We start from the raw sequence: 41,438 nt of genomic DNA on the forward strand, positions 1-41,438 counted from the left end.
CAAGTCCTTATTTCCAGTTGTTGAGCTGAAACAGTCTATCCCCAGACTGTTTCACTCCCACCCCCGCACAGCTCAAAAGCTTCAGTGAACCTTTTGAGGTTGGAAATAGAGCGAACTTTGTTCGCAACAGTCGTAATGGTCAGATTTGGAGTGTAAAACACGAACAAATCTGCCAATCAACCACTGCGCTGAGATGTTGATGCGAACTCTGAGAAGAGAGGCTGGACTTGAGCCCAGCCTCGTTTTTTCAAAAATCCTTCCTCACATATAAAAAAATACCTGATTTGACCAGAAAAGTCTAGTCTGAGGAAAAATGTAAGAAAAATGGTATAATATAGTCATCTCAATTGTAAAAAGGACTTAGTTTACTATGAATATTGCCGTTTTTGGAGAAAAGAAGGCTGACGTAGACTATCAAAATCGATTTGGTGTCTATGCTGTTATCCCTGATGAAAAGAAAGAAAATATCATCCTCGTTCAAGCACCAAATGGTGCCTGGTTCCTACCAGGTGGGGAAATCGAAAAAGGGGAAAATCATCTCATCGCCCTAGAACGCGAACTAATGGAAGAGCTTGGTTTTACAGCCGAAATTGGTCACTATTATGGTCAGGCTGACGAATATTTCTACTCTAGCCATCGAGATACCTACTTCTACAACCCCGCTTACATCTATCAAGTGACCAGCTACCACCAGGTCGGCCTACCTTTAGAGGATTTTAACCACATTGCCTGGTTCCCAATCGATGAGGCCATCGAAAAACTCAAACGAGGCAGTCACAAGTGGGGAATTGAACAATGGAAATTGCAAGAAAATGTATCTGATAACTAGCCAAAACACCCCCTAGCGTGCTATAATGGAACTAAAGAGATGTAGGAGGTTCCAAATGAAAATTATAAATACGACAAATAGTCATTCATACCTGGTCCAAAATCAGTTGGCCAATACCGATGCCTTTCTAGTAGAAACCTATTCTGCTGGTAATACAGATGTTATTTTCACACAAGCCCCTCGTCACTATGAACTCTTAATCAGCAACAAATATCGGGCAGTGCAACAATCCGAAATCGAAAAAATCCGTGATTTCTTCCTTCACCGCAAGATTGATGAACGAACAATTGACAAGGCTGCTATTCAAACCATCCATACCGAACGGTTGATTGAAATGTCTATTCCCATTATTACTGAAATCTAAGAAGCCAACGGGCTTCTTTTTTTGTCCAATTGACAATAAAAAAGCCTATCCCAAAAGATAGACTTTATATCTGTTTTATGCTTCAAAACCTTGAGCTACTGCTTCAGCAAAGTTTTCTTCTACTACGCTAGCACAGTGGTCACAGATTGTTGCACCATAGCTACGCTCAACAACGCTAGTATCAATGCGGCGGCAACGGTCACACACCTCTCCGGCTGCACGCTCTACAGTAAAGGCAACTTCTTCTACCAAAACAGCACCTTCAGGAGCTACTTCAGTGGTTACTGTTAAGTTTGAAACGATGAGCAACTGAGCAAGGTCTGCATCCAAGCTCTCCAAGAAGGACTTGGTTTCAACTGACACATAGGCAGTCAGATATGCTTCTAGCGATTTACCAATCACTTTAGCATTACGGGCTTCTTCCAAGGCTTTTTGAGCTTTTGTACGGAAGACCATAAAGTTTTCCCAGTCAGCCAAAAGCTGCGCTTCATTAGCAAAGGTTTCCACCTCTGGCATTTCCGCCAATTGTACAAACTCTTCTGCTTCGTGTTCCAAGTATGACCAGATTTCTTCTGCTGTGTGTGGCAAGATTGGGGTCAAGAGCTTGGTAATTTTGACCAAGATGTCATAGAAGACAGTTTGCATCTGACGACGAGAAAGTGATTTAGCACCATCAATGTAGACGACATCTTTGGCAAAATCGAGGTAGAAGGCTGACAAATCAAGGGTTACAAAGTTTACTACAGATTTGTAAATAGCCATGAAATCATAATTGTCGTAGGCTTCACGGATTTGAGCTACCAACTTGTTAAATTTCACCAAGAGATACTGGTCAACAGAACGAAGCTCTTCGTATGCCACCGCATCACTTGCAGGATTGAAATCAGAAGTGTTGGCAATCAAGAAGCGAAGGGTATTACGGATTTTACGGTAGGTTTCAGAAACCTGTCCAAGGATATCCATAGACACACGGACATCGTTTGAAGTATCCACAGATGTCACCCACAGACGCAAGATTTCTGCACCAAACTGTTTCTCAACATCACTTGGAAGGATGGTATTACCCAATGATTTAGACATCTTCATCCCCTTACCGTCAAGGACAAAGCCCTGTGACAAGATAGCTTTGTATGGGGCATGACCATTTACGGCTACAGAGGTGATCAAGGATGAGTTAAACCAACCACGGTATTGGTCTGAACCTTCAAGGTAGAGATCTGCTGGGTAGGCAAGGTTTTCACGGGCATTCATGACGCCATTCCAAGAGGAACCTGAGTCAAACCAAACGTCCATGATGTCTGTTTCTTTGGTAAATTCGCCATTTGGTGAACCTGGATGAGTGAAACCAGCTGGCAAGAGATCTTTGGCTTCAGATTTCCACCAGATGATAGAACCATGCTCTTCAAAGAGAGCTGCAACGTGGTCTGTCACTTCCTTGGTCATGATGGCTGTGCCATCTTCAGCATAGAAGATAGGGAGTGGCACACCCCAAGCACGCTGACGTGAGATGACCCAGTCACCACGGTCTCGGATCATGTTGTAAAGACGTGTTTTACCCCAAGATGGATTGAAAGTTGTTGCTTCGATCTGATCCAAGATTTCCTGACGGAATTTAGAAACAGAGGCAAACCATTGTGGCACTGCACGCCAGATGATTGGCTTCTTGGTTCTCCAGTCAAATGGGTAGGAGTGGTTGATCACTTCACTAGCAAGGAGCAGGTCACCCAATTTTTCCTTAACAGTTGGCACAACCTTGTCATAGAATTGCCCTTCAAAATCAGGACCCGCAGCTTCATTCATCAAGCCACGTTCGTTGACAGTTACCGCAACTTCCAAGTCATATTTGACACCAACATTGTAGTCATCCTCACCAAAACCTGGCGCCGTATGGACGATACCTGTACCAGAATCCGTTGTGACATGGTCACCCAAGATAACCAATTCATCAACTTCAGCATCCCATGGGTGTTCGGTCACGATATATTCAAATTCAGCACCCTTGTGTTTGGAAATCACTTCAAAAGATTCCCAACCGAATTTGGCTGCCAAGCTATCAACCAAGGCTTCCGCCAAGACATACTTACGGTCAGAGCCAGCAGGTTGAACTAAGACATAGTCAATGTCTGCTCCCATGGTCAAACCGCGAGATGCCGTTACTGTAAATGGAGTGGTTGTCCAGACCACGATGTAGCTGTCTGTATCCAAGAGTCCCTTGCCATCTTTGACCTTGTTGGCATAATACAGAGATGTTGAGTCAATGTCATGGTATTCGATTTCAGCTTCTGCAAGGGCAGACTCAGATGACCATGACCAGTAAACAGGCTTGGCACCACGGTAAATATAGCCCTTGTCTGCCATAGCACCGAAGACACGGATTTGAGCTGCTTCGTAGTCTTTGGTCAAGGTGATATATGGATTTTCCCAGTCTGCAGAAACTCCCAAGCGCTTGAAATCATCACGTTGCTTATCAACCTGACTAAGCGCATAATCACGGCACATTTCAAGGTATTCGACCAAGTCCATTTCCTTGCGTTTGACACCTTGTTTTGCCAATACCTGCTCAATAGGAAGACCGTGCGTATCCCAACCTGGTACAAATGGTGCACGGAAGCCTGACATGGACTTAGAGCGAACGATGATGTCTTTCGAAATCTTGTTCAGGGCATGGCCAACGTGGATATTTCCGTTTGCGTATGGAGGGCCATCGTGGAGGTGGAAGGCTGGCTTGCCTGCGTTGAGTTCTTGGCGACGGGCGTACAAGTTTGCTTCATCCCAAGCCTTTTGCCATTCTGGTTCACGAGTTGGTAAACCTGCACGCATTGGGAAGGCCGTTTGACCTAGATTAAGGGTTTCTTTTAATTTCATTTTATCTCCTTTTAAAAAGTTAATTCCATTTTTATTTCTTGTCCAATCATACCAACTGATTGAAAGCCAAATTTTTCTAAGATGTACCGCATTTTATGATTACCGATGACATAATTCATGGTAATTGTGTGGCAATTTGGATCTTCCTTAGCCAGACCAATCACTTGCCGGATGACTTCCTTACCATAGCCTCTATTTTGATAATGCCTGTCTATTAACAAACGCCACACATAGTAGCTCTTGTCTTCTTGTATAGACAACAATACAAAACCTACGACTTTCTGTCCTGATTTGACTGCATAAGGAAGCAGACGTCCCTCCTCCCGATAGAGCCAAGCCTGAGCCAGAGAATATTCAACCGTTGCAACTCGACGCTGGTCCTCTTCTAAGACCTGCACTTGCAGGACTTTTTCAAAATTTTCCTTATTTACTAATTCTAATCCTATCATAACAAACAAAAAAACTCCCGCCAATAAGGACGAAAGTTCGTGGTACCACCTTAGTTTAGATAGGGTTTCCCCCATCCCTCTATGTTCGTAACGTGAACCGACGTCCTTCCCTACTTAACTGTTCAGGAAAGATCAGACAAAGGGATCCTTGACTAGAAAGGGATTGCAGGTCTTCCACCATCACCTACTCGCTGAATATATTTCTAGCAATACTGTCTTTGTATCTGAAAACTATTCTGTCACGGAAACTTCAACTGTTTCCCCTTTGTCGTAAGCTTCTGCTTGACGAGCTAATTCTGCAATTTCTTCAGAGGTCAACTGACGAGTATAGTCTAAGCTATCCTCTTCAATGGATACTTCCTCATCCAAAGCCTTATGGAGCACCTCACGGAAGGCTTCGTCACTGGTTTGAATATAGGTCGCTGTCGGACGAAGAATCTCTTCCCATTCAGACGAATTAACCAGTGATAGTTGACTTTCCATGGTTGATTTCAAACGCTGATGGAAAATACGAGTTTTATTCTTCAATTCCTCAGTTTCAATAACAATTTTCTTAGCATTATCCGTTGCATTACGAAGGATTTCGTTGGCCTTATCCTTAGCTTCATGCAAAAGGGTAGCTGCATCGTAATCGGCTTGCTTAACAATATTTGTCGCCTGATCCTCAGCCGCATGTTTTACCTTTTCCGCTGTATCTTGCGCTAAAAGTACTGACTTACTCAAGGATTCTTTCATTTCATCGAAATATGTCAAGCGCTCACGAAGTGTCTTTAATTCTGCTTCTTGCTCATGATTTTTACGTATCAATTCCTCATAATCACGAGTAACAATATCCAAAAAATCATCTACTTCGTCCGCATCATAACCTCTAAATTTGGTTGCGAAAGTTTTATCTTTTAATTCTAGTGCTGTAAGTGCCATTTTTCCCCCTATGTTTTAATCATTTCTAACTTTAATTTTACTTTACCTTGCTTAGAAAAACCTAAAAGTTCGCTTACTCGAATTCTACCGTATTTTCTAAGACTAATCAATTGTCCTAACTCAACCTGCCTACCTGCTTGTTCTACCTGAACATAATCCAATTTTACATGACCAGCTGCAATCAACTTGTCTACCTTGGTTCGTGACAGATGGAAGGCTACAGCAATTAGCTTGTCCAATCGCATACTGGAAACCAAGACTTCCTTAAAGAAAGGTTCTTCATTCATTTGGACTGGCGTAGACTGCCAATCTCGTTCCATCAGCTTAACAGGAACCCTTGCAATTTTAGCAATGGTCTGAATTGCCAGTTCTCCAAACTTCTTATCCAAAAAAATGAGTAACTCATCTTCTCTAATAAGAATATCACCTAGGTATTCTCTCCGAATACCCAATTTATTCAAGAAAGTTCCCAGTACCTGTGAATGTGATAAACTGTGAAACTTTCTAGAGTAGACAAGTTCTAGGGCCATCACATCAAAATCTTTTTTGTCCAAGACATAGTAGCTAGGAGCAAGAATGACACGAGAATACTCTGTTGGGACAAGGTCCCTTGTCGAAAACGCTTGTAAGTGGTAATAATTGGCAATCATCTGAGCAATAGCATCCTGCCTAGGATTTAGAAAACTTGTCAATCTATAGGAATAAGTATCCTCAACTTGCTGACACATATCCATCACCTTCTCGACAAATTCCCTCTCCACTCGGGCAAAATGTTCCAAAATATGCTTTTCACTCTTCATGTTTATACCAGGCCAACTAAGAGTTGCACCAATAGGCGCGTTCCCATATTCAAGACTAGCATGGCCACCAGGACTGTCAAATCTAAGCCCATAAATTGTAAGTTCAAGCGCCAAAAGGGTTTCAAGAGCGGACTAACTAGACTTTCTAAGAAACGACCAAGGGGACTTGTGAATAGAGCAGGGAACCAACTCAATAAAGCGTAGGCAAATAAGAGATAGGAATAAATCTCTACAAATTTTAATAGGATTAAAATCAGAATTTGCATACGCTTATCGCTTCATATCAAAATCGAAAGTCGTATCTGCCCCTTGTCCATTATTGGCATTACGCAATTCTTCAATATGTACAGTAACATTGACGGGCGTCAATAACCACATGGTATTAGACACCTTCTTTAAATTACCAGATAAAACCGAACGTGCTCCATCTAGATAATCCAAACAACGTCTTGCCTGTTGCTCAGACATATACTGAAAATCAATCAAAATACTAGCATTGTCCAAGAGTAGATTAACCATTTCCGGAGCATCTTCATACCGCTTCGGAAACTTAATGTCAATCGTAGATTTGTTTTCCGTACCAGTGTCAACCACCTCGTGTTGACGCTCCATACGAGGACGTTGATTATCTACACGAACTTCTCTTCTATTTTCAATCTTAGCAGGTTGTTCTTTTGAAGCGACACTTGTCTGCTGAGCAACTCGCATTTTTGGTCTTTCATTTGGCATAGAATAAGCTTCTTCTTGCTCAGTTGCCTCATTGACATCGTCAACCTCAAAGTAATTGAATAAATTTTTAAATGTATCTTTTAGTGCCACGGTTTTCTCCCTAATTCACTGACTCAAAAAATGCCGTTCCTATTCTCACATAGGTTGCCCCATGTTCAATAGCTATGTTAAAATCACCACTCATGCCCATACTTAATTCTGTAAAGGGCATACCTGGTAACTGCCGACCTGCCAACTCTTCTTGAACTTGCTTCATTTTAGAAAATATAGAAGCAAGCTCTACTTCATCTGCTTCAAAAGGAGCCATTGTCATCAAGCCAACAAGCTCAACATTTTTATAGTTAGCTATTTCAGATAAGACATCATCAATCTCCGACAAGGCAAATCCATGCTTACTTTCCTCACCAGATATGTTGACTTGCAAAAAGCACTTAATTCTTCTGGTAGCTCGTTTATCGATCTCTTGAGCTAATTTGACAGAATCTAAGGCATGGAAATAGTCTACAAAATTGATGACATCTTTAACCTTGCGTCTTTGCAGTGTACCAATCAAGTGCCAAGTGAGATTTTGGTCTGCCAAGGCCTTATATTTATCTAAAAACAGGTCAACTCGGTTTTCACCGATGTGCCTTACCCCTGTTTTTACTAGCTTATTAGCAATAGAGCTGTCAACATACTTGGTGACAGCTATTACATTTACAGATTCAATTGGACGCCCTGCCTTTTCAGCTGCTTGAGCCACAGCTAAAAATACATTATCCTTGTTCTTTTGGAAATCCATCTTAACGGTTTCTGAAGAATGGTGGGGTATCCAACTCATCTTCATCATGCTCCATTGAAAACTTTTCAACAGCTACTGTTGAAGCTGGTTCTGTATCAGTAGGACGGATTAGATTTTCTCGACGTAAGTCCCATTCACCAAATGCTGAAGCTTTTGGTGTTTCTACTTGAGCTACTGCAGTGCGAACGGGAGCCGTTGCTGGAGCTACTGGATAATCAAAACGTTGTGTCTGACGTGGTGAAACAGTTTCTGTACGATGACGGACAGCTTTTTCAGCCGCATCCTGACGAACACCTGTCGCCACAACGGTTACGCGGATTTCATCCTTCATGGTCTCGTCAATAGATGTTCCCAACCAGATATTCACTCCTTGACCAGCTGCTTGATGAACAATCTCAGATGCATCCTCTGCTTCCGTCAAAGTCATATCATAGCCACCTGTAACGTTGACAATAACATCTTCCGCACCATCGATAGTTGTTTCAAGAAGTGGTGAGTAAATTGCTTTACGAGCGGCTTCAATAACACGGTCTTCACCAGTACCGATACCAATACCCATAAGAGCATTGCCCTTGTTTTCCATAACAGTCTTCACATCCGCAAAGTCCAAGTTAATCAAACCAGGATTGGTAATCAAGTCTGTAATGCCTTGAACACCCTGACGAAGAACATTATCAGCTTCACTCAAAGCTTCCAAAAGAGGTGTCTTCTTGTCAACAATTTCAAGAAGATTGTTATTTGAAATAATCAAAAGTGTGTCGACTTGTTCGCGAAGTCCTTCAATACCTTCGATGGCAAAGTTGCCACGTTTGTTTCCTTCAAAACCAAATGGACGTGTTACAACAGCTACTGTCAATGCACCCAAATTTTTGGCAATACGTGCGATAACTGGTGCTGCACCTGTACCTGAGCCACCGCCCATACCAGCAGTGATGAAGACCATGTCAGCTCCTGTAAGAACATTGGTCAAGACTTCTTCGCTTTCCTCAGCTGCCTTACGACCAACTTCAGGCTGACCCCCAGCACCTAGACCGCGGGTTAATTTTGGACCCAACTGAATAACCGTTTCCGCTTTTGAACTACTCAAAGCTTGCACATCTGTGTTGGCTGCGATAAATTCAACACCTGCTACACCTTCTTCAATCATACGGTTGATGGCGTTACCACCACCACCGCCGACACCGATTACTTTAATGACAGCACCATGACTTGCTGCTGCTTCAAATGAAAATGCCATAGTTTATATCACCTTTTCTATTCTCTTATTCAAACATACTACCGAACAAACCACGGATACGCTCTGTAATATTGCCTTTGTTTGCTGAACGTTCCTCATTCACTTCGTTATTGTAAATAGGAATAGATGTTTCTTCACTTTCAACCACATTCAATTCCTTAACAATTTCCTTTTGGATTGGTTGGCTAACACGAGGACGTGGAAGGCTAACATCTATTGGTTTGTGTCTTAACATGGTTTCACCATTTACTGCATATTGAGCAATTTTCTCAACGTCCTCTAGTTCACCCACGTATTCTACAAGGCTAATCACACTTGCAAAGGCTGGATTACGGATACCGATTTGATTTGGAACGAAGAGTTTGGTATGAACACCGAAGACCTCTTGTGCCAAGTCAGTAATACCTGGCAAGATAGCACCGCCACCTACAAGAACAATGCCACCTGGCAAGTCCAAGGCCCGTGTTCTTTCTAAGTCCTGTTTCACTCGCTCAAAGATTTGGCGAAGGCGAGCTGCAATCACTTCTGATAGGTAGCGTTCTGTTACTTCTACAGGTGCACTCTCACCAATGACCTCAACAGTGAATTTTTCCTTATCACTTGCTTCTTGTGGGAAGGCAATACCATAATTATATTTCAAATTCTCAGCAATGCTCTTTGAAGTTGTCAAGACTTTAGAAATGTCATTGGTGATGTAATCTCCACCTTCTTGGTAGATATTGGTATATTGCAATTCCTGACCACGCATGACTGCTACGGTTGTTTGACCGCCACCAAGATCAATCACTGTTGCACCAAATTCACGCTCTCCCTCATTCAATACAGAACGGGTTAAGGCAAGGGGAGCAATGACAACATTCTCAACCTGTACACCTGCACGTTCAACCGTTTTACGAAGGTTGTGAAGGATGGTACGTGGACCAGTATAGAGCATCCCACGCATCTCCAAACGAATACCCATCATGCCACGAGGATCTTTAATTCCTTTGAAACCATCAACTGTGAACTCCTCTGGAATAAATGAAATTACTTCACGTTCTGGGGTCATGCTCTTAGTCAATGCTGACTTCACAACATTTTCTACATCTACGTCTGTAATTTCTTGTGAATCCGTTGTTACAGGAATCATGCCTTGAGTTGGCTCGATTTGAAGTAGATTTGCAGGCAAGCCAACGTTAATTGATTCAATACGCAAACCTGACTTTTCTTCCGCTTGCTCGATAGCCTTTTTTATCGCACCAGCAGCAACCTCAATATTGACAATAATCCCATCCTTGACACCAGCACTTTTCACATTGCTGACACCAATTACGTTCATTTCATTTTCATTATATTCTGCAACCAAGACTTTAACGGAGCTTGTACCAATATCTAATCCCGTAAAAAAGCCGTTTCTAGCCATTCTATCAGTCCTCTCTTACTTCCACTTTAACAAATCATCTTCCATTTTAAAAAATAGTATAATTAGTCATCTTTCATTATACCATATTCTATTCGAATTGGGGGATAATAAAGGATTATTTTATAATTTTTTCTTTATCCAGCTATCAAATTTCACTTGAATAGCGATAGATACCAACTTCCATATCAATTGTTATTGGTCCCTCTGCTTCTGCCGCAATTTTAGTATAATAAGCAAGTTTTTCGGTCAGTTCACTAAGGGGCACCAAAACTGTATTTCCATCTGTCATATTGAATGTCAATAAATCAGCTGTTACCTGACTTGGAGTTAAACTTACAGTCTGGATTTTCTCCCTAATCGTAGGTTCAATCTCTCCAAGGGCAATAGCTAATTGCTTTACCTGATTTTTATCTGATAATTGAATGGTCGTATAGGTTTCCGGCAGGGTATCTACTGCTACAATCTCAGTACCTATATTACCACTAGATAAAACAGGGTAGAGCTGATCGTTCTGCTGAATATAGCCAATAATAGCGTATTCTTTAATGCGGATAGTAAACTGGTTTGGAAACTGATAGCTAATCTCCGAAGTTTCCACAGATGGATTATTTTTTTTTACATTCTCAGCGTAAGCTGATGCATTCAATAGAGTGGTCACAACATAGTCTTTATCCGAAATCAAACTATATTTGATGACCTGTTCAGCTGTCAGCTTATCCTGACCTTTGACAACGATGTCTTTCGCTTTACTAGTTGGGGAAATGAAGTAGAGAGAAAGGGCCGCAAGTAATAAACTGACCACTAAAATAGGGACAGATTTCCAAATTACTTTTTTAGGTATTTCTACTTGCCTATTCTTCTTTTCTTCCAACTGGTTCTTAGGAACAGAGCTAAGCTTGCCAGGCTTCTTAATCCCCTGAAAAAGCTTCCTTTTTTCCTGAATAGTCGAAGGAACTTCCTCACTATTATCCGCTTTCACCTTACTTGCTAAATAGGCTTGATGCTTGGCCTTCCATTTTTCAAAAAAGGCACTTTTTTCTTCCTGAGAAGCTTCCATAGAGGGAACTTCTATGTCTGTTTGGTCATGGATAGTAGGTTCCTTATCATTTTTTTGGGTCATAGCACCTACCTCCCCATATCATCTCTCAATAGATCATAGAAACTATCCACCGATTGAATTTCTTTAGAGTTAGCCATATTATTTTTGTAAAATTCCTTATTTTCCAACAAATTTTCAACTTCGGCTAGTAGATTTTCCAAAGTCAATTGACTTTCATCAATTTGTTTGGAATACCCTTTTTTCTCCGCATAGAGAGCGTTTTCTATCTGATCCCCTCGACTAGCTTGACGTCCCAGGGGTACAATCAAGTGAAGTTGTTGCATGGCAATCAACTCAAACAAGGTATTGGAACCACCACGGGTAATAACGACATCCGCCAAATCCATCAAGGGTTGGTATAGCTCCGTGACATAATCAACACGATAGAGATTGTCAGCCAATTTGTTTAAGTCTGCATCTCCGGTGAGGTTGATAATATTGAATCGCTCTGTCAAGGCCACCATATGTTGACTGATCAAATCATTAAATACCTTGGCACCTCCTGAGCCACCTACAAACAATAATGTTGGTAGATTTTTATCGAAGTGGCTAAGGATTTCTGGCAACTGGATTGGTGTAACTTTATCATTGCTTTGACCCACCTTAGTAACCGCCCCAACGTGTTTGACCTTGGTCAGACCTGCAGGCTGTTCAAAAGTACTATACATGGTTGTTGCAAATTTGTAGGCAATCTTATTGGCCAGACCCATGGACAAATCGGACTCATGAATGTAAACAGGTACACCTAGAAGTTTGGATGCAATAACTGGTGGAACCGAAACAAAACCACCTTTTGAAAATAGGGCCTGGGGTCTAATTTTAGCAATAATAGCAAGCGATTGTAGGACCCCAAAACCAACCTTAAATACATCCAGCATATTCTGGAAAGAAAAATAGCGGCGTAATTTTCCTGTAGCAATCGAATGGAAGCATACATCTAAGCCTGATTTTACAATCTGCTCATGCTCAATTCCATTTCCATCACCTATATAGTGAACTTCCCAGCCATCTTCAATAAAACGTGGAATCAAGAGAAGGTTGAGGGTCACGTGACCTACTGTACCTCCACCTGTAAAAACAATTTTTTTCATTAGTTACATAACTCCTCGTAGGTCTGCAAGAATACATCTCCACGCACTTCAAAGTTTGGATACATATCCCAACTTGCATTGGCAGGACTTAAGAGCACAACATCCCCTTCTTCTGCCGCTTCGAAGGCCTTCCGAGTTGCGTCCGCAATATCCTCAGCAGCAAGAGTTGGTACGCCTGCCTTGTCTGCTGCTCGCTGAACACGCGGGGCTGATTGACCCAGAATAACCATTTTCTTCAAACCGAGCAAATCTGGAACCAAGTCATCAAATTCATTGCCTCTATCCAAACCACCAGCAATCAAGATTACCTTACTATTATCAAAACCTGACAAGGCTTTTTGAGTCGCTAAGATATTGGTCGATTTACTATCGTTATAGAAGGTCACTCCCTTGATTTTACCAACCAATTGCAAGCGGTGTTTCACTCCACCAAAAGCAGACAAGCTTTCTTGAATAGCTTGGTTATCAACTCCCCACAACTTAGCAACAGCAATCGTTGCCAAGGCATTCTCAATATTATGAGTTCCTGGAACACCAATCTGGTCTGCATCCATGATGAACTCACCCTTGAAATAGAGTTTGCCATCTTGTAAATAGGCACCATCCACCACTTCTTTGGTTGAAAACGGAAGAACTTTAGCCTTGGTTTTTTGAGCCAAATCCTTGGCATCTTCTTGATTGAAGTTCAGAACAATCGTATCTTCTTCGGTCATCTGGCGCTGAAGCATCCATTTGGCTGCCACATACTCTTCATAGGTTCCATGATAGTCAATATGGTTGGCACTCAAATTAGTAATAACTGCCACATTTGGACGAAAAACCTCTGTTCCCATCAATTGGAAAGAGGACAACTCCATTACCAAGGTATCATCCTTGGTCGCAGTTTGCGCGACAGAAGAGGCTGGATAGCCAATATTTCCACATAATTTTGCAGACTTATTTCCTGCATTTAGGGCTTCCGCAATCATGGTTGTAGTTGTTGTCTTACCATTTGACCCTGTAATTCCGATAATCGGAGCATCTGAAATCAGGTAGGCCAATTCAACTTCTGTCCAGACCGGTATGCCTTTTTCAAGGGCTTTTTCAACCATCGGATTATCATAGCGGATACCTGGGTTCTTAACCATAAGAGCAAAATCCTCATCCAACAACTCCAGCGGATGGCCACCACAAACCACACGAATTCCTTCCTCAAGAAGTCCTTGAGCTGTCGGATTTTCTTCAAATGGCTTACCGTCATTTACTGTTACAATAGCCCCTAAGGTATCCAATAGGCGAGCTGCCGATTCGCCCGACTTAGCCAAACCGAGCACCAAAACTTTTTTATTTTTAAACGTATCAATCATTTTCATGGTATATTTCCTTCTTAATCCTCTAGAATGGTTCAGACGCTTCCTATCCTGTTTAGAAATCCCAAACATTCTAACACTTTATTTTACCCTTTACATGAAGCTTTTTCAAGCTAAAGGGAGTGGAAAAAGCTGGAATAGGGGGAAAATTCATCTTATTTGTCAATTCCTTATAAAAGTGATAGACTTAAAACGAAAATATTTTATTATAAGGAGTATTATATGACTACTATAATCGATAGTTTATTCTATCCTTTGCTTTCTGCTTTGCCAGGCGTCATCCGTATGCTTGTCCTGGTTATCATTGCCTTTGTGTTGGCTGGTTTATTACGCAAGCTAACTCTAGCTGGTTTGAACAAAATCCAGTTCTCACAAAAATTACAAGAATGGGGTGTTATTAAGCCTGAAGATAATGGCCAAGCCCTCATCAAAACACTTGGTCAACTTGTTTACTTCCTTGTGATTCTCTTCTTCCTTCCATCTATCTTGTCTGGTTTGAATATCAGCAGCACGGTAGATCCAATCTCTAGCATGTTTGAGAAATTCTTTGCCTTTATTCCAAACATGATTGCAGCTGGTTTGATTATCTTTGTTGGAACTTTCTTCTGCAAATTTATCAAAGGTCTGTTGACTGGTGTCCTAGAACGTTTAGACATTGATGCATGGTATACTAAAGTTACTGGTCAGGAAAAATTGCCATTTGACAGCAAACAAATCATTTCTGTCCTATCAACTGTTGTCTATGTATTGATCTTCATTCCGATCTTAACCTTGGCTTTGGAAACACTTGGTATCACAAGTATTTCTCAACCAATCGTTACCATTCTTAATCAAGTGATCGGTATCCTACCAAATGTTTTGGTTGCCCTTATCTTGATTGCAGTTGGTAGCTTTGTAGCTAAATTGATTGGCAACCTTCTTGAAAATCTTCTTGAAACTGCCGGCATCAACAACTACTCTAAATACCTATTCGCTAAAGAAGAAGCTAACTTTGAATTGTCAGCTATCATTACTCAAGTCGTTCGTGCTATCATCATCGTTTTCTTCTTTATCCAAGCTATCCAAGTATTGAACCTTGAAGTATTTAATTCTGTTGGTTCTGCCCTACTTGCTTATCTGCCATCACTTATCAGCGCTCTTGCTATTGTTATCTTGGCAATCATCGCAAGCAATCTAGTAGCTAACTTCCTACAAAAAGTTACGGATAGCCCTCTTGTTATCACCATTGTACGCTACTTGATTATCGTATTTGCAGTCTTCATGGCTCTCGATCAATTGAAGTTTGCACAACATATCGTTCAATCAACCTTCACAATTATTCTTGGTGCACTAGCAGTAGCCTTCGCCCTTGCCTTCGGTTTAGGTGGTCGTGACTTTGCTGCAAGACAACTTGAAAAATTAGAAAAGAAAATTGATAAAGAATAACCATTACAAATAGCCTGAACACTAGTTTGGGCTATTTTTTATACCATAAAATCCTGAGAAAAAAGGCCGAACCAACTGTCCAGCCTTTTATTCTATTATTAACTTATTTTCCTTTAGGAGAACTATCTAGATAGTGAATATCCCTCATAGCCCAGCCCCCAATGAAAATCATGATCAAACCAAGCCAGAAATTTGTAGAAAACTGCATGATTTTTAGAAATCCAAGAATGAGCGCGATAACCAGTACGACTAGCAAAAACACTGCTAAAATCAAATTGATAGTCCCCTTGACATTTTTAGGGGCTACAAAAATATAAAAGAGTACCAATAAAATCGCTAGGATGAGGTAAAACATAGCTCTTCTCCTCGGAATTATTCTTCAGTTGCTAATTTTTTCTTCTTAGCCGCCTTGTCGCGCTCTGCCTTATTCAAGATTTGCTTACGAAGACGGATTGACTCAGGCGTTACTTCCATGTATTCATCATCGTTCAAGAATTCTAGTGATTCTTCAAGAGTCAAGATACGTGGTGTCTTAATTACAGACGTTTGGTCTTTGGTAGCTGAACGAACGTTGGTCATTTGTTTAGCAGTCGTGATGTTCACTGTCAAGTCATTTTCACGTGAGTTTTCACCGATAATCATCCCTTCGTAAACCTCAGTACCTGGGTTAACGAAGATTGTACCACGCTCTTCGATACGCATGATTGAGTAAGTAGTTGCCTTACCTTGATCGATAGAAACGAGGGCACCACGGTGACGACCACCGATCTCACCTTGAACAACTGGCAAATACTGGTCGAAGGTATGGTTCATGATACCATAACCACGAGTCATTGAAAGGAATTCTGTTGAATAACCAATCAACCCACGCGCAGGTACAAGGAAGACAAGACGAGTTTGGCCATTACCAGTTGAAACCATATCCAACATATCCCCCTTACGCTCAGATAGGGATTGGATAACAGAACCTTGGTATTCTTCTGGAGTATCGATTTGCACGCGCTCGAATGGCTCCATTTTCACGCCGTCAATTTCCTTGATGATAACTTCTGGACGTGATACTTGTAGCTCATAGCCTTCACGACGCATGGTTTCAATCAAGATAGACAAATGCAATTCACCACGACCAGAAACAGTCCATTTGTCTGGCGAGTCTGTAGCTTCTACACGGAGAGATACATCTGTCTGCAATTCTGCCAAAAGGCGCTCTTCGATCTTACGTGATGTTACCCACTTACCTTCACGACCTGCAAATGGTGAATTGTTAACCAAGAAAGTCATTTGAAGAGTTGGTTCATCGATACGAAGTACTGGAAGTGGCTCAACCGCGTCTGTAGGCGTTACTGTTTCGCCGACGAAGATGTCTTCCATACCTGAAACGGCAATCAAGTCCCCAGCTTTAGCTTCTTGGATTTCCTTACGCTCAAGACCGAAGAAACCAAATAGCTTAGTAACACGGAAGTTTTTAGTAGTACCGTCTAGTTTTGAAAGGGTAACCTGGTCACCTACTTTAACAGTACCACGGAAGACACGACCGATACCGATACGACCTACGAAGTCGTTGTAGTCCAAAAGGGATACTTGGAACTGCAAAGGCTCATCTGAGTTATCCACTGGTGCAGGGATATGCTCAATGATGGTATCAAAAATTGGTGCCATTGTTTCTTCTTGGTCTGCTGGATTGTCAGACAAAGATGAAGTTCCGTTGATAGCTGATGCGTAAACCACTGGGAATTCCAATTGGTCATCGTCTGCACCAAGCTCGATGAAGAGTTCAAGCACTTCATCAACAACTTCTTCTGGACGAGCAGATGGCTTGTCAATTTTGTTAACAACCACGATTGGTGTCAAATTTTGCTCAAGAGCTTTTTTCAATACGAAACGAGTCTGCGGCATAGTACCTTCGTAAGCATCTACGACAAGGACAACACCGTCAACCATTTTCATGATACGCTCAACCTCACCACCGAAGTCCGCGTGTCCTGGTGTATCCATGATGTTGATACGAGTACCGTTGTAAGCTACGGCAGTGTTTTTAGCAAGGATAGTGATACCACGCTCTTTTTCGATGTCGTTTGAGTCCATGGCACGCTCATCCAATTGCGTACGCTCATCAAGGGTTTGAGATTGTTTCAATAATTCATCAACGAGGGTTGTTTTTCCGTGGTCAACGTGGGCAATAATGGCTACGTTACGGATGTCTTCTCTAAGTTTTGTCATAATATCCTCTGTATTTTTTAATTTAACTAAAAAAGTATATCATAGATTGGCGCAAAAATCACAGATAATCACATTGTAAATGTTTTCAGGCAGTTGATTGGAAGAAAAAGAAAAGAGATTGAAAATCAACCTCTTACAAAATATTCTCAAAATTATCGCGCACTTCTTGTGGCCAAACGCTAGATTGAACTTCACCGATATGTTTCTTACGAAGCAAGAACATGGCCAAACGGGATTGACCGATACCGCCACCAATCGAAAGCGGGAAGAGACCATTCAACAGGGCACGATGCCAATCAAATTCCAAACGATCTTCATCGCCTGTAATCGCAACCTGGCGCTTAAGCGCTTCTTCATCCACACGAATCCCCATTGAGGACAACTCAAAGGCTGAACCAAGTGCTTCGTTCCAAACCAAGATGTCTCCATTGAGTCCTTTGTAGCCTACTTCTGATGGGCTGGTCCAGTCATCATAGTCTGGGGCGCGTCCATCATGTGGTTTACCATCTGCCAGTTCACCGCCGATACCGATTAGGAAGACCGCACCGTATTCTTTGGCAACCACATTCTCACGCTCTTTTGGTGTCAAGTCTGGGAAGTTCTTGACCAAGTCCTCTGTGTGGATAAAGGTGATTTTCTTTGGTAAAACAGACTCGATGTCATATCGAGCTTCAACTGCCAATTCAGTCAGACGGATAGCCTTGTAAATCTGCTCCACTGTTTCTTTCAAATAAGCTAAATTCCGACGACCATCTGGGATAACCTTTTCCCAGTCCCATTGGTCCACATATACTGAGTGAATGGGATCCAAGGAATCCTCGTCAGGACGAAGTGCCTTCATGTGAACAAAGAGCCCTTCTCCCTCATTAAAACCGAATCGAGCCAAGGTATGGCGCTTCCACTTAGCAAGTGAGTGAACCACTTCATAGGTCGCATCTGGAATCAGCTTCACATTAACCGTAACCGCATTCTCCACACCGGACAAATTATCCTGCATACCATCCCCGACACGACTCAAAATCGGTCCTTGCACTTCTACGATTTCTAGCTTGTCTTTCAAATACTGAGTGAATGTATTTTTGACGAAAGAAATCTCCTCTTGCTGATGAATGAAGCTTTTCTTCATACCTTACCTCCTCGTAAATTTATACACCTTATTATACTCTTTTTTACCCACTTGTAAAGCCTTTTTATTAAATATTCTGATAATTTAATGGAGGTTTTTCAATTCAGATGTCAGTACCTCTATCACGCCCTCTGTCAAGCGTCTAGGACCACGTACCGCCCTGACTCCCAAGTCCATCATGCGCGCTCTTGGCAAAACATCATCGGAAAATTGAGCAAGCAATTCCATCTGCATGATTTTCTTTTCTGTCGGAATATCTGACTCTCCATGATTTTCCAAGTTTGCCCCCAAGACTCGACAAACATAGCGAATGGCCTGTACAGGTGCCGTGACATAAATGGCAACGATGTCCCCGGCTTGAATAGTTGATTTTTGTGGCCAAAAGACTACCTTATTTTCCGCAAATTCGGTATCGATATCATAGACTTTGGGATTGGCTGGAATAACCCAGTAATCAGGTCCCTGCTCTGCCTTGTAAGACTTGGGTCCCACCAAAATCCGACTTTTCTCCACAAGGGCGAATAGCACCTCATCAGCCACCGTCCCGTCCAGTAGCACCGACACCCAGGTCTTCTTAGACATATGATAGGCTGGATAAACGCCCGAAAGGCTCAGAAGCTCTGCTATTTCCCGAGAATCAACCTTGAGGTTGACGATTTCCACCAGCTCTTGAGACCCGCTCCCATCCAGCTTGTCCCTCGGAACTTGGCTGACCAAGGCGTACCACTTGCTATTGGCAGGGTGACGAAAAGCCCCATAAGTCGGCAACTTGGCGAAAGGATAATCAGGAAGGTCGGCCCACTGCTCCTTGATGAGCTGGGCTAGGCGGTTGCTTTGGTCTTTGGTAAATGGCAGAGCGGTAAAGCAGGCTTCGGTCACACGCAGAAGGATAGCCTCGTAAGCCTCTTTGACCTGACTGACAAATGCCCCTGCGGGTGCGGTCACCAGATGAGCAGTATAGAGCTCATCCATCTCACAATCCCAAATAAAAGATGTCCATTGGCCAGCCTCATCCACCTCCACCACCGCCTCAAACTGCGCCTCCAGGAACACTTCACGGTAGGTGTAACGATTATCGGCGAAAAGGAAACCGAAAGGGAGGAGGGAGGGGAGGTTGGGTTTATACTTATTATTCATGAATAAACTTCCTTAATTTCTCCTACTAACCCAACCAATTGCATCTGCTGGAGGATTTTCCGTGTCAATCCAGATAAATTCGATACCAATTTCTCTATTTTTGAATTTGGTTAATCGAATACCATTTATTTCCAACGCTTCTAGTTTCTTCCCTGTCAGTACTTCACGCTCAGCCAGTTGAAAAACACCTCTCAGCAACCATTCACCAAGAATATCTTGCCTATCCACTGACTGAATAGCCTTGCCTGATTCTTGATTGATGTAGGCTTCAATAGCATCTCCTGATGATAGAAAACGAAGCGTAAAAGTTCGTTCTTCTTTCGACAGTGCCAATTTTTTGCCTGTTTCATCAAATGTCCCAACATTGTGACCGAAAAAGTCTGGTCGAGCATCATGAAACTTTTTAGAATCAGGCAGTGGAATGTAAACTTCACTAACTGGACGGTAAACCAATTTCTCCAGTTTTTCAGATAGTTTTTCAATTCCCGACTTCTGAGCAAAGTTTATCAAGGCAGTCCGAATTTTTTTCATTTTAGCTTTTTCTTCTTTAGAGGACCACTTTTTCAATAAAATTTCTTCCAAAGAATAGGTTACAAATGCAAGTTCTTCCGAGCTGAGCTGATCCGAAAATTCCTCTTGGATTCTCTGAATGCGTGATAGTCTATCTTTTTTAGCTAACTTAGCTCCACCATTAAAGGCATTAAAGCCTGAATTTTCTTCAACATGACCATGCTTATCTGTGATAACCCATGACACTGTATCAAGAACTTGATTTTCTTTCTCGTCCGCTGACAAAGTATGGAGATTTTCAAAAATATAGAAAGGATCTTCCACATAGTCCACGTCCCAGATATCCACCACTATCTCTTTGTTATGAAAGGTCATGTGAAGTTGACTATCTGCTGCGGTGTATTTGTAATCATGCTGGCCATCTGTAAAAGCAAAATTTGTCGGAGTTTTTAGACTGGTCGCTCCCTTAATCTGCAAATTTTCGACATCTATCGGGAGATAACTGGTTTCCCCTACAAAAATTTGTGGCTTGGCTCCCTTTGCCGTTGGCATTAAGACATGGTAAACCGATTCCACGGTTGCGTCCGATGCAAAACCACGAATTTGTGCTTTTGAAGATTCAATCCGCTGGTTACGCAAGAGAGAAATTTCCTTGGCCAGTTTCAAGTAAAGTGCCTGATTATTTTTATCTGCCGTTGCTTTATCTGGAGCAATCATGGCATTGAACTTGATTTCTTGTAAAATCTCTGTCCAACTCTGCGAATCTTTCTTGAACTGGGCAACTTTTTGGTCACCTGACTGAATGCCGAAAGACTTGATGCCAACTAGGTATTTATGCTGATTATCTACCATAACCGAGGCATCAAAAGAAGTGTTGGCAATATCCTCACCAACTGCTTGAAAGGCTCTCTGAAAGACTGTTTCCTGGAATTTGGAATTGATAATCGGAGCTACATAATTAAAGGCTTCATTTTCCTCATCTGTTTCAGACTTTTGCGAAAAAGCCTCACTTAGACTTGCAAAATTAGTGATTAAAGTTCGATATTTTTCCTTCTGCTCTGCTTTTAATTTTTCCCACATAAACTCTACCTCATTTTTCTAATCCTAGTATAGCAAAAGAAGACTAGATTTTCACTAGTCCTCTAATTTAATTATTCGTAATAGCAATACTATAAAATTCTAAGTTTCCACCTTTTTTGACCAAGCGTAGATAGTCTTCGTCTGACAAAATTCCTAAACCGTCATTATAACTGTCTAACTTGGCAATCGCTTCGTCATAGGTCGCAACGAAGTCTTTCACATAAGACTGCCCTTCAAACTGACCATTCATCTTGGTATAGATGATAGCGACGTTTCCAGTTCGTTCCAACTGTGACAGACCGGAGGAAGTTTTCAACGCTTCGGCAATCTTATCCGCAATCCGCTTGATAACTGGTACAACAACGCTGTTGCCAGCCTGTTTGTAGAGTTGTCCATTGGACACACCTTCTGGAATTTTGAAGGTCTTTGGATAGCCTTGAACGTTAAAGGTTTCTTTCGGTGTCAGCTTACGAATTTCCCCAGTGTCTGTCAAGATGAGGGGGACATTATGCCCACCTGTTCCCATATTAGCTGTCAGGGTTGGCACGACACCATTTTTATTTTCCCTGACATACTGGCGTCTCCACTGGTAAACCGTATCTTGACTGGTAACAGCGTGCTTTAACTCCTCAAAGAAAGGTTGCTTTCCTTGACGATAATAGTAATTCTCCTCTGGTTTTGCCCCAAAATCAATAACATCTTGAAGCCCAGTGGTCAGCTTGATTTCCTCTGGAAATTCAAATTTATCGTAGACTTCCTTGTTATCAAAGCCAACAATATAGATCCGCTCGCGGTTTTGCGGGATGTTCCCGTAGTCCTTGCCGTTCAAGACCTTCCACTTGATAAAGTAGTTGTTCTCGGTCAAGGCTTCACGGATAACCTTGAAGGTATTACCGTGATCATGAGAAACCATATTTTTCACATTCTCAACAAAAATCGCCTTGGGTTTCCTGGCTTCAATCATCCGAAGCAACTCAAAGAAAAGGTCGCCACGGTCATCTTCAAAGCCCTTGCGGTAGCCTGCGATACTAAAGGCCTGACAAGGAAAGCCTCCGACAATCACATCGACTGTTTCCGAAGGAATTTCCTCTGGCAAAACTGCGTGAATATCACGCCCGTCCAGATAAGTATCTGGGTAATTCAACTGATAAGTCTGTCTGGCATACTTATCAAACTCGTTGGCATACACCACTCTGAACTCGTTGGTCTGCTCAAAGCCCAACTCAATTCCACCAACACCAGAAAAGAATGCTGCAATAGCAAACTTCCCCTGCTGGCGTGAACTTACAGAATTTGTCATGTAAGCACCTGCTTTCTAGAAATTATTGACTCTAGTAGTATAGCATGAATGATTAAAATAAACTAGAAAATTTTACGTAGATGTTTTTTCAGCTCAGTCCTTACTAATTTCTCTACTTTTTTGTACAACTTTATTTGATACTCTATTCATATTGTGAATTACTAATGTTATCGTTGACACAATTGCTAGGATTACAATTGACAAAAAAATCACTTGCAACAACTCTAAAAATACCTGTTCAATCGTAATCACAATTACCATTTTAAAAATAGAAAGCATAATAATTATACACCAAAGTAACGACGGAAATAAATAATCAGCTAAATATCCATAGTATACTTCAGGTTTACTAAGATAAAATTTTGCAAAATCCTCAATTGAATACACTTCTCGACCAAACATATACATAGACAATATAAATGCTAATGCTGATAAGGACATTACAATAAACTGCCACGTTTCAAAAACTTGAAAATCAACATTTAAAATGGTATCTGGAACAATGAATGTCAGAACTAATATAATCATTACTAATATTAGATATGAAATCCACACACTTACTGGTAGTAACTTATTCTTTGTTTTATAAATAATTTTAATTGGATTCTTTTCAATTCGCTGCATTATTTCCTCACTCATGTTTTATTATTGACTTTAAGAAATTAATGATTGTAATCCCATTGCTTTTTATATCTACTAAATATCCTTTTCTACTAGGAATGGCCAATATCTTTTGTATCTTTTCTAAAAACTCTTTATTATCTGTCATGTCTGAACATATCAAGGTTGCTCTAGATTCTTTGGAATCCGTTATTTTTGGAAGTTCAAGTAAAATATCCAACTCATCTTCGGTATCACCGTTCGGATAAGTTGTGATAATTTCAATAGATTTCATACTTTCAGTAGTATTTAATACCACATTCTCATATACAGGATTAATCTTTATAGATCCTATTTCACTTTTGGTATCATTTATTTGATTTTCAATCTTTTTATACGAAGCCAATGCTTCATCAATTGTTACATTTTTAACAGTAATCATTTCATTATCAAACGAATAATTTACTTCAATTTCCTCTATCCCATTCAAAATTTGTTCTTCAAGATATAGAATAATTTTTCTTACTCTTCTTAAATGATCTAATCCCTTCCCAACTTCAGAATCAATATTAAAGTCATATAAACGCTCAATTTCCTCATAAACCTGACTACTGGTATATCGGGAATTAGCCTGATTCAAAACCACAAACTTTGATAAGAGTGTCTTCCTATCGTTCATAGCCTTTTCTAATTTAAATAAAAAATCCGGATTATAATATATTCCATTTCCCCTCTTATACTCATTGGTAATACCCTTGTATTCAACAGCAATCTCATCTGTAATTTTTACAAGACTTCTGTATTCTTCAGATTCAGCTATTTCATTATAATCTTGAAAAATTACTAAATTTAATTTATCATTTTCAATTACTGGATTAGAGAATAAATCATTATATGCATTAAAAATAGCTGTTGGAATTATTTTTGACTTCAACTCATCAATATTATTGTGATATTTCCTTAAAACATGAGGTTGAACGTTTAATTTGAAAATATAATTTCTTTTCTCTGGCATAACTATACCTCCTAAATAATCCGTATCTAATTATATCTTTTTAAGTTGGGTACATACACTAATTTCTTGTTATTCAACAACCCCCAACTCCTCGTACATCCTCTCACTTGACAAATCATTCTGACCGTTCAAGAGGAGATTTTCAAAGAAGGTGGTTAAAAAGTCTGAGCGTTTATTGACTAACTTAGCATTGTCAAGTACAAGGGCATCTCGAAAATATTTGGCATGTTTTTGAAAAGGTTCGTTGTCAATGTCAAAACCAAGTGAGCGAAGGTATTTGATGAGAAATACGGTAATTGTTCTCGTGTTTCCTTCTCGGAATGGATGTATTTGCCAGATGCCTGAGATAAAGGATTGGATATGAGCAACAATGGCTTTTTTATCTAATCCAGCATAAGAAAAATCTCTTTCTTGCTGAAAATCATAATCCAAAGTGGCAACAATCAAAGGAAAATCTGAATAAATCACAGTATCCCCCTTTAAGACTGGCTCATTTTTTGTAATGTTAACCGTTCGATACTCACCAACTGGAATACTGTTGCCAAAAACACCTTGAAAGAGCTCTTTATGGATATATAAGAGAGTAGTTGGTCGGAGGCTAAAACCATTTTGAGAAAGCATTTCAACAATTCGGAGAGAGACAATATCTGCCTCTTGTGTACTGGCATCAGTTGACTGGTGATATTTTGTAATTTCCTTATACACCTGTTCATAGGTGTATTCTCCACGAGCTTGCCTATCAGCCAACTCCTCCATATAAACAGACGGAGTCAACCCATCCACTTTTTGAAGACCAAAACCCGTTTCCCAGAGTTCTTGCTTGGCTTCGTAGGAAAGATTGGGATTATCAATACTGTAAGTAGGTTGCATAGACTCCTCCTGTTTGAATTACTAGCCTTATTATACCACAAAACCCAGCCTTTTTAGGCTGGGGATTTGTTTAATCTAGTGTGGCAAATCAGCTTGAGACTAGGAAACGACACCGCAGACAGTACTTGAGTACGGCAAGGTGAGTTGACGCAGTATCAAGTGATGTTAGACCACTAGACCAGTTTCTTCATCTCTTCAATCCGCCCTACTGTCGCATCGTATTTTGCTTGGTAGTCGGCTTGTTTTTGTTTTTCTTTTTCAACGACTTCTGGTTTGGCGTTGGCGATGAAGCGTTCGTTGCTGAGTTTTTTTCCGACCATGTCTAGTTCTTTTTGCCACTTGGCAAGTTCTTTATCTAGTCGAGCCAACTCTTCTTCGACGTTGAGGAGGTCGGCTAGCGGCAAGAAGATTTCAGCACCGGTGATAACGGCTGACATGGCTAATTCTGGCGCAGCAATGCTTGAACTGATTTCCAACTGCTCTGGATTTGTAAAGCGTCGGATGTAGTTTTCATTTGCCTTGAAGAAGGTTTCAAGCTCAGCATCCGCTGTCTTAATCAAGATGGTAATCGGTTTAGATGGAGCAACGTTCACTTCTGCTCTGCTATTTCGCACCGAACGGATCAAGTCCTTGAGGCTTTCCACACCCTTGTGGGCTTCCGCATTGTCAAAGGCTGGGTTGACAACAGGGTAAGCCGCCACCACGATAGAGCCTTCTGCATACTGGGCGAAGATTTCTTCCGTCACAAACGGCATGATAGGGTGGAGGAGGCGAAGGATTTGGTCCAGCGTGTAGAGAAGGACAGAGCGGGTCATGACTTTCTCGGCCTCGTTGTCGCTGTAAAGCACCTCCTTGGTCAGCTCCACATACCAGTTGGCGAACTCTTCCCAGATGAAGTTGTAGAGGATGTGACCAGCCACACCGAACTCGAACTTGTCGAAGTTTTCAGTAACCTTGGCAATGGTTTCGTTGAGGTTGTGGAGGATCCAGCGGTCCGTCACGTTACCAGCCTCGCCAGCTGCGACTTTAGCTACATTCTCACGCGCCGCATCCAAAGTCAAGCCTTCATTGTTCATGAGGATGTAGCGGGAAATGTTCCAAATCTTATTGATAAAGTTCCAAGACGCATCCATCTTCTCATAAGAGAAGCGAACATCTTGACCAGGGGCAGAACCGTTTGACAGGAACCATCTCAAAGCGTCCGCACCATATTTCTCGATAACATCCATCGGATCAATCCCGTTTCCGAGTGACTTGGACATCTTGCGACCTTCTTCGTCACGGATCAAACCGTGGATCAGCACGTTCTTAAATGGTTGACGGCCTGTGAACTCAAGCGATTGGAAAATCATGCGTGACACCCAGAAGAAGATGATGTCGTAACCCGTTACCAAGGTTGAAGTTGGGAAGTAACGCTGGAAGTCCGCCGCATTTTCGTCAGGCCAGCCCATTGTTGAGAATGGCCAAAGGGCAGAGCTGAACCAGGTATCTAGGACATCCTCATCCTGTACCCAACCGTCACCTGCTGGAGCCTCTTCTCCGACATACATTTCGCCAGATTCGTTATACCATGCTGGAATCTGATGACCCCACCAAAGCTGACGAGAGATAACCCAGTCGTGTACATTTTCCATCCATTGGAGGAAGGTATCATTGAAACGTGGTGGGTAAAATTCTACCTTATCAGCTGTGTCTTGGTTGGCAATGGCATTCTTAGCCAACTGGTCCATCTTAACAAACCACTGGGTTGACAAGCGTGGCTCGACTACCACACCAGTACGCTCTGAGTGACCAACTGAATGCACACGGTTTTCGATTTCCACAAGGGCACCCAGCTCTTGTAACTTAGCAACCGTTGCCTTACGAGCTTCAAAGCGGTCCATACCTGCAAATTCACTTGCCAACTCGTTCATGGTGCCGTCATCATTCATAACATTGACTTGTGGCAGATTGTGGCGTTGACCGACAAGGAAGTCATTTGGATCGTGAGCAGGCGTAATTTTCACAACCCCTGTACCAAATTCAGGATCTGCGTGTTCATCCGCAACGATTGGGATTGGCTTGTTAACGATTGGCAGGATAACATTTTTACCAATCAAGTCCTTGTAACGTGGGTCTTCTGGGTTAACTGCCACCGCAACGTCACCGAACATAGTTTCAGGACGGGTTGTCGCAACTTGAAGACCACGTGAGCCGTCTTCAAGCATATAGGTCATATGGTAGAAGGCACCTTCAACATCCTTGTGGATAACTTCAATATCAGAAAGGGCTGTGCGAGCCGCTGGGTCCCAGTTGATGATAAATTCGCCACGGTAGATCCAGCCTTTTTTGTAGAGTTCAACAAAGACCTTGCGAACAGCTTTTGACAAGCCTTCGTCCAGCGTGAAGCGGTCACGTTGATAGTCTAAAGACAGACCCAACTTGCCCCATTGCTCACGAATAGTCGCCGCGTACTCATCCTTCCATTCCCAGACTTTTTCGAGGAATTTTTCACGACCCAAGTCATAACGGGTCACACCTTGCTCCCGCAAGCGCTCCTCCACCTTAGCCTGAGTAGCAATCCCCGCATGGTCCATACCTGGAAGCCAGAGGGTATCAAAGCCCTGCATGCGTTTCTGGCGGATAATGATGTCTTGAAGGGTGGTATCCCAAGCGTGTCCCAAGTGCAACTTACCAGTTACGTTTGGCGGTGGAATGACGATCGAATAAGGCTTGGCCTCCGCATCGCCTGACGGCTTAAAGACATCTTGGTCCAACCAAGTCTGGTAACGACCAGCCTCAACCTCGGCTGGATTGTATTTTGGTGATAATTCTTTTGACATTTAATTTTCCTCTCTTCTAATATCTTTTACTAATTTAGGTGGATAGCTTGTAGAATTTTGATTTATTCCATGAACAATTTGATTATCATAACCAAATCTAAATTCTTGTTCGTATTCCCTCCCAATAACATCACTAAACCTAATTTTAAATTTCAAAAAATATGACTGATTTTTATTTTTTGCTATTTCAGATATTTCTAAACTAATGGATGAATTTGGAATAGCAAAATTTTCACTAAAATAGTCATGAAAACAATGTGTAGCTTCATTAGTCAATCTGGGATCAATTATAAAGTAGATATTATTGCCACTCGTATCCTTTGAAATAGGACAAGTAGTGATATTTGTTGCAGTTCCTCTCCCTACGTTAGTTAAATATATTTTCACAAATATATTTTGCTGTGAATCATATTCAATGTGTGATTCTGTTCGATTAAGGTGAAAATATGGAATTAAATCAGAACGATTTTCAATACTAAACTGCAACTCATTTGTTTGTTGCTGATATTTAGAAAACTCCATTTGGAAGTCTTTAAAATTTTGATCAAGTCGGCGTGCTTCCTTATTTATTTTATCTTGAGCGTCCTGTCTAATCTCATCTTTTTTATCTTGTCTGGATTTGTTAATCCAAGTGAACAGACCAACAACCAGACTGATACATAAAGATACTAAAGCAACCTTATCAGCATTATATAGTTCCACAGTCCAACTAACAAATTTCGTGAAAAATTCTTCCATAACAAACTCTCCCCTCTTAATTATTTAACTCCTACCCCCACCAACTCTATCTTAATCCCGTCCGGGTCTTCCAAATAGAGGGCATAGTGGTCTGGTCCTCCTGCATGGGGATAGCGGTCATCGTAGAGCAGTTTGACTCGTCTGGTCAACAATTCTTTCCGCCATTGGTCAATCTCATCAGGTGTGCCCACATGAAAAGCTAGATGATTGAGACCAGTTCGGCAACGGTGATAGCCTGCCTCTAGGAAATCCTCTGGCGTTTGGACAAAGACCAGGTATTGCTCTGCTTTTTTATAAGACAGCCCTTCCTCCCACTCCTGATAGAGCGAGTAGCCCAGCTTGGTCAGGAGAAAGTCGTAAAATGCACGCGAAGTTTCCAAGTCAGAAACGTAAATCTCAACATGATGTAACATATTTCTCCTTTCCAAATGAAAATCCCTGCCTAGACTTGCTAGACAGGGACGAAGTTATTCCGCGGTACCACCCTTGTTCAGATAATTTATCTGCACTTTGCTTATTCAATTCACATCATCAGCAACCAGTTTTGACATTTGTGCGGATTTCTCAGTACCACCGCTTCCTGTGACAAATGGGGTTCAAAACACCTCTGAATGGCTTTATTGTAACAAATTGCACCTTGAAAAGCAAGGGATTTAAGCTTTCAAGGCAATCCCTTTTTCTTTCAACTGCTTGATAGTTGCTGGACCGATACCTTTAAGAGCCAAAAGCTCTTTTTCTGTATGGTTTGCAAAATCCGCTACCGAGCGAATACCTGCTTCGTAGAAGGTTTCCAAACGTGCTGCTGCAATACCTTCCAACTCAGGAAGTGCCAAAAAGTCTTCCAATGAATCCGCTGAAGAAGTCACCTCTGCTACAACTTCTTTCACTTGTTCTACAGCATGCTCTACTACAGCCTCAGCCTTATGAGCAACTGTCTCTACTACTTCTGTCGCTCTTTCAACCCCCACACGCCCTGCACGTTTCAAGTCTGCCAATTGTTTCTTCAATAATTTTTTACGATTTACATTTTTCTTTGCCAAGATTTCTATCCTCTCTTTAATAATGTCTTTGGCCAAATAAGCCATCTGGTAAATCATGGAAGCTCTTGCCAGCATGATAGTTGGCAAATTTCCCCTGGATAAAACGATAAGCATCTAGCTTACTTTCGTAACGGATGTAGGCATCCGCCGCACGCTCATCCTTATCCTCTTCCAATACACGACGGCTTTCTTCTACCGCCATCTCATTTACCATAACCTGAGTATTGACCCAGGCTTCAAATTCTTTTAAAAATTCTTGTTCTTTCGTCATTATTTTCCTCTTTCGCCTGCTTCGATTGAAACACACCGCTATATTATACCATATTTTTTAGAAAACACAAGAAAAGCCTAACTGCAACACAGTTAGAGCTCTCCTTCTTACCATGTAAATTGATAAACAGTCTGAGATAAAAATTCCTCATCTTTTTCTAGCAAAATAGAACCAAAACCATCTAGGTTGCAAGCATTTGGCAGAGCCTGGCATTCCAAGCTAAAGGCACCATGGTAGGTAGCCAAAGCTTCAACAGGATAATTGTAGGTATAGATGACCACTGATGCCTGATTGGTTCGCACGCGCAGACCTATTTTCCCATCTGGGCTACTAACTTCAACCGGAACCTCCACCTGCTCCAAAAGCCATGGATGGTCGTAACCTTTCACAAGGATATTCTGAGGATGTTGACTGTCAAAGCCCTGAGCAAATCTTGCTCTCTCCCTAAAGTCAAACGGCGTTCCCGTCACATCCTCCAAGACACCTATTGGCAGATCATCCTCACCAAGCGGAGCATAGCGATTGGCCGCAATCCGAATTTCATGGTCTGCTACTGACTGCTGAAAATCCCCCGTTAAGTTGAAATAGATGTGATTGGTCGGATTGAAAATCGTATCTTTGCCAGACACCGCCCGGTAATCTACCGTCAACTCGTTCTGGTCTGTTAGACCATAAATAGCCTCAACCCTCACATCTCCTGGAAAACCATTGAAACCATCTTTTAGGACAATCCCAAAGGTCACTTGATTTTTTTCATGGTCTAGAAGGGCATCCCAATACTGTTCATTTGCCGTGTCAATCCCACCATGCAAGGTTCTACCAGGTTCATTTTCTGTGAACTGATAACTGGTTCCCTTTATCTCAGCCTGAGCACCTGAAATACGCCCCGCTACTGGGACAATGCTTGAACCAGGGTACAAATCTGTCTTACGGTAATCATCATCCGACTTGGCAGCCAAACTGACATTCCGTAAGCCACCATTTTCATCTACTGGCAAAAGCACTTCTACCACTCTGGCACCAAAATCTGTCAGACTAACCTGCATACCATTTTTATTTTTTAAGCAATAGAGCTTCGCTTTTTCACCAAAATCTTTTACATCAATCATTGCTTTTCCTCACAAAATCAAATGAGGGGAGGCAATCAACTTGCTTCCCCTCAGGATACTTAAAGCCTATTTAAAGCTAGTATTAGCTTGCCATAATACTTTGGAATAACCCTCGCTCTCTTATTTCTAGGCTCGGGCTAAACTAGTCCACCGGACTAGTTTACTCCTCATCATCTTCATCGCTTGTTAGTAGGCTGTTGACGTGTACGAGGTTGCTTGTGCCGAATTCCACATAGTCAACTGCTTCACCTAGTAGGACGCCGTTCAAGAAACCGATAACCATAGGCATGTTCATCCCCGCATAGAGGTCAAACTGTCCACCGTCAATCAATTTGCGTGAAACAACATTGGCTGGTGTGCCACCCAACAAGTCAGCGAAGACAACGAAGTCATCTAAATTAGCAACTGTTTCTTCAAATTTCTTCTGGAAGTCTTCTGGACCTTCTTCTGGCAAGAGGCCTACTGTATAAATGTCCTCCTGAGGACCCATAATCATCTCAGTAGATTTTTTCAATTCCTCACAGAAGAGACCGTGACTTACTAAAATTAAATTCTTAGCCATATCTTACGCCATACCGAATACGAAGTGACCGATTGCAGAAAGTCCAACCGCAAGTGCGATGATAATCAAGATAGCTTTAGTAGAAGTCATGCCTTTACGGCCAAGCAACCAGAATACAAATCCTGTGAAGATTGCTGGAACCAAACGTGGGAAGATTGTGTTGAGCAAGTCTTGAACATCAATCACTTTTTCACCAACAGTTGGAGCCCAAGAAACTTCAAAGTTGATCATTGTTGCAATCAAAGCACCCAACATGAACACACCGAGTACAGAAGCTGCATCAACTAGAGCAGTCAAACGGTCGCGCATGGTTGTGATTAGTTTAGTACCTTCTTTATAGGCAATTTCCAATTGTTTCCAACGGAAGATGTCATAAACAACTGCTACAGCCACCCATAGGAAGATACCAACTGGTGAACCTTGACTAGCCATAGTCGCTGCAACAGTACCCATGATTGCTGGAACCAATGAACCAAAGATTGAGTCACCGATTGGTGCAAATGGACCCATCAAACCAGTCTTGATACCGTTAACCGCATCTTTAGAAGCAACACCGTCGCTTTCTTCCAAAGCCAAGTCAATACCTGTGATGATGGTATGGAAGAATGGTGAAGTATTGAAGAATTGCGTATGCAATTTCATCATTTCTTTCAATTCAGGTGTGCCGTCTCCGTACATTTTACGAAGCTGTGGCAAGATCATGTAAAGGTAACCTGAACCTTGCATGCGTTCATAGTTCCAACCAAGTTGGTAAGTGAACAAGCTACGTTTGTTAATCTGATTAAAATCTTCTTTTGTTAATTTGTAATTAGATTTCGTCATCGTCAATTTCCCCACTTTCTGAATTTGATGGAGCAACTACTGCTACTTTTTGGCTGTTGATATAGTGTAAAACTGAAAGGAAGATACCAACAATTGCGATACCAATCATTGACAAGCCTTTGAAGTTGTTTACAAATGCTACACCAGAATCTTCTGGAAGTGTACCAACGATGCCAGCTACAGCGCCACCCAATGCAGATACGTTACCGTAAAGAACAGTCAACATAGCTGTAAGGGCAAAACCAACTGCCAAGTAGTGAAGGTTGCGTTTAAGAGGAAGGTAGTGAAGAAGGATAGCGAAACCAAGACCTGGAAGCATACGAGCAGCCAATGTCAAACCGTTTGCAACCCATTGATATTGTTGGATAGCTTGTACCATTGCATCTACGAATTCACCACCGAATGTAAGAGCAAGGAATACAGGGAGTGCACGAGAGAGTGCCCATGGGATAGCACCGAGAAGGTAGTTACGTTCGATTGCTGCGTAATCAAATTTTTCAACAGCTGCATCCACACGGTGTGCGAAGTAAGTAGTTGAGAAACGACCAGCAATATCTGTATAGACAAGGAGTGCTGCTACTGGAACCGCGATTGTTGCTACAGCTAATTCTGGATCAATACCTTGTGAAACTGAGAAAGCTGTCGCAAGAACCGCACCAGAAGTTGCGTCGATACGAGATGCACCACCGAAAGTACCTACACCAAGTACCATCAATTGAAGAGCAGCTCCAATCGTCAAACCAGTTGCCATGTCACCCATGATCAAACCAGAGATGAACCCTGCGAAGACTGGAGAACCAGCTGACGATACAATTGTCAACTCATCACAAATCTGATAAGCAGAGTAGAGCGTTAGAAGTAATATTTGCCACCATTGCATAATAGTGAACCTCCTTTAAAATTTTTCAAAAATATCCGAAGTTTATCTGACCTTATCCAAGAGTGGCATAAAGTCTTTTGGCGTGTCGCCTGGTACCATTTGAGCGATCAATTTCACTCCTTTAGCAACCAAGGCATCAAAGTCCGCAATGTCCTTGTCTACAACGTTAATAGAGCGAGTAACAGAGCGAGTTTCTGGTGATTGAGACATATTACCTACGTTCAATTCTGCCAATTCCACTCCATATTCAACTAAGCGGAGGAAGTTTTCAGGACGACGGGCAACAATCAAAAGACGTTGGCTATCGTACTTACCTTCCTTAATGTTGTTAGCAGCTTTTTCTATTGGTAAAATAGATAGTTTTACTCCTGCAGGGCAAGCTAATTTCAAGCCTTGCTTTTCAATATCATTTTGAGCCACAGCATCATCGATAACCATGATCCGACTAATATTTAATTTAGTCGTCCAAAGGTTAGCAACCTGACCGTGAATCAAGCGACCATCAATACGTGTAGCAATAATTGCCATACAATATTCTCCTTTTCTTCATAAATCTTTCTGTTAGACACTCTCAAGGGAGTACCTATACTTCTTTATAAACGGGTTCCTGTGAAAAGCTAATCTTCTCTCTATACTGTCCTTCCGTCTCAAAGACGACTATTTCATTTTCTCCTTTCTTTAAGTATCCTTTTGGTATATAGAGATAAAGGATTGGACCTTTTTCCCAGAAACGTCCGATATTTACATTGTTAACAAATACAACACCCTTACCAAAACCTGTCATGTCCAAGTAAGTGTCTGCCAGGTCTTCTAGTTCAAACTGGTAGCGATAGAAGGCTGGTTGCCCCTCCTGCCACCCTTTTGTGAAGTCTAGTCCAGAAATATCATCCAGTGGCAATGGGTACATATCCCAATTACCAATGTAGTGCAAGTCTGCTATGGCACCACGACCCAAACCTTTGGATTGTGTCGGTGCAGTCAATTTATGACCGTAATTGACTCGTCCCATGTTTTCAACTAATACTGCTAGTTCAACCTGGTTAGACTGGAACTCTAATTCAATATCTTCACCAATTTCTGTCTGATACTGGGTTGTAACCAAACGACCATCGGCATAGACCTGAATACGATCTCGAGCATCAATGACACGAAGTCGCTCTGCCTCATCCTTATCACGTTCTAGCCGTGTTTTATAAAGAATATAGCCTGTCGATTGACCCAACTCTTCCATATTTTTTGGATAGAAGCTAGATGAGTAATCGCTTACATTTTCTGCTGTAGAAAATAGACCAACCTTGTCCTTTAACTCTACTGCTGGATATGCCTTGGCTTCCTTAACCAGTGGCTCCGCATAGGACAAATCAGGATAGGCTTCTTTCATACGTTTTTGTAAGGCATAGAATTTCTTAGTTGGGTTACCAGCCTCATCTAAAATCGCATCATAGTCATAAGAAGTCACCTGTGGCAAATCAATCTGACCCCGAGCCGAGCAACCATTCATGAAGCCAAAGTTGGTTCCTCCGTGGAACATATAGAGGTTAATCGAACCTAACTCAATACATTCCATAACAGCGTCAACCATCTCATCTGGATCGCGACGAATAACTTCATCACCCCAGCGGTTAAACCAGCCATCCCAGAACTCCATACACATGTAGGGCCAATCTTTGCCATATTCATTAAAGAAGGCCTGCATATTTGCAAAGTTTTCTCTAGCTCTCGAACCAAAGTTACCTGTCACAAAGATGTCGTCTTCTATCAAGGTCCCTGCTCGTAGAGTTGCCCGCCATGCACCATCAGAAGTGAAGAGCGGAGCTGTCAAGCCATGTTTCCTCATTAAACCTGCTACAGCCCTCAGGTATTCCTTATCCTCACCATAGGAACCATATTCGTTCTCTACCTGGAACATAAGGATATTGCCACCTTGTGCGAGTTGGAACTTGGCTAATTTAGGAAGAAGAGAAGCGTAATATTCATCTAAGTGCCTTAGGTAGCGCTCATCATGCGAACGAACCCTCAGCTCCTCCTGAATCAGCCAAGCGGGGAGACCTCCCCATTCCCACTCGGCACAAATATATGGGGAAGGGCGAACGATAGCATAAAGCCCCAAATCCTGCGCCAGCTGTAAGAAGCGCTCCAGATCCAGTATCCCTTCATAGCAAAACTCCCCTTTTTTAGGTTCGTGCATATTCCAAGGAACATAGGTTTCAACCGTATTAAAACCTAAAGCTTTTAAGTTATACAAGGAATGGTACCAGTCATCAGGATGCACTCGGAAATAATGAATGGCCCCCGATAGAATTTTAAAGGGTTGATGATCTAAGTAAATTTGATCTTTTATATAGAACTCTGTCATCTCGTCACCTTTATAATTATATACCTTTCTGTTAATATAATAACACTTTTTACTGGTTATGTCCACTACTTTTTTGAAATTTTTTTGAAATATTTTACTCTATTTGCCAAATCCTTGATTTGAAAGGGTTTTACAGCAAGTTTTTTTGATTTTTCAGTTATATATTTTGATTTTTCAGTCTTCATTTAGTATAATAATCGCTAGAAAGGAAGTTATAAAGATGAAAGTACCTAAGTATCAACTTATACAGAATGACTTACGTCAGCAGATTATTTCTGGTAAATTTGAAAATGGCGATAAATTTTACACAGAATCTGAATTGACAAAACTATTTAACGTTAGCTCTATTACGGTTATCCGTGCTGTAAATGAATTGGTTAAGGATGGCTACCTGATTCGGCAACAGGGCAAAGGAACCTTCGTTTCCCGTTCCCGCAAAGGGCGCTTGGTAGAATTCTCCGATATTGAAGTTTTCTCAATGGATAAGGATACCGTTGTCGTGCTCTCTTGTGAAAAAGGCAATGACCCTGAAATTCTTGAAAAACTCAACCTAGACAAGAATGATTTCTACTATAAGATTGTTCGTGTGCGTTCAGCAGAAAATACACCATACATCTTCCACAATTCCTATATCCCTCAACGATATATTCAAAATCCGGATGCTCCACTAGAACATTATCAGTCTATCTACCAACGATTCAAGTTGGACTACAATATCCATATGTCTGAGGAACCTTTTGTTGAAACAAATGAAATTGTTAGCCCTTGTCCAAAAGACGTTTCAAAACATTTGAATTTAAAAGCAACAGAACCTGCAGTTCTTCAAAATAAAACAACCACTCACAGCGCAAGTGGCGAAATTATGGAATATACTGAAACCTACAAGCACTGGAAATACTACAAATTCGAAATCACGGCTAACCACCGTTAAATGCAAAAAACGCAGACTTAACCATCTGCGTTTTTTTCTATTTCTGATGAATAATCTTATAACGAAACTGATCCGCTCTAGCAATACTCAGTGTAAACTCAATTATCCTATTTTTATCATTGTAGGTTTTTCTCACCAAATGAAGAACTGGACTGTTGTTAGGAATACTTAACATCTTTGCTTCATTATCCAAAGAAATACTTGCATAAAATTCTTCTTCTGCCAAACGAATGGTTTGGTCATAATCTTCTAAAAACAATTCATACAAGGGTAACTCCATCATTCTATCCGCAGATAAACTCGGAAATAGAGAGGCAGGAACATAGGTCCTCTCTAGCATCATTGGGATCTCATCAGCCAGACGAAGGCGTTCTATTTCAAAAACCTCTTCACCCTTACGCAACTGTAGATGTTGAGCAAGATAATCAGTAGCTGGAACAGTCTGAAAAGACAGAATTGAAGTTCGGGGTTCCTTACCAATCTTTCTCATCTGGTCCGTGAAACTGTAGGACTGGGATAAATCAACAGCAGTATCCAAGATTTCTGAAACATAAGTTCCCTTGCCATGTTTCTTATAGACTAAGCCGCGCTTTTCCAACTCCTGCAAGGCTAGGCGAACGGTAATGCGACTGACCCCGTGTACCTGTGTCAATTCCCGCTCCGAAAGCAATTTTTCATTTGGAACCATCCTCTCACGAATAGCAACTTCTAGTTCATCGACTAACTGCAAATAAAGGGGTTTTTCATCAAATTGACCACTCATAGTATCCTCCTTTCGAATCTGCAAAATCTCTCACCATTATTTTACAACAAATTCACTATATTAACAAGATGTTGTAGAATTTGATTGATTCCAAATGAAAAAGAGCTGAGCAAGAACCGAAAATGGAATATGATTATAAGAGGGTCACTTCATCTGGTAGGGTAATGGTCTCCTTGCCTTGCTTATCCATCACTAAAATCGTTGACGGATAAAAGGGATCGAAGCGACTGTTCAAATCCAAAGCAATGGCATTCTTATAGCCTTCTTGGGAAAAGACCAGCGTAATTTTTCCCTTCCTATTTTTGATTGAAAAGCGGATTACACTTTTTAAGGGAATGACACCCTTTAAATAATTATCAATAAAGAACCAGAAACTATCGATAACTTCACCAGGAAGTGAAGTTACAACTCCAAAACTAGCGTAACGGCCATTGGTTTGATTAAATGCCATGCTCTACTCCTTCTTAAATGGTAAGAAAAAAACCTGCAAAACAGGATTTTCTTTTCTAACTTTATCTACTTCTCAGTTCTAAATAGCGTTTGTACCAGATATTGACATAGGCTGGAGAGAAAGGACCTCGCTGATTATTGATCCAATCAACCAGAATCTTGACATTTTCCTTCAAAATAAAATCAATATCATCTGAATAATTCATAGCCTTGCGATGTCTCTCGTATTCGTCCACATCCAAGAGCCTCTTCTCACCATCCGCAAAAACCTTGACATCAAGGTCATAGTCGATGTATTTGAGCGCTTCATTGTCGAGAACATAAGGACTTGCAAGATTGCAATAATAAGATACTCCATTTTCTCGAATCATTGCAATGATATTGAACCAGTATTTCTTATGAAAATAAACGATTGCTGGCTCTCTTGTTACCCAACGTCTGCCATCATTTTCAGTCACTAAGGTGTGGTTATTGACTCCAATAATAGCATTTTCCGTTGTTTTTAATACCATGGTGTCACGCCAAGTGCGATGAATTTCACCGTCATGTTTATAACTTTGAATAGTAATAAAGTCGCCTTCCTTTGGTAATTTCACTTTGTTACCAACTTTCTACTATTACAATTTATCTCGACTATTATACCATATTTTTTCAACCTAGGCGAAAATTTTTCTCAGAGATATTCACGAATGGCTGTTTTTATTGCATCAAAATCAAATCCCTTTCGGACTAAAGCCTGTGTCAAACGTTGTTTCAGCTCATAACCCTCATATTTTCGGCTGTATTTCCGATACTGCTTATCCAGCTCCTTGGCAATCAAATCTGCTTCATTTTCTTCATCTGAGGTCAATTCTAATGAACCAATACTCTGTTTGGCAAGCTCATAGGAAAAGCCCTTTGTTATCAATCCCTGAACCAACTTATCCTGTAAAGCTCGCAGGGGCAACTTAGATTGATACTTTCGATATAATTTTTCTGCAACCCTTTCAGCCAGGTCTGAAAAATCAATCTCAGCTAGTCCATCTTCAATTATTGATTTCGAAATTCCCTTCATCATCAATTTTTGACGAATCATTGCAGGTCCCTTGTCACCATTCAAGCCATTCTGACGGATATAGGTTTCTACATAGGCTTTATCGTCAATCCACCTATCTTCTTCCAAATTAGCAACAATTTTTAGGGCAGTTGTTCCCACTATCTCATACTTTGCCAGATAATCAAGAACTTCTTTTCTCGTTCTCTGCTTAAAAGAAATGAAATACAAGGCTAAATTTTTCCCATAGGAAAATTGGGCAAAATCCCGAATGGCTTGAAATTCCTCTTCTGTGATGTCCTGGTCCTTACTGAGCATGAAGCGAACAATGGTATCTTCTGTAATATAGGTGTTTTCCTGTCCTTCAACTTCTAAAAGATAAAGTCGTTTCTTCTTTTCAATTTTTGTAATTCTCATTCTTTCATTATACAGGAATTTTCGGTAAAATAATAATATGAATTTACAAGTAAACCAACGAATTCCCTTGAAAATCAAGCGAATGGGTATCAATGGTGAAGGTATTGGCTTTTATCAAAAAACGCTGGTCTTTGTTCCGGGTGCCCTCAAGGGGGAAGAAATCTATTGTCAAGTAACCTCTGTTAAACGTAATTTTGTGGAAGCAAGGCTACTGAAAATTAACAAGGAATCAAAATTCCGAGTCAAACCAAGCTGTGACATTTATCAAGCCTGTGGCGGCTGTCAAATCATGCACCTCCGTTATGACAAGCAACTGGACTTCAAGCAAGACTTGCTCCAACAAGCCTTGAAGAAATTTAAGCCAGCAGGCTATGAGGATTACCTCATTCACCCAACCATTGGAATGGATCAGCCAAGTCATTATCGGGCTAAATTACAGTTTCAAACCCGTTCATTCAAGGGGCAAGTCAAGGCTGGGCTCTATGCTGAAAATTCCCATCGCCTGATTGGTATTACAGACTGCTATGTCCAAGACAAGGAAACCCAGAAAATTATCAATAGGATTGCGGACCTATTAACCAAGCACCGTATCCCTATTTACAACGAGCGTAAGGAGCAGGGCATTCGTACAGTTATGGTTCGCAGAGCCCGTCAATCTGGTCAGGTGCAGGTCATTTTTGTCACCTCCTGCCAGGTCAATCTGACCAAACTCATTGAAGAAGTAACCAAGCAATTTCCTACTATTGTCACTGTTGCTCTAAACTGGAATAGGCAGAAGTCCAGTAATATATACGGAGAAAAAACGGAGATTCTCTGGGGCAAACAGGCCATCGAAGAAGCTGTTTTGGATTATGAATTCTCCCTGTCACCTCGAGCATTCTACCAACTAAATCCCCAACAAACGGAAGTTCTCTACGGAGAGGCAGTCAAAGCATTAGATATTTCTGGCGATGAAGACTTGATTGATGCCTACTGTGGCGTGGGAACCATTGGCTTTGCCTTTGCCAGAAAGGTCAAGTCTGTTCGAGGGATGGACATCATACCAGAAGCCATCGAGGATGCTAAGGCCAACGCCAAACGGATGGGGCTGACCAATACCCACTACGAAGCTGGGAAGGCAGAGGACATCATTCCTCAATGGTATAGGGACGGATATCGAGCTGACGCCTTGGTGGTAGACCCTCCTCGGACTGGCTTAGACGAAAAACTCCTTAAAACGATCTTGGAATACAAGCCTGCTAAAATGGTTTATGTATCCTGCAATGTTTCGACCCTAGCCAGAGATTTAGTTGAGCTGACCAAAGCCTATAAGGTTGAATACATCCAATCCGTTGATATGTTTCCCCATACAGCACGAACTGAGGCGGTTGTGAAGTTGAGTAGGAAATAGCATAGGGGGAAACTAAGAAGAGGATGATAGAAAAGTTAAGCTATAGGAAGCAGTTTCAAATAAAACAAAACGAATGCTACAGGGTAGAATTTTTTAACTACCTTGAGCCATTCGTTTTTATATTCGGCTATTTCCTCCAATTTTTCAAACGGTATATTAGACATTACTAAAGGACAAGGAAAAGTACTGAATGTCCTAGAACTACCTTATTTCAACGCCAAACTGAAAAGCTACCAATAATCTCATAAAGTCATTAAGAGAAATGCCTTGAAGATATCTTTTGGCTTATCCCCTAGTAACAAGAAAGAGAAGACAAAAAAGGTCCACTAGCGATGTTAACTGGCTCTCCCCCCTGCACTTGACAAAAAGTTGCAGTTACTAGGTTGAAGATTTTGGACGCTTCTTGGAAATCATACTTAACATGAATCCTTTCTAATGAATTGTTTAGTCGCTTTTCATTATAGGCCGTATGTACGATTTTCTATACTCAAAAAGCCTCCATAACCTCTATGGTGGATCTACCCACTACAGTCTTATGGAGCCGAAAAAAGCAAAAAAAGTAGCATTGCTACTCTTTGAAATATAAATCGGGAAGACAGGATTCGAACCTGCGACACCTTGGTCCCAAACCAAGTACTCTACCAAGCTGAGCTAC

40 protein-coding genes and 2 pseudogenes are annotated in these 41,438 nt (G+C 41.4%); 5 read left to right on the forward strand and 37 right to left on the reverse strand.

What is annotated here, in order from left to right; genetic code table 11:
* Positions 1-370: 370 nt before the first annotated feature.
* Positions 371-829 (forward strand): NUDIX hydrolase, encoded by a 459-nt coding sequence (locus ACEE44_RS08815; protein WP_105113717.1) that lies wholly within the window; start codon positions 371-373, stop codon positions 827-829.
* A 55-nt stretch (positions 830-884) separates the two neighbouring features.
* A complete protein-coding gene (locus ACEE44_RS08820) occupies positions 885-1,193 on the forward strand; it encodes a DUF1827 family protein (protein WP_105113716.1) in 309 nt (102 codons plus the stop codon).
* Positions 1,194-1,268: 75 nt separating this feature from the next.
* Here the strand turns inward: ACEE44_RS08820 and ileS are convergent, their stop codons facing one another.
* From ileS to murD, 13 genes and pseudogenes are all read right to left on the reverse strand, one after another.
* Positions 1,269-4,058, reverse strand: coding sequence for an isoleucine--tRNA ligase (ileS, locus tag ACEE44_RS08825; protein WP_449171969.1), 2,790 nt, complete (start codon positions 4,056-4,058; stop codon positions 1,269-1,271).
* Between the two features lie 11 nt (positions 4,059-4,069).
* Positions 4,070-4,507, reverse strand: coding sequence for a GNAT family N-acetyltransferase (locus tag ACEE44_RS08830; RefSeq protein WP_449171970.1), 438 nt, complete (start codon positions 4,505-4,507; stop codon positions 4,070-4,072).
* A gap of 231 nt (positions 4,508-4,738) precedes the next feature.
* A complete protein-coding gene (locus tag ACEE44_RS08835; protein WP_172091527.1) occupies positions 4,739-5,428 on the reverse strand; it encodes a DivIVA domain-containing protein in 690 nt (229 codons plus the stop codon).
* Positions 5,429-5,436: 8 nt separating this feature from the next.
* Positions 5,437-6,228, reverse strand: a complete 792-nt coding sequence (locus ACEE44_RS08840; RefSeq protein WP_449171971.1) for a YlmH family RNA-binding protein — start codon at positions 6,226-6,228, stop codon at positions 5,437-5,439.
* Positions 6,229-6,230: 2 nt separating this feature from the next.
* Positions 6,231-6,494: a YggT family protein gene (locus ACEE44_RS08845; protein ID WP_449171972.1), complete on the reverse strand. Its 264-nt coding sequence runs from the start codon at positions 6,492-6,494 to the stop codon at positions 6,231-6,233.
* A 4-nt stretch (positions 6,495-6,498) separates the two neighbouring features.
* The gene (locus ACEE44_RS08850; RefSeq protein WP_248050429.1) at positions 6,499-7,047 is read right to left on the reverse strand and encodes a cell division protein SepF; all 549 of its coding nucleotides are present in this window, start codon (positions 7,045-7,047) and stop codon (positions 6,499-6,501) included.
* Between the two features lie 10 nt (positions 7,048-7,057).
* Entirely contained in the window at positions 7,058-7,738 is a 681-nt protein-coding gene (locus ACEE44_RS08855; protein WP_449171994.1) for a YggS family pyridoxal phosphate-dependent enzyme, read from the reverse strand.
* A gap of 1 nt (position 7,739) precedes the next feature.
* A pseudogene (locus ACEE44_RS08860) lies at positions 7,740-7,892 on the reverse strand (cell division protein FtsZ); the annotation flags it as partial.
* 107 nt (positions 7,893-7,999) lie between these two features.
* Positions 8,000-8,975: pseudogene (gene ftsZ / locus ACEE44_RS08865) on the reverse strand (cell division protein FtsZ); the annotation flags it as partial.
* A gap of 25 nt (positions 8,976-9,000) precedes the next feature.
* Complete coding sequence (gene ftsA, locus ACEE44_RS08870; RefSeq protein ID WP_332412396.1) at positions 9,001-10,377, reverse strand: cell division protein FtsA; 1,377 nt, start codon at positions 10,375-10,377, stop codon at positions 9,001-9,003.
* Between the two features lie 145 nt (positions 10,378-10,522).
* Positions 10,523-11,497 carry a cell division protein FtsQ/DivIB gene (locus ACEE44_RS08875; protein ID WP_449171973.1) on the reverse strand — a complete coding sequence of 325 codons (975 nt, stop codon included), beginning with the start codon at positions 11,495-11,497 and terminating at the stop codon, positions 10,523-10,525.
* A gap of 5 nt (positions 11,498-11,502) precedes the next feature.
* Positions 11,503-12,567, reverse strand: coding sequence for a UDP-N-acetylglucosamine--N-acetylmuramyl-(pentapeptide) pyrophosphoryl-undecaprenol N-acetylglucosamine transferase (locus tag ACEE44_RS08880; protein ID WP_449171974.1), 1,065 nt, complete (start codon positions 12,565-12,567; stop codon positions 11,503-11,505).
* Positions 12,567-13,919, reverse strand: coding sequence for a UDP-N-acetylmuramoyl-L-alanine--D-glutamate ligase (gene murD / locus ACEE44_RS08885; RefSeq protein WP_449171975.1), 1,353 nt, complete (start codon positions 13,917-13,919; stop codon positions 12,567-12,569). The genes ACEE44_RS08880 and murD overlap by 1 nt, the downstream gene beginning before the upstream one ends.
* A 219-nt stretch (positions 13,920-14,138) precedes the next feature.
* On the opposite strand from murD, the gene ACEE44_RS08890 reads away from it, so the two are divergent.
* Positions 14,139-15,341 (forward strand): mechanosensitive ion channel, encoded by a 1,203-nt coding sequence (locus tag ACEE44_RS08890; protein ID WP_449171976.1) that lies wholly within the window; start codon positions 14,139-14,141, stop codon positions 15,339-15,341.
* A 103-nt stretch (positions 15,342-15,444) separates the two neighbouring features.
* Here ACEE44_RS08890 and ACEE44_RS08895 read toward each other — a convergent pair whose 3' ends face one another.
* The 20 genes from ACEE44_RS08895 to ACEE44_RS08990 form a co-directional block, all read right to left on the reverse strand.
* Entirely contained in the window at positions 15,445-15,696 is a 252-nt protein-coding gene (locus ACEE44_RS08895; protein WP_248050441.1) for a DUF3165 family protein, read from the reverse strand.
* Between the two features lie 17 nt (positions 15,697-15,713).
* Positions 15,714-17,561, reverse strand: coding sequence for a translational GTPase TypA (gene typA / locus ACEE44_RS08900; RefSeq protein WP_105109799.1), 1,848 nt, complete (start codon positions 17,559-17,561; stop codon positions 15,714-15,716).
* Positions 17,562-17,694: 133 nt separating this feature from the next.
* Complete coding sequence (gene asnA / locus ACEE44_RS08905) at positions 17,695-18,687, reverse strand: aspartate--ammonia ligase (RefSeq protein WP_208547098.1); 993 nt, start codon at positions 18,685-18,687, stop codon at positions 17,695-17,697.
* A gap of 84 nt (positions 18,688-18,771) precedes the next feature.
* Positions 18,772-19,824, reverse strand: a complete 1,053-nt coding sequence (locus ACEE44_RS08910; RefSeq protein WP_449171977.1) for an MmcQ/YjbR family DNA-binding protein — start codon at positions 19,822-19,824, stop codon at positions 18,772-18,774.
* Between the two features lie 12 nt (positions 19,825-19,836).
* Positions 19,837-21,414 (reverse strand): hypothetical protein, encoded by a 1,578-nt coding sequence (locus ACEE44_RS08915; protein WP_449171978.1) that lies wholly within the window; start codon positions 21,412-21,414, stop codon positions 19,837-19,839.
* A gap of 67 nt (positions 21,415-21,481) precedes the next feature.
* Positions 21,482-22,714, reverse strand: a complete 1,233-nt coding sequence (dcm, locus tag ACEE44_RS08920) for a DNA (cytosine-5-)-methyltransferase (protein WP_449171979.1) — start codon at positions 22,712-22,714, stop codon at positions 21,482-21,484.
* 93 nt (positions 22,715-22,807) lie between these two features.
* Complete coding sequence (locus ACEE44_RS08925; RefSeq protein WP_449171980.1) at positions 22,808-23,338, reverse strand: hypothetical protein; 531 nt, start codon at positions 23,336-23,338, stop codon at positions 22,808-22,810.
* A 7-nt stretch (positions 23,339-23,345) separates the two neighbouring features.
* Positions 23,346-24,329: a hypothetical protein gene (locus ACEE44_RS08930; protein WP_172096390.1), complete on the reverse strand. Its 984-nt coding sequence runs from the start codon at positions 24,327-24,329 to the stop codon at positions 23,346-23,348.
* A 69-nt stretch (positions 24,330-24,398) separates the two neighbouring features.
* Positions 24,399-25,199 carry a Fic family protein gene (locus ACEE44_RS08935; RefSeq protein WP_449171981.1) on the reverse strand — a complete coding sequence of 267 codons (801 nt, stop codon included), beginning with the start codon at positions 25,197-25,199 and terminating at the stop codon, positions 24,399-24,401.
* Positions 25,200-25,372: 173 nt separating this feature from the next.
* Entirely contained in the window at positions 25,373-28,021 is a 2,649-nt protein-coding gene (locus ACEE44_RS08940) for a valine--tRNA ligase (protein ID WP_449171982.1), read from the reverse strand.
* Entirely contained in the window at positions 28,022-28,759 is a 738-nt protein-coding gene (locus ACEE44_RS08945) for a hypothetical protein (protein ID WP_449171983.1), read from the reverse strand.
* Positions 28,760-28,779: 20 nt separating this feature from the next.
* Complete coding sequence (locus ACEE44_RS08950; protein WP_449171984.1) at positions 28,780-29,172, reverse strand: VOC family protein; 393 nt, start codon at positions 29,170-29,172, stop codon at positions 28,780-28,782.
* A gap of 240 nt (positions 29,173-29,412) precedes the next feature.
* The gene (locus ACEE44_RS08955; protein WP_449171995.1) at positions 29,413-29,799 is read right to left on the reverse strand and encodes a helix-hairpin-helix domain-containing protein; all 387 of its coding nucleotides are present in this window, start codon (positions 29,797-29,799) and stop codon (positions 29,413-29,415) included.
* Between the two features lie 16 nt (positions 29,800-29,815).
* On the reverse strand, positions 29,816-30,070 hold the full coding sequence (locus ACEE44_RS08960) for a DUF1912 family protein (protein ID WP_029750528.1): 255 nt from the start codon (positions 30,068-30,070) through the stop codon (positions 29,816-29,818).
* 107 nt (positions 30,071-30,177) lie between these two features.
* Complete coding sequence (locus ACEE44_RS08965) at positions 30,178-31,179, reverse strand: aldose epimerase family protein (protein WP_449171985.1); 1,002 nt, start codon at positions 31,177-31,179, stop codon at positions 30,178-30,180.
* Positions 31,180-31,339: 160 nt separating this feature from the next.
* On the reverse strand, positions 31,340-31,741 hold the full coding sequence (locus ACEE44_RS08970; RefSeq protein WP_449171986.1) for a PTS sugar transporter subunit IIA: 402 nt from the start codon (positions 31,739-31,741) through the stop codon (positions 31,340-31,342).
* A 3-nt stretch (positions 31,742-31,744) separates the two neighbouring features.
* On the reverse strand, positions 31,745-32,563 hold the full coding sequence (locus ACEE44_RS08975) for a PTS system mannose/fructose/sorbose family transporter subunit IID (RefSeq protein ID WP_105144994.1): 819 nt from the start codon (positions 32,561-32,563) through the stop codon (positions 31,745-31,747).
* Positions 32,550-33,446: a PTS mannose/fructose/sorbose/N-acetylgalactosamine transporter subunit IIC gene (locus ACEE44_RS08980; RefSeq protein ID WP_449171996.1), complete on the reverse strand. Its 897-nt coding sequence runs from the start codon at positions 33,444-33,446 to the stop codon at positions 32,550-32,552. Before ACEE44_RS08980 ends, ACEE44_RS08975 begins: the two co-directional genes overlap by 14 nt.
* Before the next feature lie 39 nt (positions 33,447-33,485).
* The gene (locus ACEE44_RS08985; RefSeq protein WP_332412418.1) at positions 33,486-33,971 is read right to left on the reverse strand and encodes a PTS system mannose/fructose/N-acetylgalactosamine-transporter subunit IIB; all 486 of its coding nucleotides are present in this window, start codon (positions 33,969-33,971) and stop codon (positions 33,486-33,488) included.
* Positions 33,972-34,026: 55 nt separating this feature from the next.
* Positions 34,027-35,799 carry a glycoside hydrolase family 35 protein gene (locus tag ACEE44_RS08990; RefSeq protein ID WP_449171987.1) on the reverse strand — a complete coding sequence of 591 codons (1,773 nt, stop codon included), beginning with the start codon at positions 35,797-35,799 and terminating at the stop codon, positions 34,027-34,029.
* Positions 35,800-36,019: 220 nt separating this feature from the next.
* Between ACEE44_RS08990 and ACEE44_RS08995 the strand changes: the two genes are divergently transcribed.
* Complete coding sequence (locus ACEE44_RS08995) at positions 36,020-36,730, forward strand: GntR family transcriptional regulator (RefSeq protein ID WP_449171988.1); 711 nt, start codon at positions 36,020-36,022, stop codon at positions 36,728-36,730.
* Between the two features lie 37 nt (positions 36,731-36,767).
* Here the strand turns inward: ACEE44_RS08995 and ACEE44_RS09000 are convergent, their stop codons facing one another.
* The 4 genes from ACEE44_RS09000 to recX all read right to left on the reverse strand — a co-directional run bounded on the left by ACEE44_RS09000 (position 36,768) and on the right by recX (position 39,393).
* On the reverse strand, positions 36,768-37,493 hold the full coding sequence (locus ACEE44_RS09000; RefSeq protein ID WP_449171989.1) for a GntR family transcriptional regulator: 726 nt from the start codon (positions 37,491-37,493) through the stop codon (positions 36,768-36,770).
* Positions 37,494-37,626: 133 nt separating this feature from the next.
* Positions 37,627-37,944 carry a DUF960 domain-containing protein gene (locus ACEE44_RS09005; RefSeq protein WP_449171990.1) on the reverse strand — a complete coding sequence of 106 codons (318 nt, stop codon included), beginning with the start codon at positions 37,942-37,944 and terminating at the stop codon, positions 37,627-37,629.
* A gap of 61 nt (positions 37,945-38,005) precedes the next feature.
* A complete protein-coding gene (ntdP, locus tag ACEE44_RS09010) occupies positions 38,006-38,539 on the reverse strand; it encodes a nucleoside tri-diphosphate phosphatase (RefSeq protein WP_449171991.1) in 534 nt (177 codons plus the stop codon).
* 77 nt (positions 38,540-38,616) lie between these two features.
* The gene (gene recX, locus ACEE44_RS09015) at positions 38,617-39,393 is read right to left on the reverse strand and encodes a recombination regulator RecX (RefSeq protein ID WP_449171992.1); all 777 of its coding nucleotides are present in this window, start codon (positions 39,391-39,393) and stop codon (positions 38,617-38,619) included.
* A 37-nt stretch (positions 39,394-39,430) separates the two neighbouring features.
* Between recX and rlmD the strand changes: the two genes are divergently transcribed.
* Positions 39,431-40,783: a 23S rRNA (uracil(1939)-C(5))-methyltransferase RlmD gene (gene rlmD, locus ACEE44_RS09020; protein ID WP_449171993.1), complete on the forward strand. Its 1,353-nt coding sequence runs from the start codon at positions 39,431-39,433 to the stop codon at positions 40,781-40,783.
* Positions 40,784-41,438 lie beyond the last annotated feature (655 nt).

Source organism: Streptococcus sp. 32226D021BW, assembly GCF_053545015.1.

Bases quoted from the DNA above. Each gene is read 5' to 3' on its own strand.
- ACEE44_RS08815 (WP_105113717.1), top strand. From the start codon at position 371: ATGAATATTGCCGTTTTTGGAGAAAAGAAGGCTGACGTAGACTATCAA.
- ACEE44_RS08820 (WP_105113716.1), top strand. From the start codon at position 885: ATGAAAATTATAAATACGACAAATAGTCATTCATACCTGGTCCAAAAT.
- ileS (WP_449171969.1), bottom strand. From the start codon at position 4,058: ATGAAATTAAAAGAAACCCTTAATCTAGGTCAAACGGCCTTCCCAATG.
- ACEE44_RS08830 (WP_449171970.1), bottom strand. From the start codon at position 4,507: ATGATAGGATTAGAATTAGTAAATAAGGAAAATTTTGAAAAAGTCCTG.
- ACEE44_RS08835 (WP_172091527.1), bottom strand. From the start codon at position 5,428: ATGGCACTTACAGCACTAGAATTAAAAGATAAAACTTTCGCAACCAAA.
- ACEE44_RS08840 (WP_449171971.1), bottom strand. From the start codon at position 6,228: ATGAAGAGTGAAAAGCATATTTTGGAACATTTTGCCCGAGTGGAGAGG.
- ACEE44_RS08845 (WP_449171972.1), bottom strand. From the start codon at position 6,494: ATGCAAATTCTGATTTTAATCCTATTAAAATTTGTAGAGATTTATTCC.
- ACEE44_RS08855 (WP_449171994.1), bottom strand. From the start codon at position 7,738: ATGGATTTCCAAAAGAACAAGGATAATGTATTTTTAGCTGTGGCTCAA.
- ftsA (WP_332412396.1), bottom strand. From the start codon at position 10,377: ATGGCTAGAAACGGCTTTTTTACGGGATTAGATATTGGTACAAGCTCC.
- ACEE44_RS08875 (WP_449171973.1), bottom strand. From the start codon at position 11,497: ATGACCCAAAAAAATGATAAGGAACCTACTATCCATGACCAAACAGAC.
- ACEE44_RS08880 (WP_449171974.1), bottom strand. From the start codon at position 12,567: ATGAAAAAAATTGTTTTTACAGGTGGAGGTACAGTAGGTCACGTGACC.
- murD (WP_449171975.1), bottom strand. From the start codon at position 13,919: ATGAAAATGATTGATACGTTTAAAAATAAAAAAGTTTTGGTGCTCGGT.
- ACEE44_RS08890 (WP_449171976.1), top strand. From the start codon at position 14,139: ATGACTACTATAATCGATAGTTTATTCTATCCTTTGCTTTCTGCTTTG.
- ACEE44_RS08895 (WP_248050441.1), bottom strand. From the start codon at position 15,696: ATGTTTTACCTCATCCTAGCGATTTTATTGGTACTCTTTTATATTTTT.
- typA (WP_105109799.1), bottom strand. From the start codon at position 17,561: ATGACAAAACTTAGAGAAGACATCCGTAACGTAGCCATTATTGCCCAC.
- asnA (WP_208547098.1), bottom strand. From the start codon at position 18,687: ATGAAGAAAAGCTTCATTCATCAGCAAGAGGAGATTTCTTTCGTCAAA.
- ACEE44_RS08910 (WP_449171977.1), bottom strand. From the start codon at position 19,824: ATGAATAATAAGTATAAACCCAACCTCCCCTCCCTCCTCCCTTTCGGT.
- ACEE44_RS08915 (WP_449171978.1), bottom strand. From the start codon at position 21,414: ATGTGGGAAAAATTAAAAGCAGAGCAGAAGGAAAAATATCGAACTTTA.
- dcm (WP_449171979.1), bottom strand. From the start codon at position 22,714: ATGACAAATTCTGTAAGTTCACGCCAGCAGGGGAAGTTTGCTATTGCA.
- ACEE44_RS08925 (WP_449171980.1), bottom strand. From the start codon at position 23,338: ATGCAGCGAATTGAAAAGAATCCAATTAAAATTATTTATAAAACAAAG.
- ACEE44_RS08930 (WP_172096390.1), bottom strand. From the start codon at position 24,329: ATGCCAGAGAAAAGAAATTATATTTTCAAATTAAACGTTCAACCTCAT.
- ACEE44_RS08935 (WP_449171981.1), bottom strand. From the start codon at position 25,199: ATGCAACCTACTTACAGTATTGATAATCCCAATCTTTCCTACGAAGCC.
- ACEE44_RS08940 (WP_449171982.1), bottom strand. From the start codon at position 28,021: ATGTCAAAAGAATTATCACCAAAATACAATCCAGCCGAGGTTGAGGCT.
- ACEE44_RS08945 (WP_449171983.1), bottom strand. From the start codon at position 28,759: ATGGAAGAATTTTTCACGAAATTTGTTAGTTGGACTGTGGAACTATAT.
- ACEE44_RS08950 (WP_449171984.1), bottom strand. From the start codon at position 29,172: ATGTTACATCATGTTGAGATTTACGTTTCTGACTTGGAAACTTCGCGT.
- ACEE44_RS08960 (WP_029750528.1), bottom strand. From the start codon at position 30,070: ATGACGAAAGAACAAGAATTTTTAAAAGAATTTGAAGCCTGGGTCAAT.
- ACEE44_RS08965 (WP_449171985.1), bottom strand. From the start codon at position 31,179: ATGATTGATGTAAAAGATTTTGGTGAAAAAGCGAAGCTCTATTGCTTA.
- ACEE44_RS08970 (WP_449171986.1), bottom strand. From the start codon at position 31,741: ATGGCTAAGAATTTAATTTTAGTAAGTCACGGTCTCTTCTGTGAGGAA.
- ACEE44_RS08975 (WP_105144994.1), bottom strand. From the start codon at position 32,563: ATGACGAAATCTAATTACAAATTAACAAAAGAAGATTTTAATCAGATT.
- ACEE44_RS08985 (WP_332412418.1), bottom strand. From the start codon at position 33,971: ATGGCAATTATTGCTACACGTATTGATGGTCGCTTGATTCACGGTCAG.
- ACEE44_RS08990 (WP_449171987.1), bottom strand. From the start codon at position 35,799: ATGACAGAGTTCTATATAAAAGATCAAATTTACTTAGATCATCAACCC.
- ACEE44_RS08995 (WP_449171988.1), top strand. From the start codon at position 36,020: ATGAAAGTACCTAAGTATCAACTTATACAGAATGACTTACGTCAGCAG.
- ACEE44_RS09000 (WP_449171989.1), bottom strand. From the start codon at position 37,493: ATGAGTGGTCAATTTGATGAAAAACCCCTTTATTTGCAGTTAGTCGAT.
- ACEE44_RS09005 (WP_449171990.1), bottom strand. From the start codon at position 37,944: ATGGCATTTAATCAAACCAATGGCCGTTACGCTAGTTTTGGAGTTGTA.
- recX (WP_449171992.1), bottom strand. From the start codon at position 39,393: ATGAGAATTACAAAAATTGAAAAGAAGAAACGACTTTATCTTTTAGAA.
- rlmD (WP_449171993.1), top strand. From the start codon at position 39,431: ATGAATTTACAAGTAAACCAACGAATTCCCTTGAAAATCAAGCGAATG.